Source organism: Geodermatophilus obscurus, from assembly GCF_900143215.1.
Taxonomy (GTDB): Bacteria; Actinomycetota; Actinomycetes; order Mycobacteriales; family Geodermatophilaceae; genus Geodermatophilus; species Geodermatophilus obscurus_A.
The window spans coordinates 1-52,307 of sequence record NZ_FRDM01000027.1 but is presented as its reverse complement, the minus strand read 5'-3'; the positions used below and the strand labels follow the sequence as shown (position 1 = coordinate 52,307).

Here is a 52,307-nt window from a genome sequence, read left to right as displayed (position 1 = left end):
CAGGTCGGGGATGTCGCGCTCGGTCCAGGCCATGCCCGGAGTCCTACCCGGATCGCGCCTCCGCCCGCATGGCGACGGCGGTCAGCAGCTCCCACCGGATGGCCGAGCTGCCCGGTTGGACGGCGAGCCAGTAGAGGCCGAAGCGCCGCCGCGTGCCCGCGTCGGTGGCCACGATCCGCGTCTCGCAGGTCAGCCGCGTGCCGCCGAGCGACGGCGTCAGCCGGAACTCCATGCCGACCTTCACCCAGCCCGGCTCCGACCACTCCCGGACCCCGGCCGCGTCCAGCTCGGGCGGTCGCCGGCCACCGGTCAGCCGCCAGGCCTGCAGCACGCCCCCGAACACGACGTGCGAGGGCGGGTCGGAGGCCAGCTCCGGGATCGGCACCACGTCCAGGATGGTCCGGTCGAGCCCACCGCGGCGGCGGCCCCGGCCGGCCAGCAGCACCGGCAGCGCGCGCACCGCGCTGAGCAGCAGGGTGACCGGCAGCGACGAGAGCCGCAGCCGGTGCAGCTCCTCCCACACGACGGACGGCGGCGCGTCGATCACCCGCGACTGCCGGGTGACGTGGTCGGCGTCCGGCACCACGTCGTCGAGGTCCATGCCGCACTCCCCCCGAACCTCAGCCGAGCGCTGCGTACACCGCCCTGATGTAGGCCTCGCTGCGGTCCGACCCCAGGATCCCCGGCGCCATCCGGTTCATCAGGTAGCCGATCGTCAGCCGGCGGTCGAGGTCCATCACGATCATCGACCCACCCCAGCCGCCCCAGAAGAGGGTCCGCCCCGCGGGCACGTACGGGACGATCGGCGATCCGAGGCAGTAGCCGATGCCGAAGCGGAACGGCGCCTCCAGCACCAGGTCCACGCCGTCGGACTGCTGGTCGAAGGCGAGGTCGATCGTCCCCGGTGACAGCAGGCCCCCGCCGCCGAGCGACAGCACCCGCAGGGCCCGCACCAGGCCGCGCGCGTTCGTGTGCCCGTTGAGCGCGCCCAGGTCGGCGAGACGCCACTCCGGCGAGTTGGCCGCCTTCGCCGAGGCCACCGGTGCGGTGTAGGTCTTGACCATCACCGACTCCGGGTCCAGCTCCCGCGGGTCCTGCTCCGGCCGCGGCGGCGGGACGACGGGCGCGATGCGCTCCCAGTCGGACTCGCGCGCGCCGATCTGGAGGTCCGCGCCCAGCGGCTTGGCGATCTCGTCGGCCACGAACTGCTTGAACGTGTGCCCCGTGATCCGCCGGATCACCTCACCGACCAGGTGCCCCTGGTTGTTCGCGTGGTAGCCCGATGCCGTCCCCGGCTCCCACCACGGCGCCTGCGCGGCCAGCCGTTCGGTCGCGCTCGGCCAGTCGTACATGTCCCGGATGGAGAACGGGCGTTCCCAGCCGGAGACGCCCGAGGTGTGCGACAGCAGGTGCCGCACCTCGACGTCCTTCTTGCCCTTGGCCGCGAACTCCGGCCAGTAGTCCGCGACCGGCGCGTACACGTCCAGCTCGCCGCGCTCGACCAGGACCAGCGCGGCCAGCGCCAGCACCGTCTTCGTCGTCGACCAGCCGTTGACGATGGTGTCCTCGGTCCACGGCGTGGTCCGCTCCTGGTCGCGGTACCCGCCCCACAGGTCGACGACGGTCTGCCTGTCGAGGTCGACGGCGAGCGACGCGCCCAGCTCCTCGCCGTCCAGACCCCGCTCGAACGCCTCCCGGACACCGGAGAAGCGGTCGTCGCAGGTGCCGTGCACCTCGGCCATGGAGCCTCCTCCTCGCGGCGTGACCCCGGTGTCGCGCCGCGACGATGAGATCACGGGCGGCGGCGCCGGCCGGCTCGCGAAAGCGCGGGGCGGTCCGGACGGCGACGCGCCGAGGGCCCCTTCGATCGGATCGAGGGGGCCCTCGGCGTGGGTTCGGGGAGGTCAGCCGGCCTTGAGCGTCGGGTAGTCGGTGTAGCCCTCGGCGCCCGGCGCGTAGAAGAGGTGCGCCTTCGGCTCGTTCTCCGGGTGCTCGCCCTGCCAGCGCTCGACCAGGTCGGGGTTGGCGAGAACGGCGCGGCCCACGGCCACGGCGTCGGCGTGCGCGGCCTCGATGAGACGCACCGCCTCGGCGCGCGTGGTGACCGAGCCGAAGCCGCTGTTGGCGACCACGGGCCCGCCGAAGCGCTCGCGCAGCTCCTGCACCAGCTCCCCGGCCGGCTCGGAGTGCAGCACCGACAGGTAGGCCAGGCCCAGCGGGCGCAGCTGGTCGATCAGCGCGCCGTAGGTGGCCCGGACGTCGTCCCGGTCGGTCTCGTAGGCGTCCTGGATGTCGTGCTCGGGCGAGATCCGCAGGCCGACCTTGCCGGCGCCGATGGCCGCGGCCACCGCCGTCACCACCTGGACGACGAAGCGCGCCCGGTTCGCAGGCGTGCCGCCGTACTCGTCGGTGCGCTGGTTGGCCGCCGGCGAGAGGAACTCGTGCAGCAGGTAGCCGTTGGCGCCGTGGATCTCCACACCGTCCAGGCCGGCCTCGATGGCCCGCTTGGCGGCGGAGACGAAGTCCTGCAGGGTCTGCCGCGCCTCGTCGACGGTCAGCGCGTGCGGCACCGGATAGGGCTGCTTGCCCGTCGAGGTGTGGCCCTCGCCGTCGATCGCGATCGCGCTCGGGGCCACGACACGGCGGCCGCCGTTGACGTCGGGGTGGGTCACCCGGCCGCCGTGCATGACCTGCAGGACGATCGTGCCCCCCCGTCCGTGCACGGCCTCGGCCACGCGGCGCCAGCCCTCGACCTGCTCGTCGGTGACGATGCCGGGCTGGCCGACGAAGGCCTGGCCCTCGTGGTTCGGGTAGGTGCCCTCGGTGATGATCAGTCCGACGCCGGCGCGCTGCCGGTAGTGCTCGACGACGAGGTCCCCGGGGACGCCGGAGGCGCCGGAGCGCATGCGGGTGAGCGGGGCCATGACGACGCGGTTGGCGAGCTCGAGGTCGCCCAGGGTCACAGGAGAGAACAGGTCCACGGGTGGTTGTGACGCCGGAACGGGGGTGTCCCATTCCGGACTCCCACCGTCACGAGGCTCACAGTGCGGTCTGCTGCGGACGGGCCGCCGACGGGCTCTCCCGGGTGACCAGGATGGCGAGCTCGGTCCGGGAGCGGACGCCGAGGCGGCGCATGGACGCGGTCAGGTGGCTCTTCACCGTCGCCAGGCTGAGGAACAGCCGGCCGGCGATCTCCTCGTTGCTCAGCCCCTGTGCCACCAGCTCGGCGACCTGGCGCTGGCGGTCGGTCAGCCGGTCGAGGGCCCGCAACCCGAGAGCGGACCGCGGCTGCGGGCCGGACGTCAGGTGGTGCACGAGGTGGCTGGTGGCCGCGGGGTCGAGCGCCGCCTCGTGCCGGGCGAGCGCCCGCACGCCGTCGACGAGCCGCTGTGCCCCCGACCGGCGCGGCAGGAACCCGCGCACGCCGGCCTGCAGGATCTCCACCAGCTCCGGCTCCGACTCCGTCTCCGGCTCGGCGAGCACGAGGACCGCCGTGTTCCGCCGGCACAGGGTGCGCAGCAGCGGGAGTGCGTCGCCGGCGACCAGGCCCTGCCGGACGACGACGACCACGGTGCCCGCGCCCTCGGTGGCCTCGAGGGCCTCGGGGAGGTGGGACGTCTCGGCGACGACCGCCATGTCCGGCTCTGCCTCGAGGACGACCCGCAGCCCGATGCGGAAGACCTCCCGGTCCTCGCAGAGCAGGACGCACACCAGGGTGGTCGGCGAGGGGACCGCGTGCGGACGGACGGGCGGGGACCCGGCGTCCCGGGGGTTCGGGACGAGCCCCGCGGGGCCGCGCCGATGGAGACCTGCTGGTCCCGGTCCTGTGCCGACCGCGTCCTGGTCCATGCCGTTCCCCCTGTGTCCGCCCCGGTCAGGCTCCTGCCTGACGAGCCGACAGATCCGACACGCGTCCGTTTCCTCCGGACTGGAGCGACTCTAACCTCACACCGGCAGGTTCTGTCCAGCCGGTTCCCAGCCTTTTCCCAGCGACGTACCCGTGGAGTGCCCCGGGGCGCCCAGCAGCTCCCCCCGGACCCGGAACTCAGCCCGGAGCCGGTGAGGCCTCCCACCCCGTGCCCGGGCCCGCGCTGCGGTGCACGTGGATCGCCAGCTGCGTGCGGTCCCGCAGTCCGAGCCGCCGCAGCGCCACCGTGATGTGGCCCTTGACGGTGGCCCTGCTCACCTCCAGGCGGGCGGCGATCTCCGCGTTGGTCAGGCCCTCCGCCACCAGCTCGGCCACCGCCTGCTGCCGGGCGGTCAGCGGTCCGTGGGTCGCCGCCCGGTCCCCGCCGGCCGTCCGCGTCGCGTCGTCCAGGCGGTGCAGCAGCTCCCCGGTGACGCTGGCGTCGAGCACGGTCTCCCCGCGGGCCACCGCTCGCACGCACTCCACCAGCCGGTGCGGGCTGGCGGTCGTGTGCACGTAGCCGCGCGCTCCCGCCCGCAGGACGTCGACCAGGTCGCTGCCGGCACCGGCCTCGCCGAGCAGCACGACCCGGATGCCCATCCCGGTCAGCTCCCGCACCAGGTCCTGCAGCAACGTCCCCTGCCCGTCGAGGCCCACCAGGGTGACGTCCGGCCGGAGCGTGCCGGCCAGCGACAGCGCCTCGCGGACGCAGTCCGCCTCGGCCACGACGTCGAGCCCGGGGATGCGGCGCAGGACGGTGCGCAGACCCTGGCGCAGGACCTCGTGGTCGTCGCAGATGAGCACGCGGACCGGCGGGCCGGCGCCCGACACAGCCGAGTCGGGGACGGCGTCATCCGGTTCTGTCATGCGTGTCAGCTCCGCTCCTGCCCGTCCTGGGTCGGGCGCTGCCGGGTCGGCTCCGGAAGTTAGGCCGCTCCGGTACCCGTCGCCACACCTGTACGCAGGGCAAGGGCGAAACCACCGGCGAGTTCATACCCAGGTCGCGGGTCGGCCCCACCCGCGTGGGGGGTCGTACACCCACAGGTCGGAGGGAGACGGTCCCCAGGGAGGAGCCGACCGCACCCTCCGGACGACGTCCGTGCTCCTCCGGACGGACCGGTCGCACACCACCCGCCCCTGTGGGCCTGCCCTCGAACTGGACCTGTGGCCGATGCCGTTGGTCCCGGCGTCGACCTAGCGTCGTCGCATCCCCCGAGCCCCTCCCCGGGCCGCAGCGAGCTGGGAGTCCCCCGTGCACCAGACCATGATCATCGCGAAGATGTCGCCGCACGACGCGGACGACGTCGCCGCCGTCTTCGGCCGCTACGACGCCACCTCGATGCCCCACGAGATCGGCGTGCGGAACCGGTCGCTGTACCAGTTCCACGGCCTCTACGTGCACCTCATCGACTTCGACCGGCCGGCGCCCGAGGCGATGCGCATCGCCCAGTCCCTGCCGGCCTTCCGCGCCGTCAGCGATGACCTCAAGCCCTACATCGAGGCGTACGACCCCAACTGGCGCTCACCGCAGGACGCGATGGCCCGTCGCTTCTACCACTGGACGTCGGCCCCGGAGTGAGACCGCTCCGAGCGACTGGGAGGCCGTCATGACACGTTCCTCGCCGACCACGGCTGCAGCCGTCGGGGCCGCGCCCGAGCCGGCCGGATGGGTGTGCTGCCCCGACTGCGGGTGGCTGCTGTACCGCAAGCGGCTCGACCGCAACCTGCACGTATGCCCGGAGTGCGACCACCACCTCCGGCTGAGCGCGCGGGCCCGGATCGTCCTGCTCACCGACCCGGGCAGCTTCACGGAGGTGGCGTTCCAACCGGGCGCGCCCGACCCGCTGTCCTTCACCGACCTGCGCGACTACCCCGACCGGCTGGCCGACGCCGCGCGCCGCTCCGGCGAGTCGGAGGCCGTCGTGGTCGGCCTGGCCCGCATCGGCGGTGCCGAGACGGTCGTCGCGGTCATGGACTTCGCCTTCCTCGGCGGCAGCATGGGCGTCGAGGTCGGCCGCCGGGTGAGCGGCGCTGCCGAGCTGGCCCTCGAGCGCGGCCTGCCCCTGGTGACCGTCTGCGCCAGCGGCGGTGCCCGGATGCAGGAGGGCGTCTTCTCCCTGTTCCAGATGGCCCGCGTCAGCGAGGCGTTCGGCCGGCTCCGCGAGGCCGGCCTGCTCTCGGTGTGCGTCCTCACCGACCCGACCTACGGGGGCGTGTCCGCCTCTTTCGCCACCCTCGCATCCGTGCTGGTCGGCGAGCGGGGCGCGCACGTCGGCTTCGCCGGGCCGCGCGTGGTCCAGGAGACCATCCGCGCCGAGCTGCCCGCCGACTTCCAGACCGCCGAGTTCCTCCTCGCGCACGGCCTGGTCGACCGGGTCGAGAACCGTGGTGACCTGCGGCCGCTGCTGGTCCGGCTGCTCGCCCTGCACGGGTCCGGCGTCCCCGACGGGGCACCGGACGACGGCGGGGCGGCCCACGTCGCCGCGAGCGACGCGGAGGAGGCCGACCCGTGGGACGTCGTCCAGCGGGCGCGGGACGTGGACCGGCCGACGACCCTGGACTACCTGCACACGGCGTTCGACGACTTCGTCGAGCTGCACGGCGACCGGGCCTTCGCCGACGACGCCGCCGTGGTCGGCGGGGTCGCCTCGATCGGCGGCCGCACCGTCGTCGTCATCGGCCAGGAGAAGGGCCACACGGTCCGCGAGCGGGTCGCCCGCAACTTCGGGATGCCGCACCCCGAGGGCTACCGCAAGGCGCTGCGGCTGCTCGACCACGCCGAGACCTTCGGGTTCCCGGTCGTCACCCTCGTCGACACCCCCGGCGCCCACCCGGGGCCCGAGGCCGAGGAGCGCGGGCAGTCGCACGCGATCGCCGAGACGATCATGCGCAGCAGCCGGCTGCGGGTCCCGGTCGTCTCCGTGGTCACCGGGGAGGGCGGCAGCGGCGGCGCGCTGGCGCTGTGCACCTCCGACCGGCTGCTGGTGCTGGAGAACGCCTACCTGTCGGTCATCAGCCCCGAGGGGTGCGCGGCGATCCTGTGGCGGACGGCGGTGGCCGCACCGACCGCCGCCCGCGCGATGCGGCTGGGCGCGGCCCACCTGCGGACGTCAGGCATCGCCACCTCGGTGGTGCCCGAGCCGCCGGGCGGCGCCCACACCGACCCCGCCGCGGCCGCCCGCCTGCTGCGGCAGGCCCTGGTCCGCGAGCTCGACGACGTCTGCCGCCTCGACGTGGCGACGCTGCTGGACAGCCGGTCCCGTCGCCTCGACCGCATCGGCGGGGACGTCGACCGCACCCTGCAGCCGGTGGAGGGATGACCGTGCACCCCAGCGAACTCTCCCCGCGGATGAGCGCCACCCCTGCAGCGGAGCCGGGCGAGGGGGCCCGGGACCTGCACGGCGAGGTCGTGGCGCTGGCCCGCAGCCTCCCCGGCGAGCTGCGCCGGTTGACCGTGCGCGACGGCGACCGCGCCATCGAGGTCGAGTGGGCCACCGACGCCGCGGCGACCGGCTCCCCCGCGCCCGTGACCCCGGCGCCGCCTCCGCCGGCCGCTGCCGGTGACCGGACCGACGCCGCCGCGGAGGCGGCCGAGGCGGCGGGGGCGGTCCGCTCGCCCCTCGTCGGCACCTTCTACGCGGCGCCGTCCCCCGGCGCCGACCCCTTCGTCCGCGTCGGCGACGAGGTCGAGCCGGGACAGACCGTCGGGATCGTCGAGGCGATGAAGCTGATGAACCCGATCCTCGCCGACGAGGCCGGGGTGGTCGCCGAGGTCCTCGTCGGCGACACCGAGTCGGTCGAGTACGACCAGGTCCTCATGCGCCTGCGGCCGACGGGACGGGCCCGGTGATCGGCCGCATGCTCATCGCCAACCGCGGCGAGATCGCCGTCCGGGTGGCCCGTGCCTGCCGCGAGCTCGGCATCGAGGTCGTCGCCGTGTACTCGACCTCCGACCGGAACTCCGCCGTCGTCGACCTGGCGGACGAGGCCGTGCACATCGGGCCGCCCGCGCCGCGGCGCAGCTACCTGCACGTGGCCAACATCGTGGAGGCGGCGCTGCGGACCGGCGCGGACGCGGTCCACCCCGGCTACGGCTTCCTGTCGGAGGACCCGGACTTCGCCGAGATCTGCGCCGCGGAGGGGCTGACCTTCGTCGGCCCGCCGCCGGCGGTGATGCAGCAGATGGGCAACAAGGCCACCGCGCGCCGGCTCATGGCCGACGCCGGCCTGCCGCTGCTGCCCGGTGTCGTCGAACCGGTGGGCAGCGTCGACGAGGCCCGGGAGGTCGCCGCGCGGATCGGCTACCCGCTGATCATCAAGGCGGCGGCCGGCGGCGGCGGGCGGGGCATGACCGTCGTCCGCGAGGCGCAGGACCTGGCCGACGCGTTCACCACCACCCGCGCCACCGCCCGCGCGGTGTTCCGCGACCCCGCCGTCTACGTCGAGCGCCACCTCGCCCGGGCGCGGCACGTGGAGGTGCAGGTCCTCTGCGACACCCACGGCAACGGCGTCTCCCTCGGCGAGCGCGACTGCTCGCTGCAGCGGCGGCACCAGAAGCTCCTCGAGGAGGGGCCGGCCGGCCACCTCAGCGTCGAGCAGCGCGCGGAGCTCGGCCGGCTGGCGGTCCACGGCGCGCTGTCGGTGGGCTACACCGGCGCCGGGACGATGGAGTTCCTGGTCGACGAGTCCGGATCGGCCTACTTCATGGAGATGAACGCCCGGATCCAGGTCGAGCACCCGGTCACCGAGCTGCTCACCGGCGTGGACCTCGTCCGCGAGCAGATCCTGGTCTGCGCCGGCCGGCGCCTGCAGCTGACCCAGGCCGACGTCGTCCCCCGCGGTGCGGCCATCGAGTGCCGGATCAACGCCGAGGACCCCGCCCGGGGCTTCGCGCCGGCACCCGGCCGGCTCGACGTCCTGCAGGTGCCGAACGGGCCGTGGACCCGGTTCGACACCGGCTACCGGCAGGGCGACACCGTCCCCCCGGACTACGACTCGCTGCTCGGCAAGCTCGTCGTCTGGGCTCCGGACCGCGAGCAGGCCATCCGCCGGATGGACCGCGCGCTGGCCGAGCTGCGGGTCGAGGGCCCCGGTGTGCACACCACCGTCGCGCTGCACCGGGCCCTGCTGCGGGACCCCGACGTCACCGCCGACCGCCACGACATCCAGTTCCTCGACCGGCAGCTGCCCGAGGTGCTCGCCCGTGCCGCGTCGCTCGCCGACGCCCCGGAGCCGGGCCTCCCGGCCGCCGCCCGCGGCTCCCTGTCCCTCGTCCAGACCCCGGCTGCAGACGCGCAGCCGGACTCCACCCCACCGGAAGGACCGACACCGTGCCCGACACGACCTTCACTCTCAGCGACCTCATGACCCTGCTCAGCGAGAAGGCGGGGCTGCCCACGACGTCGCACACGACCGACCCGGACGCCCACTTCGCCGACATCGGCCTGGACTCGCTGGCCTTCCTGTCCATGCAGACCGAGCTGCAGGACCGCTTCGGCACCGAGATGCCCGACGACAACCCGGAGCACTACACGCTCGGCCAGATCGTCGAGCAGGTCGACGCCGCCCAGCGCTCGGCCGGGATGGCCTGAGTAAGGAAAGAGGGCCCCGTCCTCCTCACGCCTCGCAAGCTCGGCGCGAGCCTCTGGACGGGGCCAGGGCCGGAGGCCGCCGCTCCATCCCATCGACACCCCAGGAGGAACCCCCGTGAGCAGCACTGTCGAGCCGGGCACCGAGACCGCCGGGCACACGGACAACTCGATCTACATCGACGCCCCGATCGACCACGTCTGGGCGATGACCAACGACCTGCCGACGTGGCCGGACCTGTTCACCGAGTACGCCGCGGTGGAGATCCTCGACTCGACCGAGAACTGGTTCCAGTTCCGCCTCACGATGCACCCGGACGACAACGGGCGGGTCTGGAGCTGGGTCTCCGAGCGCACGCTCGACGAGGCGGCCCACGAGGTGCGCGCCCGCCGGGTGGAGCCCGGCCCCTTCGAGTTCATGGACATCCGGTGGAACTACGCCCCGGAGGGGTCCGGCACCCGGATGCGCTGGGTGCAGGACTTCCGGATGCGCCCGGAGGCGCCCATCGACACCGAGGGGATGACCCGGCGGATCGACGCCAACAGCAAGGTCCAGATGGGCATCATCAAGGAGAAGGTGGAGGCGGCGGCCGCCACCCGGTCCGAGGAGCCGGCGACGTGACCGGCACCGCCGTCGTCCTCGCCGGGGAGGCCGGCGTCCGGGCCGGCGCGGTCGACGCCTGGCTCGAGGACGCGGCGGCCCGCGCGGTGGTCGACGAGGCCTCCGCGGTGGTGGGGCGCGACGTGGCCACGTGGTGGCGCGACCCGCTCAACCTCTGCTGCGACACCACGGCCGCCCACGTCGAGGTCGTGGTCAGCGGGGTCGCCGGCTACCGCAGCCTGACCGCGCGCGGCCTGCGGCCGGTCGTCGTCGCCGGGCACGGGGTGGGCGAGTACGCCGCCCTCGTCGCCGTCGGCGCGCTCCCCCTGGACCAGGTCGTGGAGCTGGTCCACTGGCGCGCCGAGCTGCTGTCGCTGTCGCCGCGCCCGTCCTGCGCGGGCATGGCGGCCGTCGTCGGGCCCGGCGCCGGCGAGGTGGCCCGCAAGGTCGTCGAGGACATCGGCGACACCGGGGCGCTGGCGGTCGCGGCGGTCGACGGGCCGTCCCAGGTCCTGCTCGCCGGCGGCTGCGAGGCGCTGGCCCGGGCCCGGGAGACCGTGCTCGCCGCCGGGCTGGACCTGGTCCGGCTGCCCGGGCGCACCGCCTGCCACGGCCCGCTGGTCGCGCCGATCGCCCGGCACCTCGACGCCGCCCTCGCCGACCTCGAGTGGTCCGAGCCGGACGTGACCGTCGTCCCCAACGCCGACGGCCGGCCGACCCGGGATCCCGAGCAGCTCGCCCGCTGCCTGCGCGCCCACCTCACCTCGCCCGTGCAGTGGGAGGCCACCTCCCGCGCGCTGGTCGAGGCGGGGGCGACCGAGGTCGTCGAGGTGGCCGCCGTCCCGGTGCTGGGACCCCTCGTCCGCCAGGTCCACCCCGGCCTCCCGGTGCACCTCGCCGCCGGGCCCGGGACGCCGCTCCCGACCACACCCCCAGAGCCCGCTCCCGCGGTGCCCGTCCCCACCGGAGGAGAGACATGACCACCATCCAGCACCCCCCGTCGGCCAAGGTGCGCTGCGGACCCACCGTCCACCGCGCCGACACGCCCCCCAACCGCCGGCGCGGCGGCGACATCCGCGTCCTGCTGTCGCCGGCCAGCGTCGGCTCCACCGCCGGTTTCATGGGCACCCTCACCCTCGAGCCCGGCGAGGTCGTCACCGAGCACTGGCACCCGTACTCGGAGGAGTTCCTCTACTGCCAGAGCGGTGACGTCCTGGTGACCCTGGACGGCGAGGAGCGGCGGCTGACGAGCGAGTCCGCCGTCCACATCCCGATCGGGGTGCGGCACCGGATCGTCAACGACTCCTCGACGACGGCGACCTTCGTCTTCCTCTGCGGCCCGCTGGCGCCACGGCCGGAACTGGGCCACGTCGACACCGAGCCGTCGCCGGGCGTGCGGTGAGCGCCACTCGACGGCGGGTCGTGATCACCGGGATCGGGGTGGTCGCGCCCGGGTCCATGGGCCGCGAGGGCTTCTGGGAGATGATCACCGCCGGCCGGACGGCGACCCGCCGGATCACCTTCTTCGACCCGAGCCGCTTCCGGTCGCAGGTGGCCGCCGAGGTGGACTTCGACGGCCGGAAGCTGGGCCTCACCGCCCAGGAGATGCACCGCAACGACCGCTTCGTCCAGTTCGCGATGGTGGCGGCGGACGAGGCGGTCGCCGACAGCGGGCTGCGCCTGGGGGTCGGCGGCGCCCCGGACGCGCCGGAGCCCGAGCGGGTCGGGGTCACCATCGGCAGCGCCGTCGGGGCCACCACCCGGCTGGAGGACGAGTACGTCCAGGTCAGCGACGCCGGCAAGCACTGGCTGGTCGACCCCCGCTACGCCTCGCGGTTCCTCCACCAGGCCCTGGTGCCCAGCTGCGCGGCCACCGAGGTGGCCGTGCGGTTCCGGGCGCAGGGCCCGGGGACGGTCGTGTCCACCGGCTGCACGTCGGGCATCGACGCGGTCGGCTACGGCAGCCAGCTGATCGAGGACGGCGACGCCGACGTGGTCCTCGCCGGCGCCAGCGACGCGCCGATCTCGCCGATCTCGATGGCCTGCTTCGACACCATCCGGGCGACGACGGGCAACAACGCCGACCCGGAGCACGCCTCCAAGCCCTTCGACGCCCGCCGCGACGGCTTCGTCATGGGTGAGGGCTCGGCGGTGATGGTCCTGGAGGAGCTGGAGCACGCCCAGCGGCGGGGCGCGGAGATCTACTGCGAGGTCACCGGCTACGCCAACCGCTGCAACGCCTTCCACATGACCGGCCTGCGTCCGGACGGTGTGGAGATGTCCGAGGCCCTGGACCAGGCACTGGCCCAGGGCCGGATCGACGGCAGCGAGGTCGGCTACGTCAACGCCCACGGGTCGGGGACCAAGCAGAACGACCGGCACGAGACCGCCGCGGTCAAGCTGAGCCTCGGCGAGGCCGCGTACAGCGTGCCGATGAGCTCGCTCAAGTCGATGGTGGGGCACTCGCTGGGCGCCATCGGCTCGATCGAGATCGCCGCCACCGCGCTCGCCGTGCAGCGGCAGGTCGTCCCGCCGACGGCCAACTACGAGGTGCCCGACCCCGAGTGCGACCTGGACTACGTCCCCAAGACCGCCCGCGACCACAAGGTCGACGTCGCCGTCTCGGTGGGCAGCGGGTTCGGCGGTTTCCAGTCGGCCATCGTGCTGGCCAAGCCCGATCGGAGACCCGCATGACCGATGCGACCGTCATCAACGACGAGGGCACGATCACCGAGGTGGCCGGCTACGCCCGGGACACCGCCCCGGAGGGCCGGGCGATCACCGCGCCGCCGCGCGGGACCACCCGGCTGCTGGTCACCGGCCTCGGCGTCGTCGCCCCCACCGGCGTCGGCGTCGAGGAGCACTGGCAGTCCCTGCTGCGCGGGGAACTGGCGGTGCGCCCCATCGAGGGCTTCGACGCCTCGCGGTACGGGGTGACCGTGGCGGGGCAGGTGCGCGACTTCGACCCCGACCGGTTCGTCGTGCCGCAGCTGAAGGTGCAGACCGACCGGTGGTCGTGGATGTCGCTGGCCGCGGCGACGCTGGCCGCCGAGGACGCCGGCTACATCCCGCCGGAGCAGGCCTACGCCACCTCGGTGTTCCTCGCCGCCGGCTCCGGCGGCAACGAGTTCAGCCAGCACGAGATCCAGGGGCTGTGGGCCAAGGGCCCCCGGTCGGTGGGCGCCTACCAGTCCATCGCCTGGTTCTACGCGGCCAGCACCGGCCAGGTGTCGATCCGCGACGGCTACAAGGGCCCCTCGGGCGTGGTCGTCAGCGAGGGCGCCGGCGGGCTGGACAGCATCGGCTGGGCGCGACGGGTGGCGCGCCGCGGCACCCCGGCCGTGCTGGTCGGCGGCACCGAGGCCGGCGTGACGCCGTACGCGCTGCTGTGCCAGGTCACCAGCGGGCGGCTGTCCACCGCCCCGCGCCCCGAGGACGCCTACAAGCCCTTCGACGAGCGGGCCAACGGCCACGCCATCGGCGAGGGCGGCGCCATCCTGCTGCTCGAGGAGGCCGACGCCGCCCGGGCCCGTGGGGCGCGGCGCGTGTGGGGCGAGGTGGTCGGCTACGGCGCCACCCACGACGCCCACCACCACGAGGACCCGGCACCCGACGCCACCCAGTACGCGCGCGCCATCCGGCTCGCGCTGGCCGACGCCGGCGTGGCGCCCGACGAGGTGGGCATGGTGGTCGCCGACGGCGCGGGCGTCCCCGAGCTCGACGCCCTGGAGGCGCAGGCGATCACGGCGGTGTTCGGCGAGCGCGGCGTGCCGGTGACGGCGCCGTCGAGCTGGACCGGGCGGCTGATGGCCGGCGGGTCGGCGCTCAACGTGGCGACCGCCCTGCTCGCCATGCGCGACGGGGTGGTGCCCGCCACCGGCAACGTCGACCGGCCGGTGGCGGAGTACGGGCTGGACCTGGTGCGCGAGAACCGGGAGCGCGACCTCGACGTCGTCGTCGTCCTCGCCCGGGGCTTCGGGGGCTTCAACAGCGCCCTCGTCCTGCGCCGGTACCGGGAGGAGGAGCCGGGATGACGACCGCCCCGTCGACGGGGGTGCGCACCGTCCTGCGGATGCGCACCCGGGAGGGCTGCGAGGCGGAGTTCGAGGCCGCCTGGCGCCGGGCCGCCGCGGAGATCAGCCGGGTGCCGGGCAACCTGCGCCAGGAGCTCATCCGCGACGCCGACGACCCCCGCACCTTCCTGATCACCAGCGACTGGACCGACCGGGCCGCGGTCGACGAGTTCGGTCGCAGCAGCGCCCGCGAGACGCTCACCGAGGCGTTGCGCGACCTCCGCGAGGACGCGGCCCGCAACACCTACGAGGTGCTGGCCGTCGTCCCGGGTGGGCAGGGGACGGCATGACGGCGGTGCACGGGAACGGCGGCCGGGCCGCGGTGCGGACCCTCCTGCGGATGCGCGCGCGGGAGGGCTGCGAGGCGGAGTTCGAGGCCGCCTGGCGCCGGGCCGCCGCGGAGATCAGCCGGGTGCCGGGCAACCTGCGCCAGGAGCTGATGCGCGACGAGGGCGATCCGCGCTGGTTCGCCATCGTCAGCGACTGGACCGACCGGGCGTCGGTGGACGCCTTCGGGCGCAGCGAGGCCCGGGAGACGCTTCCCGAGGCGTTGCGCGACCTGCGCGAGGACGCCACCCGCTCGACCTTCACCGTGCTGGCGACGGTGGACGCCGATCGGCCCCGTCCGGTGCGCATCGACTTCTCCACCAGCGTCAAGCCGGGCGAGCAGGTGGCCTTCGAGCGCGCGTACACGACGGTCACCGAACGGATCGGGGACTCGCGCGGGTACGTGCGCGAGGAGCTGCTGCGGGATGCCGCCGGCCTGCGTTACCACATCTTCGCGGAGTGGGAGTCCGAGGACGACTTCGTGCAGTGGGTCGAGGACCCCTCCCACATGGCGGCCGGCGCGCCGCTGGCCCGGTGGCACTCGGTGGAGTTCCGGCGGGAGGTGCTGGAGATCCGCCGGCGGCCCGACGCGGACACCGACTTCCCGCCGCTGCTCTCGCCCGGCGGGGACGTCGAGGTGGCGCGGGTGCGCGTCGACTCCGCCGTCGCCGTCGAGCCCTGGGAGCAGGAGGCCTTCGAGCTCGCCTACCTCGCCGCCGCGCAGCTCGCCCGCAGCGCCCCCGGCCACGCCCGCGAGGAGCTGCTGCGCGAGCCCGACGGGCGGCGCTACCACGTCGTCGCCGAGTGGGACTCCGAGCAGCACTTCACCGACTGGACGGCGGAGCCGGCGAACTGGTCCGCCGGTCCGCTGGGCCGCTGGCTGGCGAGGGGCGAGGACCGCAGGGTCTTCGCGCTGCGCGTGCGACCGGTGCCGCCGGCGGAAGCGGCCGAGGCCGGGCCCGCCCAGCAGCCGGCCGCCGTCGACGCCGTCGTGCCCGACGGGGTGCCCGTGACGCCGGAGCCGGACCTGGAGGCGGTGGCCGGGCAGCCGGTGCTGCTGTCCGCCGACGCCGAGCCGGACCGCGCCGCTCCGCTCCCCGCCAGCACGGTGCCGAGCGCCAGCGTGCAGGAGTTCGTCGAGAAGCCGGACGACGGGCACGCACCCGCCGCGGCGGCGCTGCCGGACCCGGCCGACCTCGCGGACGCCTCCCGCACCGCCGGGCGGGCGGTCGAGGTGCTCGTCGTCGGCGCCGGCCCGGCCGGCCTGACCCACGCGATCGAGCTGGCCCGCCGCGGCGTCGCCGTGCGCGTCGTGGACAAGCGCCCCCAGGCGTCCACCCAGGCGGACAAGGCGATCGGCATCCACTGCCGGACGATGGAGATCTGGGAGGACCAGGGCATCGTCACCGAGGCGATGGACGCCGGGATCTGGCTGTACGGCCAGACGGTGTTCGTCAACGGCGAGCAGACCCACCAGGTCGACTGGGCCGGCCTCGACGAGCTGCCCTACGCCCACCTCGGGCTGCCGCAGTACGACACCGAGCGCATCCTCGGCGCCAAGCTGGCCTCCCTCGGGGTGGTCGTCGAGCGCGGGGTCGAGCTGGTCGCCTTCACCCAGGACGACGACGGCGTCACCGCGCAGCTGCGGCACGCCCCGGGCGAGGTCGAGACCACCCGGGCGCAGTACCTGGTCGGCTGCGACGGGGCGCACAGCGCCGTCCGGTCCGGGCTGGGGCTCCACTTCGAGGGCGGGCTGTCCATGTTCCCGCAGCTGTTCATGCTCGGGGACGTCGACGTCGACTGGGACCTGCCGGCCGGGCACCTGGTGCGCTTCGTGCGCATCGAGAACGGCGACGACTTCACCGGGATGCTCGTCTGCGTGCCGCTCAAGGGCCGCAACCGCTACCGGATCGCGACCCTGGCCCCCCAGCGGTGGCAGGACGCGGTCGGCTCCGGCGTGGTCCCGGCCGGGTTCTGGCAGGAGTACGAGCCGCCGACGCTGGCCGACATGCAGGCCGCGATCGACGACCTCGGCCCGCCCGGGACGACGGCGAGCAACCTGCGCTGGTCGTCGATCTTCCGGATCAAGCACGGCATCGTCGACCGCTACCGCGAGGGGCGGGTCTTCGTCGCCGGCGACGCCGCGCACCTGCACCCGCCGGCCGGTGGGCAGGGGATGAACACCGGCATCCAGGACGCCTGGAACCTCGGCTGGAAGCTCGCCCTCGCCGTCCGGGGGGAGGCCGCGCCCGGCCTGCTGGACAGCTACGACGCCGAGCGCCGTCCCGCCGGCAAGATGATCGTGGACCGGGCCGTGTCCATCGCCTTCACCGACGAGATGGACATGGCGGACGAGAAGGCCCAGTTCCTGCTCGAGATGCAGATGACGATGAACTACGCCGGCAGCCCGCTGGTCGGGCAGACGCCCGGGTTCACCGCCGGGCCGGAGCCCGGGCACCGGGCGCCGGACGTGCAGGGCCTGCGGCGCTTCGGCGTGGCCCACCCGCTGCGGCTGTTCGACCTCACCCGCGGCACCCGCTCCACGCTGCTGCTGCACGCCGACGCCACCGCGTCGGAGGAGCAGGTGTCGGACCTGGAGAAGCTGGCCGTCGCCGTGCGGCAGCAGACCCGCGGCGAGGTGGGGGCCTACCTCCTCGCCGCCCCCGACGCCCGGGTGCCGCTCCTCGTCGACCTGCCCGTCGTCCGCGACGCCGAGGGCACCTTCGCCGCCGCCTACGGCACCGCGGGCGCGGGGACGGCGGCCTACCTGGTCCGTCCCGACGGTCACGTCGGCTTCCGCAGCCGCCCGCTGGACGAGGACGCCCTCCTCGACCACCTGGCCGGGGTCTTCGCGCAGTGACCGGACTCCACCCCCACGACCACCCCCACCCGAGGGAGACCCCATGACGCAGACCGCACCCGCAGGTCCCGGGACGAACGACGACGTCGTCCCCGGCGGGGAGATCTACACGCCGGAGTTCCGAGCCGACCCCTACCCGGTCTACGCCCGGCTGCGCGCCGAGCGGCCGGTGGTCAAGGTGCGGACGCCGCGCTTCGACTCGTTCCTGGTCACCCGCTACGACGACGCCCGGCAGGCGCTGTCGGACCCGCGGCTGTCCAAGGACCTGTACCGCGCCGGGGACACCTACCTGGCGGTGTTCGGCGAGAAGGCGCGGCAGATCAACACCAACATGCTCAACTCCGACCCGCCGGAGCACAGCCGGCTGCGACGCCTGGTGACGCAGGCGTTCACCCCGCGGCGCATCGAGGCGATGCGGCCCCGGGTGGAGGAGATCGTCGAGGGCCTGCTGGACCGGATGGCGCCGCGCGGGGAGACCGACTTCGTCGACGACTTCGCCCTGCGGCTGCCGCTGGCGGTCATCGGCGACCTGCTCGGCATCCCCGAGGCCGACCACGAGGAGATCCTGGCCGGCACCCAGGTCATCCGGACCGTCGGCACCGGCGGGCGCAGCCCCCAGGAGGACCGGGCCGCGATCGGCGAGGCCCAGCAGCGGCTGCACGCCTACTTCACCGGCCTGGTGGCGACCAAGCGGCGCGAGCCCGGCGACGACCTGGTCAGCGCCCTGATCACCGCCCGCGACGGGGACGGCCGGCTGTCGGAGGCGGAGCTGGTGTCCACCTGCTTCCTGCTGCTGTTCGCCGGCTACCAGACCACCTCGGACTTCCTGGGCAACGCCGTGGTCGCGCTGCTGACCCACCCCGAGGAGCTGGCCAAGCTGCTGGCGGACCCGGACCTGGTGCCCGACGCCGTGGAGGAGCTGCTGCGCTTCGACGGGTCGGTGCCGGTGTCCAGCTTCCGGTTCGCCACCGAGGACCTCGAGATCGGCGGCGTGCCCATCCCGGCGGGGTCGATCGTCACGATCGTGCTCAGCTCGGCCAACCACGACCCGGAGCTGGTCGCGGACCCCGACGCGCTCGACCTCACCCGCGGCGACACCCCGCACATGGCCTTCGGCCACGGCGTCCACTACTGCCTGGGCACCGCCCTCGCCCGGCTGGAGGCCACGACCGCACTGCGGCGGATCCTCGTCCGCCTGCCCGACCTGCGCCTCGACGTCCCCGTCGAGGAGCTGCAGTGGCTCCCTGCGGCCTCGGCCTTCCGCGGGCTGCTCGAGCTGCCGCTCCGCTTCACCCCCACTCCCACCTCAGGAGGCCCCCGATGACACAGACGACACCCCCGGCCACCCCCTCGGCCGACCCCGCGGCCGACGCCTCGACGACCCCCACGGAACCGCCCTGGGCGAACGACACCGTCGAGTTCGCGAACACCGCCTCGGCGCCCGCGACCTGGTACTCGGGCACCTGGCGCCCGTTCCGCAACGTCATCGTCTGCCGGATGGTCCCCGGTAGCGAGGACAAGGTCGGGCCGGTGTTCGCCTACTACGACCGGACCACCCGGCCGCAGGACCTCGGCGTCGTCGGCCGGGCCCTGCTGTCGTACGAGGGCCTGTACCTGCACGTCATCGAGCGCAAGGAGGACCCGGAGGTCTCCGGCCAGCGCCGCGGCCTGCCGGCGTTCCAGGCCATCGCCGAGGCCATCGCCCCCTACGTGACGCCCTACCCCAGCTACTGGCAGAACCCGTCGCACTCGGTGGCGAAGCACTTCTACACGTGGGTGCCCGAGGGCGAGGTCTCCCCCGACCGGGAGATGACCGTCATCGTCCAGCGGATGCGGCCGGGCAGCGAGGAGGACATCGCCCGGGTGTTCGCCGAGTCCGACGCGGGTGGGCTGCCGACGGAGACCGGCGTCACCGGCCGGTGGCTGTACTCGATGGAGGACGTGTTCGTGCACCTCCTCGAGCAGGACCGGGTCAAGGCCGCGGCCGTGCGGGAGAACCACGAGTCGATGCGGCCGGCCTTCGCCAAGGTCATGGCGGATCTGTCGCCCTACGTCAGCCCGTACCGCCCGGAGACGTGGCAGAGCCCGCGCGACTCGGTGGCCCGGGTGTTCCACCGCTGGACGGCTCCGGACTGGCAGCCCGAGGCCTGACGATGAGCCTGCGAGGGTTCTCGACGCTCATCTTCCTGGTGGACGACGTGGCCGCGGCCACGGCCTGGTACACCGAGTTCCTGGGCCACGCGCCCGTCTTCACCCGGCCCGGGCCGGGTGGGCGCGTCATCTACGCCAAGTTCGCCATCGGTGACCACCAGGGCGAGCTGGCCCTCGCGGACGGCACCCGGGCCCCCGCGGGCAGGGCGGCCGGGACGGGCGGCGCGATCGTGCACTGGCGCGTCGACGACGTGGCGGCCACCCTCGCGCGCCTCAAGGCGATGGGCGCGCAGGAGTACACGCCGGCCACAGCGCACGGGCCGTTCGTCACCGCGGTCGTCGTCGACCCCTTCGGCAACCTGCTCGGCCTGCAGGGACTCGCGGCCACACCGCACTACACCGACGATTACCACGCCGTCACCACGGCGAACTGACCGCGGCCGCCGCACCCCCCGGGGCCTCGCCCCGGGGGTGCGTCCACCTGCCCGGATCCCGTTCCCGGCGTGTCGTCGGCGCGTCGCCGACCAGTTCTGACGAGTCGGCGCCCGGCCGTTGTCACGAAACGGTCACGGCCCTACGGTCGCTGCGTCCGGCCGGTCGACTCCTCCCCGACCGGGGAGGCCGCGCCGGATGCCGCCGAGTCGCACCCACCCCGTGGGCGCGAGCCGGGGACCCACCTGCACCACCGGGGTGAGTCCCGCCCCCGGACACCTCCGGGGGCGGGTAGGGCACTCCCAGCCCGAACCCGTCAGCTCACCTGGTAGGCGGCCCGGGGAGAACGGAGCACCACCGCGCCCGGGGCCTCAGCGCCCCGCGCCCACAGGCCTGGGACCGTCGCGCTCCCGCCTGTCCGCCACCAGGAACCAGCCGTCGCACGGCGCCTGCCCCGTCCTCCGACGGGAGCCTGCCGGACCGAGCCCGTCGTCCGGCCGGTGCCGCACGCCCGGCTGCCGACCCTGCCCGTCCAGGCCCTCGTGCCGCAGCCCATCCCGTACGACCCGCCACCGGCGCGCCGTCGGTCGTCGACGCGCGCCTCCGCGAGCCAGAACCAGGAGACTGCCCGATGCACGCACCCAGCCAGACCACCCGCCGCACCCTGCACCTGCTGACCGCCGTGGGCGCCATGACGCTCACGCTCACCTTCGCCGGGCAGGCGGTCGCCCAGGCCGACGAGCCCCGCAGAGGTGGCCCGTCCTCCAGCTGGGACGGCCAGCGAGGGGGCGACGGTGACCGTCCCCGGTGGGACGACGGCGCGGCCGAGGCGGCGCCGGCTCCCGCGCCGGCCCCGGCTCCGGCTCCGGCTCCGGCTCCCGCACCCGCTCCGGCACCCGCACCCGCACCGGCACCGGGGCCCGCACCCACCGGTACCGGGAAGCAGGCCTACAAGGACTACGCGGCGGCCAAGGTGGGCAACGCCACCCAGTTCGACTGCCTCGACGCGCTCTGGGAGGCCGAGAGCAACTGGACCCCGACCGCGCAGAACCCGACGAGCACGGCGTACGGCATCGCGCAGTTCCTGAACGGGACCTGGGCCGGGACCGGCATCGCCAAGACGTCGGACGCGTTCGAGCAGATCGACGCCGGCCTGGTCTACATCGAGAACCGGTACGGCAGTGCCTGTGCCGCCTGGGACTTCCACCAGGCCAACAACTGGTACTGACGCACCCGCAGTGCGGGCGTTCCCCGTGCTCCGCGGCTGCAGCAGCGCCGTCGGAGCACGGGGACGCCCGTTCAGGCGGCGACGGTCTGCATCGCCTCGGCGGTCAGCTCGACCGAGCGCAGCCGGCCCTCCACCCCGGGGAACTGGTGGGCGACGATCAGCTCGTCGGCGTCGGCCTCGCGCGCGAAGCCGGTCAGGTACTCGCGCACCTCGGCCGGGGTGCCGACGGCGGTGTGGGTCAGCATCGTGTCGACGTGCAGCCCGGCCCCGCCGTCGAGCAGCAGCTGCGCCTCGTCGTCCGACAGCTCCCTGCCGCGGCCGAACAGGCCCACGGCGAGCCGGCGGCGGACCGCGGCGTACGCGGCCTCCGCGGCCTCGCGGCTGTCGGCCGCCACCGCGTTGACCCCGGCGATGACGTACGGGCGGTCGAGCTGCGCCGACGGCTCGAACTCGCGCCGGTAGGCCTCCACCGCGGGCTTCAGCATCGCCGGCGCGAAGTGCGAGGCGAACGCGTACGGCAGGCCCAGCGCGGCGGCGAGCGTCGCGCCGAACATCGACGAGCCCAGGATGTACAGCGGGACGCCCGAGCCCTTCCCGGGGACGGCGTCGACGCCGGGCACCCGGGTCTCGCCGGTCAGGTAGCCCTGCAGCTCGAGCACGTCCTGCGGGAAGCGGTCGGCCGAGCGCGGGTCGCGGCGCAGCGCGTACATCGTGTTCTGGTCCGAGCCCGGCGCCCGGCCCAGCCCCAGGTCGATCCGGCCCGGGTGCACCGCCTCGAGGGTGCCGAACTGCTCGGCGATGGTCAGCGGCGAGTGGTTGGGGAGCATGACGCCGCCGGCGCCGAGGCGGATCGACGAGGTGTGCGCGCCGACGTGCGCGATCAGCACGCTGGTCGCCGACGAGGCGATCGTCGGCATGTTGTGGTGCTCGGCGTACCAGACGCGGCGGTAGCCGGACTGCTCCGCGCGCTGGGCCAGCGCGACGCTGGCCGCGATGCTCTCGCCCGGCGTCTGGCCCTTCGCGATCGGCGCCAGGTCGAGGACGGACAACGGGATGCTCATGTGCTCTCGGGACCTCTCAGCTGGTGTTGCCCTGCGCAACCACCGGCGCCGCGCCGTCCTTCCCGGCCGGGCCCTCCCCCGCAGGGATGACCCGGGCCGGAGCCGCTACAGCTCCGTCGCGCACCGGCCGACCAGGGTGGGAGAGGGAGAGGAGGCAGCTCATGCGCAGCAAGCGCTCGGCCACCGACCAGCAGATCGCCGACCTGCTGGTGACCGCGAAGGAGTCGCTGGACCTGAGCGTCGCCTTCCTCAGCCGCATGGACGGCACCACGCAGCACCTGGAGGTCGTCGAGACCTCGGTGCCGGTGCTGGTCCAGGAGGGCGCCAAGGTGCGCCAGGACACCTCGTTCTGCCAGGCGATCCTCGACGGCAGGCTGCCCGCGGTCATGCCCGACGTGAAGCGGTTCCCCGCGGCGATGGCGCTGCCCTCGGCCCGCATCCCGCGCATCCGCAGCTACGTCTCCACGCCCGTGCACCTGTCCGACGGCAGCCTCTACGGCACCTTCTGCGCGTTCGGCCTCCGCTCGGACAAGGAGCTCGGCAAGCGCGATCTGGCGCTGGTGAAGGTGCTGGCCTCCGCGGCCGCGGTGATCGTCGAGCCCGAGGTCCGCGCCCAGCAGCGGCGCGCCGAGATCGAGGGCCGGCTCGACCCGGTCGTCGCCGCCGGCGGCCCGGTCGTCCTGCTGCAGCCCATCGTCGACCTGGCGACGGGAACCCGCGTCGGCGCCGAGGCGCTGTCCCGCTTCCCGGCCGACTGGGCCCGCACCCCCGACGTCGTCTTCGCCGAGGCGCACAGCGTCGGCCTGGGCGACGCCCTGGAGCTGCAGGCCCTGGCCCGGGCCGCCGAGCACCTCGACCGGGTGGGCGGCTACGTGGCGATGAACGCCTCCCCCGCCACGGTGCTCACCCCGGAGTGCGCCGAGCTGCTGCACCTGATGCCGCTGGACCGCGTCGTCCTGGAGCTCACCGAGCACGACGCCGTGGAGGACTACGACCGCCTGTCCGCCGCCCTGGCCCCGTTCCGGGCCGCCGGACTGCGGCTGGCGATCGACGACGTCGGCGCCGGCTTCTCCAGCCTGCGGCACATCGTGGTCACCGCCCCGGACGTCCTCAAGCTCGACCGCAGCATCGCCGCCGGGGTGGCCACCGACCGGGTGCTCGCCACGCTGGTCGGCTCGCTGACCACGTTCGCGCACGGCTCCGGCGCCCGGGTGGTCGCCGAGGGCGTGGAGACCGCCGAGGACGCGACGGCGCTGCGGGCGCTGGGCGTCGACTCCGGCCAGGGCTGGTACTTCGGCCGGCCGGGCCCGCCCGAGGCGCTGGCCCTGCCGGTGCCGCGGCCCGCGGTCGACGCGCTGCCCGCCGTCAACCGCTGACGGTGTCCTCGTACTCGGCGCCCATCGCGCCGGTCTGCACCTCGCCGCCCCGGCGGTAGGTGCACAGCAGCACGCCGGTCGGCGTCGCCGAGGACGCGGTCAGCTGCCACGACCGCGGGATCGCACCGCCGCCGAACAGCCGCTTGCCCTCCCCGACCACCACCGGCGCCACGACCAGGCGCAGCTCGTCGACCAGGTCGGCGCGCAGCAGCGTCTGCACCAGGCCGGGCGAGCCGTGCACCTGCAGCTCCCCGCCGTCCTCGGCCGTGAGGGCGCGCACCGCGTCGACGACGTCCCCCTCCAGCAGCCGCGCGCCGGACCAGTCGAGCGAGGTCAGCGTGCGGGAGGCGACGTGCTTGGTGCGGGTGTTCAGCGCCTCGGCGACCGGGTCGTCCTCGGTCGGCGTCCGGGGCCAGGCCGCGGCGAAGATCTCGTAGGTCCCGCGACCGAGCAGGAAGTCCTCGACGCCGGCGAACCAGGCGTCGATCTGCGCCCCGAGGGTGTCGTCGAAGAAGGGCACCAGCCAGCCGCCGTGCGCGAAGCCGCCGGAGGTGTCCTCGTCGGGGCCGCCCGGGGCCTGCACGACCCCGTCGAGCGTCGTGAACTCGGTGACGACGAGCGGTCGCACGATGGTCCTCCTCGGTTTCCGGCCACCCCGGACGGCGGCCCTGCTCGTTGGACGGTCCGCGGGCCCGGTGCTCATCGGCGTCGCGGGCAACCCCCGGACCTGGGGGGGCTCCGACGCCGGAGAGCACCTATCGCGGTGACGGTGTGTGACGGCGCGACGGACGTCCCCCAGGCCTGGGGGGCGTCGTCCGGTGGAAACGGGGGGTGACCTCCCCCGGCCCCGGCGGTCAGTGTCGGTCCAGTTCGACGGGGGCCGGGCTCATCCGCCCCCGCACGTCCACCGGACAACGGGGGTTGTCATGAAGCGCACCACCAGCCTGCTGACCACGGGGGCCCTGAGCCTCGGCACGTTCGCGGTGCTCGGCACCGTCGCACCGGGGCTCGCCTCGGCGAGCGGCTGCGGGGTCACCCCGCTCGACCTGGCCGGGCTCGAGGCGGCCTTCGCCGGGGCGCTCACCGGCGTGGGTGACGGGGCGACCGCGGAGATGCGGACGGACGGGCTGCGCCTCACGATGCCGTCGGCCGAGGACGACCCGCAGAGCGCCGCCTACGCCTCGTACTTCATGGACGGGCTCGAGATCCCGCTGGCCGACGCGACGGCGCAGTCGAACGTCGACCTCGACACCACGCTCGCCCCGGGCCAGCCCCTCACCAACCACCCGACGTACGAGCTGTACGTCGACCTCGACGGGCCGGCGAACGACGATCCCGCCCAGGCCATCCTCGTGTACTGGGAGCCGGAGGCCGGCGAGCCGACCGACCTCTGGTGGAGCGCGCTGGGCCCGCTGGCCGGGCTCGACTCCGAGAGCAGCGAGGAGGCCACCCTCGTCGAGATCAGCGCCGCCTACCCCGACGCGACGGTGACCAGCCTCGGCTTCCAGCTCCTCTACCAGCCGGGCGCCGACGTGGTGGTCCACGGCCTGACCTTCGGCTGCAACGAGTTCCGGTTCGGCTCCGGTTCGAGCACCGACCCGGGCGGCGACCCCGGCGACAACCCGGGTGGCGACCCCGGTGGCGACCCGGCCAACCAGGCGCCGATCGCGGCCGTCACGGCCACCAACACCGGCGCGACCTTCACCTTCTCCGCGGCCGGGTCGACCGACAGCGACGGCGAGGTCACCGGTTTCGCGTGGAGCTTCGGTGACGGCTCCGCGCCCGCCGCGGGCGCGCAGGTGGTGCACGAGTACGCCGCCCCCGGCACCTACACCGTCACGCTGACCGTCACCGACGACGACGGTGCCTCGACCACCGCCACCCGCCAGGTCGTCGTCCCCGCGACCGACCCGGGCGACCCGACCGACCCGGCCGAGCCGACCGAGTACGGCACCCCGCTGCCCGACACCGGCGCCGACGTCCTCGGCCTGGCCGCGATCGGCGGTCTGGTCCTCGCCGGTGGTGGCGCCGGGCTGGTCGCGAGCCGTCGCCGCAAGGCCGGCTCCGCGTCCTGACCGTCGCTCGTCGCGTCCCGCCCGCCGGCACCCGGCGGGCGGGACGCCCTCGGTCAGGGGGACCGATGATCCGCACGATCGTCCGCGGGCTCTCCGAGCTCGCGGTCACCGCCGGCGCGGTGCTGCTGCTGTTCGTGGTCCACGAGGTGTGGGTCACCGACCTGTGGAGCGACCGGGCGCAGGACCAGGTGGCCGAGGAGCTCCGCGAGGACTGGGCGGCGGGTGCGCCCGACGGAGAGCCCGACTTCGGCCAGGCCTTCGCCTTCGTCCACGTCCCGCGCTTCGGCGAGGACTGGACCCGGGCGGTGGTCGAGGGGACCGACCCCGACGAGCTCGAGGACGGCCCCGGCCACTACGTCGGCTCGGCGCTGCCCGGCGAGCAGGGCAACTTCGCGATGGCCGGCCACCGGGTCGGCCGCGGCAGCCCGTTCCTCGCCCTGGACGTCCTGGCGCCGGGGGACCCCGTCGTCGTGGAGACCGTGGACGCCTGGCACGTCTACCGGGTGACGACGACGACCGTCGTCGACCCGAGCGAGAGCAGCGTCGTCGCGCCCACGCCCGGCGGGGCGGCGAACGGCGGGACGACCGGCGCCTTCCTGACCATGACCACCTGCCACCCGAAGTTCTCCACCCGCGAGCGGCTGGTCGTCCACGGGGAGCTGGAGACGTCGGTCGGCAAGGACGTGGTCCCGGACGGCCCCGCGGCCCTCGAGGAGGTCTGAGCCGTGTACCCGTGGATCTGGCGCCACCTGCCCGGCCCGCTCGCGGTGCGGGTGACGACGGCGCTCGTGCTCGTCCTCGCCGTGGCGGCGCTGCTGCTGTTCGCCGTCTTCCCCGCGCTGGACGGCCTGTGGGAGCCGAGGCTCTGACCTAGGCCGCCACCGCCACGTCCCGGTCGCCGGCGGTCACCAGCGCGGCGTACCGGCCGCCGCGGGCGACCAGCTCGTCGTGCGTGCCGCTCTCGGCCACCCGGCCGGCGTCGAGGACGGCGATCCGGTCGGCGTGCCGCACGGTGGACAGCCGGTGGGCGATGGTGATCGTCGTCCGGCCCCGGCTGGCCTCGTCGAGCGCGGCCTGCACCGCCCGCTCGGTGCCGGTGTCCAGCGCGCTGGTGGCCTCGTCGAGCACCAGCACCCGCGGGTCGCGCAGCAGCGTGCGGGCGATGGCCAGCCGCTGCTTCTCCCCGCCGGAGAAGCGGTGCCCGCGGGCGCCGACGACGGTGTCGTAGCCGTCGGGGAGCGCGGCGATGGCCTGGTGGATCTGGGCGCGGCGGGCGGCGTCCTCGATCTCGGCGTCGGTCGCGTCGGGCCGGGCGTGCCGCAGGTTCTCCCGCACCGTCGTGTGCAGCAGGTAGGTCTCCTGGGCGACCACGCCCACCACCTGCGACAGCGTGGCCAGCGAGAGGTCGCGCAGGTCGATGCCGTCGACGGTGACCCGGCCGGCGGTCGGGTCGGCCAGGCGGGCGACCAGCGAGGCCAGCGTGCTCTTGCCCGCGCCGGTCTCGCCCACCAGCGCCAGCGTCGTCCCGGCGGGGACGGCGAGGTCGACGCCGTCCAGCGCCGGCCGGTGGCCGTCGGGGTGGGTGAACGACACGCCCTCCAGCCGCACCTCGCCGCGCACGTCCGCCGGGTCCAGCGGCACCGGGTCGGCCGGGTCGTCGACCTCCACCGGCAGGTCGAGGTACTCGAACACCCGGCTGAACAGCGCCATCGAGGCGGTGACCTGCACGCCGACGTCCAGCAGGCCCATCAGCGGGCGGAACAGCGTGCCCTGCAGCGCGGTGAAGGCGACCAGCGTGCCGATCGTCATCCCGCCGGAGGTCGCCGGCAGCCCTGCGGCCAGGTAGATCAGCGCCGGGATGCCGGCGAAGACGATGCTCATCGTGGCCATCCGCCACCGCCCGGCCAGCTGCGCGCGCACCTCGAGGCCGACGAGGTCGGCCGACGTGTCGGCGAAGCGGCGGGACTGGGCGGGCCCGGCGCCGAGGGTCTTGCCCAGCAGCACGCCGCTGACGGAGAGCCCCTCCTCCACCTGCGCGTGCATGTCGGCCAGGTGCCGCTGGCGTTGCGCGGTGACCGTGCGGCGCATCCGCGCCACCTTGCGGGTCAGCAGCACCGCGGGGGGCAGGACGAGCAGCGAGAGCAGGGACAGCCGCCAGGACAGCACGACCATCGCCCCGACCGTGCCGACGACCGTGGTGGCGTTGGACGCCAGCGACGTCGCCGTCGAGGTCACCACCGACTGCATCCCGGAGATGTCGTGGGTGAGCCGGGACTGCACCTCCCCGCCCCGCGTGCGGGTGAAGAAGCCGAGCGACTGCCGTTGCAGGTGACTGAAGACCGACGTCCGCAGGCCGTGCATGACCCGCTGGCCGACCGTCGTCGACAGCCAGGTCTGCACCACGCCGAGGACGGCGGTGGTGGCGGCGACGGCGAGCATGCCGAGGACGGCCCAGGCCAGCAGGCGCACGTCCTGCCGGGGCAGTGCCTCGTCGATGACCAGCCGGACGAGGAACGGCGTCGCCAGCGCCACCAGGGACGAGGCGACGATGAGCACCACGACCGTGGCGACCTGCCAGCGGAACGGGGCGAACAGCGCGGTCACCCGGCGCAGCGGCACCGGGCTGCGCTCGAGCTGGGCGCGGTCGGCCGGGTCGACGGTGCGCCCGGAGCGTCCGCCGGCAGGTCCTCCGGTGTCGTCGATGGCGACCACCTCCTCGGTGCTGAGGGTACCTCACCATGAGGCAACCGCACGGTCGCCGGTAGGATTCCCGGCATGCCGGACGACGACGCCGAGGTGCTGGGCGAGCTGCTCATGCGGGCCGCCCGCGGTCAGCGCCGGCGGTGGCGGGACACGCTGGCGCCCTGGGACCTCTCCCCGCACCACGCCCGCGCGCTGCACGTCGTCACCGACCGGGCCGGCATGCGGCTGTCCGACCTGGCCGAGGCGCTGCACATCGCCCCGCGCTCGGCCACCGAGGTCGCCGACGCGCTGCAGGCCCGCCGGCTGGTCGAGCGGACGCCGGACCCCACCGACCGGCGGGCGGTGGTCCTGACCCCGACCGACGAGGGACGACGGGTGCAGCAGGAGATCGCCGCCGCCCGCGCCGCCGACAGCCGCGACCTGTTCGCCCGCCTGGACGCCGCCGACCGCGCCACCCTGGCCCGGATCCTGCGAACGCTTGCCGGCTGAGAGCCGTCGCCGCCCGGCGGACCTGGTCCTCCTTCGCACCTCCGTCTCCGAGTGCCGTGGCACTCAGAGACGGAGGTGCGGGGAACCAGGCATCCAGCCGGTCCGGGAACCGCGCGCCGGTCGGCCCGCATCAGGGGGTCGCGGTGTCACGATCGGCGCGTGATCGAGCCGGTGCACCCCGACGAGCTGCGCGTGTCGGACCCCGAGCGGGCCGCCGTCCAGGAGAAGCTGCGCCGCGCCGTCGCGGCGGGCCAACTCGACCTGCACGAGTTCGACACCCGCGTGCAGTCGGTCTGGGCCGCCCGCACCCGCGGCGAGCTGTCGCGGGTCACCCGCGACCTGCCCGAGCCCCCGCCCGAGCCGCCGTCCCCGCCGCCGCTGGGCCGGCGGTTCTCCGACGACGACGCCGGCACCGCGATGCGGGTGCTGACGATCATCTGGGCGAGCATCGCCGCGGTGAACCTGGTGGTCTGGGGGCTGGTGACGGTCACCAGCGACGGCGGCATCTACCCGTGGTGGATCTGGCTGTCGGTCCCCGGTGCCGCTCTGCTCGTCCTGTACGTGGTGGGCGTCGGCCGGCCGAGGCGCTGACGCGACCGCGGCGCCGGCACCGCGGTCGGCGTCACCGGACCGGTCCGGACGGCACGCGCCGCGCCGCCGCCGTGCGCGCGGCCTCCAGCGTGCCGACGGGGTTGGTGAGGATCCCGACGTGCTCGACGGTCACCTGCACCTCGTCCCCCTCGAGCAGCGTGAAGTCCAGGTCCGGCACGATCCCGGTGCCGGTGGAGAGCACCGCCCCGGCCGGGAAGTCCTGCGCGGCCACGAGGTGGGAGACGAGATCGGCCACCGAGCGGTGCATCCGCGCGGTCGACGTCGACCCCGCGAAGACCGGAGCGCCCGCGCGGGTCACGCGGACGTCGATGGTCAGCGCCGACGCGTCGGGCACCTCCCACGCGGGTCGGATCCCCGGGGCCAGGGCACAGCTGCCGGCGTAGATCTTGGCCTGGGGCAGGTAGAGCGGGTTCTCCCCCTCGATGTCGCGGGAGGAGACGTCGTCGCAGACGGTGTAGCCGAACACCTCGGCGGTCGCCGTGACGACGGCGGCCAGCTCCGGCTCGGGCACCGTCACGGCGGAGTCGGGCCGGACCGCGATCGGCTCGCCGTCGGTGACCACCCGCCAGGCGACGGACTTGAGGAACAGCTCGGGCCGGTCGGCGGCGTAGACCCGGGAGTAGACGTCCTGGACCTGGCTCTCCTCCACGCGCGCGTCCATCGACCGCTCGTAGGTCACGCCCGACGCCCAGACCTCGGTCAGCCCGTCGACCGGCGGGAGCAGCCGGACCTCGCCCACCGGGACGGCCGGCTCCCCGGCCGCGGCCTCGACCGCGGACCTGGCTCCGGCCAGGTCCCCGCCCAGCAGCTCGGCCATCGAGCCCACGCCCGGTACGGGTCGCACGGCACCGTCGCCGAGGACGCCGACGAGCACGACCCCACCCGACTCGTAGCGGACCACGTGGGTCATCGGTCGCTCCCCTCCTCGAGCCAGCCGAGGATCTCCTCGTCGTGCTGACCGAGCAGCGGCGGCGCGCTGTGCCCCTGCCGTCCGGCCGGGGCACCGGCCAGGGTCTCCAGCCGCAGCGGCGGCCCGGGCAGCTGCACGGTACCCAGCGTGGGGTGGTCGACGTCGACGACCAGGCCCTGGCCGAGGGTCTGCTCCCACGTGTAGGCCTCGTCCAGCGTGCGCACCCTGCCCGCGGGCACGCCGGCCTCGGCGAGACGGGCCAGCCACTCGGCGGCCGGCCGTGCGGCCAGGCGTTCCTCCATGGCCGCGATCAGCTCCGGCCGGTGCGCCACCCGGTCCCGCCCGGTGGCGAACCGCCGGTCCGCGGCGTCCAGGTCCAGGACGGCGGCCACGGCGCGCCACTGGGCGTCGTTGCCGACGGCCACCTGGAGGATCCCGTCCCGCGCCCGGAAGGCGCCGTAGGGCGCGATGGCCGGGTGGTGGTTGCTCGCCGCGCGCGGCACCTCCCGGCGCCCGGCCTCGGACTTCAGGTCCAGCTGGAGCGACTCCTTGTTGCGGTCGGCCGACAGGCAGTAGGTCGACACCGGGTCCTCCTCGGGGCCGACGAACGGCGGCCCCCACGACCGGGAGTCGTCACCGGACCCGGGTGTCTCGACCTCGACGACGCGGGCGCCCATGTCGCCGAGCATCATCGACGCCTGCGGCCCGGCCAGCGCCCGCGACAGGTCGACGACAAGGGTCCCGGCCAGTGGACCCGAGCCGGACGGATCCGTCACCGGCCCTGCCAGACGACGGGCTGCTTGGTCGCGAACGCGGCGACCGCCGAGTGGAAGTCCTCGCTGGCGAAGACCCGGCTGACGATGTCGTCGCCGTCGGGGAGGGTGGCCCGGCGGATGCGGCGGACCGCCTCCTTCGCCGCCCACATGCTCAGCGGCGCGTGCCCGAGCAACGTCGTCACGACGGCGTCCGTGGCGGTGTCGAGGTCCTCCTCGGCGCACAGCTCGGCGACGAAGCCGGCGGCGGTGGCCTCCTCGCCGGTGAACAGCCGCGCCCGCAGGAGCATGTCCAGCGTCCGCGCCGGCCCCAGGTGGTTCAGCAGGAGCGAGTAGTTGTTCATCGACAGGCAGTTGCCCAGGGTCCGCGCGATGGGGATGCCGAAGCGGGCCGAGGGCGTGGCGATCCGCAGGTCGCAGACCGACGCGATGCCGAGGCCGCCACCGACGCAGAACCCGCGGATCGCCGCGACCGTCGGGACGTCGACGTCCTCCAGCCGGTTGACGATCCGGGCGATCTTCTCCTCGTACGCGACGCCCTCCGAGCCCTCGCGGAAGTCGGCGAACTGGCCGATGTCCGTACCGGCCACGAACGCCTTGTCGCCGGCCCCCTTCAGCACGAGCACCCGGACGTCGTCGTCGGCGTCGGCCTTCTCGCAGGCCTCGTAGAGGCCCTCGTACATCCCCCAGGTCATCGCGTTGCGCTGGCGGGGGCGGTTGAACGTGACGGTCAGGACACCGCCGTCCTGCGTGACGAGCAGCTCTGGTTCATCCACGGGAAGAGCCCTCCGGGGTGCTGTCGGCGGGGTCGGACCGCCGGGAACGGGGAGTGGCACGGCGCCGCAGCAGCCGGGCCATGATGGTCGGCGCGGCGACCTGGAGGATGGCGATCGCCATGACCGCCAGGGCCAGCGGGCGGGTGAAGACGATGAGCAGGTTGCCGTCACCGATCGCCGAGGTCTGGACCAGCGCCTTCTCGAACAGCGGGCCGAGCACGAGGCCGAGGACCAGCGGCGCCATCGGCAGGTCCAGCCGCTTCATGAAGTAGCCGATGATGCCGAAGACCAGCACCACCCAGACGCTGTACATGCCGTTGGTGATGGAGTACGCGCCGACCAGGCTGGTCAGCAGGATCAGCGGGTACATGTAGCCGTAGGGCACCCGCAGGAGCTGGGCGAACACCGGGGCCAGCGGCAGGTTGAGGAACAGCAGGATCACGTTGCCGATGAAGAAGGACGCCAGCAGGCCCCAGACGAGGGTCGGCTGCTCGTCGAACAGCAGCGGGCCCGGCTGGATGCCGTAGATCATGAACGCGCCCAGCAGGACGGCCGTGGTCGCACCGCCCGGGATGCCCAGCGTCAGGGTGGGCACGAAGTTGGCGTTGGCCGCTGCGTTGTTGGCCGCCTCCGGGGCGGCCACCCCCTCGATCGCACCCGTGCCGAACTCCTTACCCCGCTTGGAGACCCGCTTCTCGATGCCGTAGGCCATGAAGGAGGCCAGCGTCGAGCCGGCGCCCGGCAGGATGCCGAAGAGGAAGCCGAGGAAGCTGCCGCGCAGGATCGGCCCGCCGGAGCGGCGGAGGTCCTCGCGGCTGATCATCAGCTCCCGGAACCCGGCGCGGATCGGCGCCGCGGCGCCCTGCCGGATCTGGTACAGCACCTCGCCCACCGCGAACAGGCCGATCATGACCTCGACGAACGGGATGCCGCTGAGCAGGTAGATGGACCCGAAGGTGAACCGGGAGGTCCCGCTGCCGGGATCGACGCCGACGGTCGCGATGAGGAGGCCGACCAGCGCCATGAGCAACCCGAGCACCCGGTTGTCGCCGGCGAAGCTGATGATCGTGGCGAGGCCGAGGATCATCACGGCCAGCATCTCCGGCGGACCGAAGTCCAGCGCGAACTCCGCGAAGGGCGGCGCCAGCGCCACGAGCAGGGCCAGCGAGATGATCGCCGCGACGAAGGACCCGATCGCCGCGATGGACAGCGCCGCACCCGCCCGCCCCTGCCGCGCCATCTGGTAGCCGTCGAGCGTGGTGACCACGCTCGACGCCTCACCGGGCGTGGAGATGAGGACCGAGGTGATGGTCCCGCCGTACTGGGAGCCGTAGTAGATGCCCGCCAGCATGATCAGGCCGGTCACCGGCTCGAGGGAGAGCGTCAGCGGCAGCAGCACCGCCACGCCGGTGGTCGACCCGAGACCCGGCAGGACGCCGATGACGGTGCCGACCAGCACGCCGACGAAGCACCAGAGCAGGTTCTCGACGCTCAGCGCGGTCGAGAAGCCGAGGACCAGGTTGTCGAGCACGTCAGCCTCCGATGCCGATCAGCCCGGTGGGCAGCGGCACGCCCAGGAACCCGACGAAGACGCCGTAGACGGCGGCGACCGCCAGGAACGACACGACCAGGGAGGGCAGCCAGCCCCGCTTCTCCACCACCGCGGAGATGAACACCGACAGGACGAGGAGGGACCCGAGCAGCCCGAGCAGCGGGACCAGCAGGGCCGCCACGACCAGCGCGGCGCTGACCGTCCACAGCTGCCGGCTCCGCTCCTCGGGCGTGCGCCCGAAGATGTCCACGTCGTCCGGACCCGGGCCGGGGCCTGGGCCGGGGCCGGGCATCTGCACCGGGCCGCCGTCCGGGGACATGGACCCGGATCCGCCGGCGGGGACTCCCCCCGGGGTGGCGCGCTCCGACGAGGCACCGCCCGAGGGGGCGTCCACGGCGGTGGCGGCGACGACCTCCGCCAGCCCGCGGTCGTGCGGGGTCCGGTGACCGCGCAGGGTCGTGACCAGCTCCCAGCCGGCGATGAGCGCGATCAGGCCGCCGACCACGGCGGGCACGAGGCCGGGCCCGACGCGGGACTCCTCGAGGAAGAGCCCGTAGTCCAGGGCCATGACGAAGGCGCCGAGGCCGAGGGCGGCGAGCAGGCCGTGCACGACGGCCTGCTCGACCGCGATGCCGCGCCGGGTCGGTGGCGTGGTCATCCGCCCAGGACCTGCGTCAGCAGCTCGTTGTTGCCCTCGAGGTACTCGACGAACTCGTCGCCGGCCGCCGTGTTGGCCTGCAGGTAGTTCTCCTCGATGTACTGCTGGTACTCGTCGGTCTCGACCGCGGCCTGCATGGTCTCGATCCAGAACTGGCGGGCCGCCTCGTCGATGCCGCCGGGCGCGAGCACGCCCCGGAACTGCGCGAAGGCGACGTCGATGCCCTGCTCTTCGGCCGTCGGGATGTCGGCCAGCTCCTCGTAGTCGGAGTAGCGCTCCTCGGAGTACGCGCACAGCGCCTTGACCTCGCCGGCCTGCAGCTGACCGATGATCTCGCCCGGGTTGAGCGAGGCGATGTCGATCTGGCCACCGAGCAGCGCGGCGGTCAGCTCGCCGCCGGACTCGAAGGGCACCCGGTCGAACTCGACGCCGGCCTGCTGCTCGGTGAGCGTGAAGACGATGTTGTCCAGGCCGGTGATGCCGCTGATCCCTGCGGTGATCCGCTCCGTCTTCGCCGCCTCGACCACGTCGGTGCAGGTCTGGTAGGGGCTGTCGGCACCGACGATCATGAGGGTGAAGTCGTCACCCAGCTTCATGATCGGCGTGAAGTCGGTGTAGTCGAACTCGACGTCCCCGCTGATCGGCAGGGCCAGCAGCGCCGTCTCGGTGGCGAGCAGGGTCTCCGGGTCGCCGGCCTGACCGAGGAAGTTCGAGTAGCCGACGGCACCGGAGCCGCCCTCGCGGTTCTCCACGTTGACGTTCACGTCCGCGTTCGCCGCCTCGATCATGGTGGCGGTCGCGCGGCCGGCGAGGTCGCTGCCGCCCCCGGCGCCGAACGGCACGATCATCGTGACGTCGCCGCGCGGGGTGAACTCCCCCCCGCCGGCGGCCGAGCCGCCACCGGACTCGGCGCCGCCGCAGGCGGCTAGGGACAGGGCCAGGACCGAGGTCGTGGCCAGGACGGCGGAACGGGTGCGCTTCACGGGAACTCCTCGTCGGTTGGTGCGGATCGGGTGGCGCGGGATCACCGGAGCTGCTCGGCCTTGGCGGCAAGGCGGCCCTCGAACGAGGGCAGGTCGACGACGAACCGCTCGTGCGTGCCGTGGCCGATCAGTTCCTCGTCGTCCTCGACGCGGATGTCGAACAGGACGCGGCGGCGGTCGACCTCGGTCACGGTGGCGGTCGCCCGCACGGTCTGACCCCGCAGCGTCGGGGCGATGTGCGCGACGTCGACCTTGCTGCCCACGCTGGCCTGATCGTCGCGGAGGTGCGGGGCCAGGCCCTCGATCGCGGCCTCCTCCAGCAGCAGGACGAGGTTGGGCGTGGAGAAGATGTCGTACTTCCCGCGGCGGGTGCAGTGCTCGGCCTCGACGGTGCGCTCCAGGACGCCCTGGACACCGGGTTCGAGTGTGCTGGTCATGCGCGGGCTCCTCAGAGGGGTCGGTCGTCGGCGGGGAGGGGGGCGACGTCGGGTGCCGGCGCCGAGGTGTGGGCCGGGTCGGCGGCGACCCCGGACTCGATGAGCGCGTCGACCTCGGCGGGCGGGATCTCCGCCCACTCGAGGGCCGCGCGGGTCCCGGTCCCCAGCCGGGGACCGGCGCTGTCCTGACGGGCGGGGGTGCGCGAGAGGCGCATGGGCGACCCGAGCTGACGGACCGGACCCAGGGTCGGGTGCGGGGCGTCCCAGAAGTAGCCGCGCCGGTTCAGGTGGTCGTCGGTGAAGACCTGGCCGTAGTCCGCGATCGGAGCGCACGGCACGCCCGCCTCGTCGAGCGCGGCCACGACCTCGGCGGTGGTCCGGGTGGTGGTGACCGCCTCGATCGCCGGGATGAGGGTGTCGCGGTGGCCGTGCCGCGCGGAGGCCTCCTGGTAGCGCTCGTCGTCGAGCAGCTCCTCGAGCCCCAGGGCCGTGCACAGCCCCTTCCACGTCTTCGGGGTGACGGCGCCGACCGTGACGTGGCCGTCGGCGGTCCGCACCGCCTGGTAGGGCGCCGTGCTCTGGTGCGCCGAGCCCAGGGGGCGCCCCACCTCACCGGTGGCGAAGTACTTGCCGGCCTCCCAGATGGCGAACGAGACGCCGCTCTCCAGCAGGGACACGTCCAGGTACTGGCCCTCGCCGGAACGGTCGCGCTCCTTGAGCGCGGCGGTCACCCCGAGGGCGACGTACAGGGCGCAGACCAGGTCGCAGATCGGGACGCCGATCTTGACCGGGTCACCGTCCGGGGTCCCGGTGATGCTCATCAGTCCGCCGCGGGCCTGGGCCATGATGTCCAGCCCGGGCAGGGCGGCCAGCGGGCCGTCCTGGCCCCAGCCCGACGCCGAGGCGTAGACGATCCGGGGGTTGACCTCGCGGATCGCCTCGTAGCCGAAGCCGAGCCCGCGCATCGCACCGGGCCGCAGGTTCTCGACCAGCACGTCGGCGCGCGCGGCCAGCCGCAGGAACGCCTCCTTGCCCTCCGGGGACTTCAGGTCGAGGGCCACCGACTCCTTGTTCCGGTTGAGCCGGACGAACGGCGAGCTCTCGCCGTCCAGGAAGGGGCCGGTCGCCCGGACCGGGTCGCCGCCGGTCGGGTTCTCGATCTTGAGGACCCGGGCCCCGAGGTCGGCGAGCTGCATCGTGGCGAAGGGGGCGGCCATGAAGGCGCCCACCTCGAGCACCGTGACGCCGGCCAGCGGGCCTGTCGGTTCGACCGCCATCAGCAGCCTCCGTTCCGAGATTTCGCGGTGCCGGAGGTGGTGCACCTCACAGCCGGTGGACTACTGTCTACAAAAGGCAGACGCCTATGACAAGCCTCACAGCCGCATTCGCCACGAAAGCCGGATCGACACCGGGTATCGAGGCACCGGAGGACGCCGAGGCACTGGAGCCCCGCGATCCCACCCGGGCACAGGAAGGGAGGAGCACCGTGACCGCAGTGCCGGACCCCGTGTCCTCCGCGCGCCGCATCGCGGCGCCCCCGAGCATGTCTGCCCTCGCCGCCGAGGCGCTCCGCGAGATGGTCCTCAGCGGCGACCTGAAGCCCGGTGACCGGGTGGTCGAGAACCGGCTGACCGAGGCGCTGGGGGTGAGCCGCCCTCCGCTGCGCGAGGCGATGCGGGTGCTCGAGCAGGAGGGCCTCATCGTCCAGACGCCCCGCAAGGGCGCCGTCGTCGCGCCGGTCACGCCGCACGACATCTACGAGATCGTGTCGCTGCGCGAGGAGATCGAGCAGATCGCCGTCCGGCTGGGGGTCCCCGTCCGGTCGCAGGAGCGGCTGGACCGCCTGCGGCGGGCGTTCGCCGACCTCGAGGCCGCTGCCGAGGAGGAGGGCGCCCCGCGGGTGGTGGCGAGCAGCTTCGCCTTCCACCTGGCGATCGTCGGACTGGCCGGGCACCGGCGGCTCGAGGACGTCTACCGGTCGCTGTCGCTGCAGATGCGCATGTGCATGGCCATGAACCGCCGGGCCCGTGCCGCGATCGAGACCGCCCGCCAGGACGCCGCCCGGCACCGGCCGCTCATGGAGCTGGTCGAGGCCGGGGACGTCGACGGCATGGCGCACACGCTGGCCCACCACGGCCAGCGGACGTTCCTGCTGAGCATCGAGGACGACGCCCCGGGTCACTCGCCCGAGTCGCGGGCGTGGTTCGCCCGGATCCACCGGGAGGAAGAGGAGGCGATGCGGCGTGACGGACACGCCTGACACCGGCACCGACCCGCTGGGGGCCACCCCGCTGCAGGCACTGCAGGCGGCCATCGGCTGGACCGCCGAGGAGCGCGTCGACGTCGTCGAGCGGCGCCACCTCCGCGACTACCGCAGGGCCATCGGCGCGGACGAGGACGGCACGGACGTGCCGGCCACCATCACCGCCTGCTTCCTCACCGAGCCCCCGACCATGCCGGAGGCGCTGGCCTACGGCATGGGCTGGATCAACGGTGGCGACCGGTTCGAGGTGCACCGCCCGCTGCGGCTGGGCGACGAGGTCACCTCGCAGCTCACGTTCACCGGGGTGGAGGAGAAGAGCGGGCGGTCGGGCACCCTCGCGCTGCTCACCTTCGTCACCGAGTTCCGGCTGCCGGACGGGACGCTGGCGGTCCGCCACGTCGGGACGCGGGTGCGGCGATGAGCGCTCCCGATCAGCAGCCCGAGGAGCTCGTCCGGATCGAGACGGCCTCGCTGCGGACCCTCGTGCAGTACGCCGGCGCCAGTGGCGACTTCTACGAGATGCACTACGACATCCCGTTCGCGCGCGAGCGCGGGCACCGCGAGCTCGCGGTGCACGGGCTGCTCAAGACCGCCTGGCTCGGCCGGCTGGTCGAGGAGTGGTTCGCCGGTCGGGGCCGGATCACCGTCCTGGACGTGAGCTACCGGGGCATGGACTTCCGCGACGAGCCGGTCAGCTGTGGCGCCCGGGTCACCGGCCAGGACGGCGACCGCGTCGCCCTGGAGGTCTGGACGGCGAGCGCGGACGGGACGCGGACGACCATCGGAACGGCCGAGGTCGCACTCACGGAGGGCCGGTCATGACCCTGGAACGGATCAACGGCCTCTGTGCCGGACTGGGGCACCCGGTGCTCACCGACGGCGCCGACTCGGCCGGCCGGTTCCCCGACGGCTCGCGCTACCGGGTGGAGATCCCGAGCTGCGAGGGCCCCGACGTCATGGCGGCCGTCCTGGACGAGGCCGACCGCCGGGGCGTGCCGGTGCACCGCGTCTCCCAGGGCAGCGGCGTCATGATGCTGACCGACGCCGAGATCGAGCGGATGGTCGCCCTCGGCGCCGAGCACGACGTCGAGGTCAACCTGTTCCTCGGTCCGCGCAGCTCCTGGGACATCGGCGGCCAGAGCAAGGTGTCGGCGGCCGTCGGCGCCGCCGCCCGCGGGAACGCGGCCGTGGCCGCCTCGCTCTGCGACGCCGAGCGCGCGGTGCGGCTCGGCGTCCGCAGCCTCCTGATCGGGGACCTCGGCGTCCTCGCGCTGCTGGGCCGGATGAAGGGCGACGGCCGGATGCCCGAGGACCTGGTGCTGAAGACGTCGGTGCTCATGCCGCTGTCCAACGGCCCGACCGCCGCCCTGTACGAGGAGGTCGGGGCGACCAGCCTCAACATCTCCACGGACCTGACCGTCGCGCAGATCGCCGAGATCCGGGCGGCGACGACGGTGCCCATCGACATGTACGTCGAGGTGCCCGACGACCAGGGCGGCGCCGTCCGGTTCTACGACGTCCCCGAGGTCGTCCGCGTGGCGGCCCCCGTGTACCTGAAGCTCGGCCTGCGCAACGCCCCCAACATCTACCCGGTCGGCGGGCACATCGGCGCGCTGGCCCAGAACCTGGGCCGCGAGCGCGTGCGCCGCGCGGAGCTCGTCCTGCGGCTGCTGTCGGAACTGGCACCGGAGCTGGCCGCCGTCCCCGCCACGGTCGCCGGCTGAGCCGGGGCCTCCCCCCACCACCTCCGAGAGGACCCTCATGCCCCCGCTGTTCACCGGTGTCGGCGTCGCCCTCGTCACGCTCTTCGACGACGACGGGCGCCTCGACACCGCCGCCACCGCCGACCTCGCGGCCCAGCTGACCGGTCTGGGCATGCGCTCGGTCCTGGTCGCCGGCACGACCGGGGAGGCCATGTCGCTGTCCGCCGACGAGCGCAGCGCCCTGATCAGCGCCGTCCGGGGGGCCGTGCCGGCCGACGTGCCGGTGCTCGCCGGGACCGGCGCCCCCACGGGCGCACAGGCCGCCGACCTCACCACGCGCGCCTTCGACGCCGGCGCCGACGCCGCCCTGGTGCTCTCGCCGCCCGCGGTGGCCGATCCGCGGCGCTACTACGAGCGGGTCGCGCGGGCTGCCGCCGACCGGCCGCTGCTGGCCTACCACTTCCCCTTCGCCGCCTCCCCCGGCATCCCGGTCGAGGTGCTCCCGGAGCTGCCCGTGACCGGGCTCAAGGACTCCTCCGGCGACGCCGGCCGGCTCCTCGACGAGCTGGAGGCCTTCGACCGCGACATCTACGTCGGCGCGACGACCGTGCTGACCATGGGCGGCGCGGTCGGCGCCACCGGCGCGATCCTCGTGCTGGCCAACGCCGAGCCCGAGCGCTGCGCCGCCGCCTTCGCCGGGGACGGCAAGGCGCAGGTCGAGCTGGCCACGCCGCACCGCGCCTCGATGGTCGGTTTCCCGGCCGGCATCAAGGACATGGTGGCCGAGCGCTTCGGCGCCTCGGCGGTCGCCCGGATCGGTGCGTGACCCCGACGTCCCGGGCCGCCGGGGCACGGACGCCGCGGAGGAGAGGGGCATGACCGGAACAGCACCCGTCGCCGAGCTGGCGGCACTGCTGCCCGAGGGCGCCCTCGTCACCGACGAGGCGACGAGCGACTCCTACCGGCACGACAGCGCCAGCTCGTGCGCCGCCGGGCGTCCACTGGGCGTCGTCCGGCCCACGACCACCGCCGAGGTGCAGGCCGTGATGCGCTGGGCCACCCGGTACCGGGTGCCGGTCGTGCCGCAGGGCGCACGGACCGGGCTGTCGGGCGGGGCGAACGCCGTCGACGGCGCGCTGCTGGTGTCGATGGTGCGGATGAACCGCATCCTGGACATCGACGAGGTCGACCAGGTCGCCGTCGTCGAGCCCGGGGTGGTCAACGCCGACCTGTCCCGCGCCGTGGCCGCGGTCGGCCTGTTCTACCCGCCGGACCCCTCCTCCTGGGAGCTGTCGACGATCGGCGGCAACCTCGCCACCAACGCCGGCGGCCTGTGCTGCGTGAAGTACGGCGTCACGGCCGACTTCGTCCGCGGGCTGGAGGTCGTGCTCGCCGACGGCGAGGTGGTCCGCGTCGGACGCCGCACGGCCAAGGGCGTGGCCGGTTACGACCTCACCCGCCTGCTCGTCGGGTCGGAGGGCACCCTCGGCATCATCACCGAGGCGACGCTGGCCCTGCGCCCGGCACCGGAGCCGGCGCTGACCATGGCGGCGGTCTTCGACAAGACCGCCGACGCCATGACGGCCGTCGCCCGCATCATGGCGTCGGGGATGCGCCCGTCGATGATGGAGTTCCTCGACAAGGCCTCCATCCGGGCGGTCCAGGCCTACCGCGACATGGGGCTGCCCGTCGACGCCGAGGCCATGCTCATCACCCAGTCCGACCGGGGTTCCCTGGCCGCGGCCGACGTGGCCGCCATGGGTGCGATCTGCGAGGAGCTCGGGGCGAGCGAGGTCGCCGTCGCCGAGGACGCCGTCGAGTCCGCCATGCTGACCCAGGCCCGGCGGCTGGTGAACCCAGCGGTCGAGGAACTGGGCGCGACGCTCATCGACGACGTCGCCGTGCCACGCGCCCGGCTCGTGGACCTGCTGGCCGGCATGGAGCAGATCGCCGCCTCGACCGGGACGCTCGTCGTCTGCCCCGGGCACATCGGCGACGGGAACATGCACCCCACGGTGGTCTTCGACCGGGGCGACGACGCCGCGGCCGAGCGGGCCCGGACGGCCTTCGACGCCATCATGCGGCTGGCCCTGGACCTGGGCGGCACCATCACCGGGGAGCACGGCGTCGGGCTGCTCAAGCGGACCTGGCTGCGCTCGGAGCTGGGCGAGCGGTCCTACGCCCTGCAGCAGCAGATCAAGTCGGTCTTCGACCCGCTGGGGATCCTCAACCCCGGCAAGGTCCTCTGACACCGGCACGGCCACGACCGAGGAGCAGCGGATGAGTCTGACGGCGACGCAGCCGGACCAGGACAGCGAGCAGGACCGCGCACTCCGGGAGATCGAGCAGCGGGTGCTCTGGCTGGCCACCGCCATCGTCGACCACGCCAACCGGCTGCGGCCGAACCCCACGGGCCTCAAGGTCGGCGGCCACCAGGCCTCCAGCGCCTCGATGGTCACGATCATGACCGCGCTCTGGCTGGAGCAGCTGTCGGCCTCAGACCGCGTGTCGGTCAAGCCGCACGCCTCGCCGGTGCTGCACGCCCTGGAGTACCTGCTCGGTCAGCTCGATCCGTCCTACCTCCCCCGCCTGCGCGAGTTCGGGGGGCTGCAGAGCTATCCCAGCCGGCTCAAGGACCCCGTGCCGGCCGACTACTCCACGGGATCGGTCGGCATCGGGGCCACCGCGCCGATCTGGGGGGCGCTGGCCCGCCGCTACGTCGGCGCCCACTTCGGCCCCGGCGAGGTGGGCGGGGGCGGCCGCCAGTGGTCGCTGGTCGGCGACGCGGAGCTCGACGAGGGTGCCGTGTGGGAGGCCGTCCTCGACCCGATGGTCGCCGAGCTGGGCGAGGTCGTGTGGGTGGTGGACCTCAACCGGCAGTCGCTGGACCGCGTCGTCCCCATGATGGGCGCCACCCGGCTGCAGGGCATGTTCGCCGCCGCCGGCTGGCAGGTGCTGACGGTGAAGTACGGGCGCCTGCTGGAGGAGCTGTTCGCCCGTCCCGGCGGCGCGCACCTGCGCGACCGGATCGACGAGATGACCAACCCCGAGTACCAGCGGATGCTCCGGCGCACCGCCGCGCAGCTGCGGGAGGCGCTGCCCGGGGACGGCCCCGGCGCGGCCGAGATCGCCCGGCTCATCGCGGACGTGCCCGACGACGACCTGCGCGCGGCGGTGCGGAACCTCGGTGGTCACGACCTCTCCGCCCTGCGGTCGGCGTTCGCGCAGATCGACGACACGCGGCCCACCGTGGTCCTGGCCTACACGCTCAAGGGCTACGGGCTGGCCACCGAGGGGCACCCGCAGAACCACTCGGCGCTGCTGACCGAGGCGCAGATCGGCCAGCTCGCCGACTCCCTCGGCGTGGACCCCGCCGACCCGTGGGCGGTCCCCCCGCCCCAGAGCGCGGCCGCCCGCCTGCTCGCCGCCGCCGCCGACCGCCTGCGGCGCGTCGAGGAGGCCCCCGCCGAGGTCCCGGCCATCCCGACGGACCTGGGCCGCACCCCCACCGGCACCGCCACGACGCAGGCGGCGCTGGGCCGCGCGCTGCTCGACCTCAACCGGGCCGCTCCGGAGGCCGGCCGCCGCGTCGTCACGGTCAGCCCCGACGTCAGCTCCAGCACCAACCTCGGCGGCTGGGTCAACAAGGTGGGCGTCTGGTCGTCGGCCGAGCGCCCGGACTGGTTCGCCGACGACGCCGAGACGATCCTGCACTGGCGGGAGCAGCCCAGCGGGCAGCACATCGAACTGGGCATCGCCGAGACCAACCTCGTCGGCCTCATGGGGGAGCTCGGCGCCACCTGGAACCGCTGGGGGCAGCCGCTGCTGCCGATCGGCGTTCTGTACGACCCGTTCGTCGAGCGGGCCCTGGAGCCGTGGTCGTTCGGCATCTACGCGGGCGGTCAGTCCATCCTGGTCGGCACGCCGTCCGGCGTCACGCTCGCGCCCGAGGGCGGGGCGCACCAGTCGATCAAGACGCCGTCCATCGGGCTGGAGCAGCCCGGCTGCGTGACCTACGAGCCGGCGTTCGTCCTGGACACCGAGTGGTGCCTGCTCGCCTCGCTGGCCCGGCTGGGGCGGCCCGGTGGCAGCTCGGCCTACCTGCGGCTGTCGACGCGGCCGGTCGACCAGACCCTCGCGGCCGTGCCCACCGACCCGGCCGCCCGGGAACGGCGTCGCCGGCAGGTCACCGCCGGCGCGTACGCGCTGCGCCGCGCCGGGCGTCCGGCGGTCACCCTGGTCACCATGGGCGCCGTCGTCCCGGAGACGCTGGCGGCCGCCGACCGGCTCGACGCGCTCGGCGTCGGCGCCGACGTCGTCTGCGTGACCAGTCCCGGGCTGCTGTTCCGCGCGCTGCAGGCACGCCGCGGTCTGGACGACGCCGGGACCTGGATCCTCGACACGGTCCTCCCCCGCGACCGGGCGACCCCCCTCGTCACCGTCCTGGACGGCCACCCGCACACGCTGGCGTTCCTGACGGGGGTCAACGGGGTGCCCGGAGCCCACCTCGGGGTGACCGCGTTCGGGCAGAGTGGCGACCTGGCCAGCGTCTACCGCCACCACGGCCTGGACGCCGACTCGATCGTCGGCGCGGCGCTGGACCTGGTGGACTGAGCGTCCAGGACGGAGGGTGGCGGCCGTGGGGGTCTCCGCGACACGCAGGCAGGTGCTTTCGTTCCGGGTGCACGCGCAGCAACTGGACCGCGAGGCCGGCACGCTCGACGACACGGCTGTGCTCGATCTCGGCGTGCAGGACACCGGGCCGGACGGCGGGCGGTGGGCGCTCGCGCTCCGCGGCGTCTCCGCGCCGGCGGACGGCGAGCTCGCCACCGTGTGGACCGTCCGCGGCGCCCCGCACCTGTACCGGCGGGCCGACCTGCCGGGGGTCGCCGCGGCCACCGCGCCGTTCTCCGACGCGGACGCGGGCAAGCGCATCTTCGACGCGGCCAAGCCGCTCCAGGCCGCGGGCATCGGCAACCTCGAGGGTCTGGACGTCGTGGCCGCGACCATGCGGGAGCTGGTCACCGCCCCGATGGTCAAGGGCGAGGTGTCCGGGCGGCTGACCGAGCTCCTGCCCGAGCCCCACCTGCGGTTCTGCCGGCCGTGCGGCGCCACGCACGTCCACGAGATGCCGTTCCGGCTGGCCGCGCTGCGCGCCGGGCTGGAGCTGGAGCCGGGCACCTCGCCGCCGGTGCTGCGCCCGGTGCCGGGCCTGGTCCCCGCCGAGACCGTGCCGCCGCACCTGGACGTCGTCCGCGGCTACCTCCGGCTGCTCGGCCCGGCGACGCCGAAGCTCGTCGCCGGCTACCTCGACGCGCCGGTCAAGGACGTGCAGGCCCGCTGGCCCGACGACGCCGTCGAGGTGACGGTGGACGGCGAGCGGCGCTGGCTGCTGGCCGAGGACGCCGACCGGGTCGACGACGTCCCGCCCGCGACCGGGGTGCTCCTGCTCGGCCCGTTCGACCTGTTCCTGCAGGCCCGCGACCGGCCGCTGCTGGTCGACGACCCGGTCCGGGCCAAGGCGCTGTGGCCGGTGCTCGGCCGGCCCGGCGCGGTGCTCGCCGACGGCGAGGTCGCGGGCACCTGGCGGCCGCGCAAGGCCGGCTCGACGCTCACCGTGACGGTCGAGCTGTGGCAGCCGGTGCCGCGGGAGGCGGTCACCGCGGCCGCCGAGCGGCTGGCCGCCTTCCGCGGGGTAGTGCTCAAGGACGTCCACATCGACTGAGGAGAGGCCATGACCGGTCCCGACGACGCCTTCCTGGCTCCTGACGACGCGCTGCGCGGCTTCGACGACGACGACAGCGACGTCGAGTCCGGCACGGGCGACGGCGACCGCCCCGGCGCGGACGACGTCGAACGCCCGAACCCCGCCGGAGCCGCCGTCGAGGACGCCGGCCGCTCGGCCGGCTCCCTGGACGACGGGACCGAACCCGGGTAGCCCCCCTCCGGGGTCAGCGGCCGGCGGCGTAGCCCTGCATGCCGCGCGGGTTGGCCCCGGCCCGCAGCACCCCGGTCTCCGGGTCCCGCGACACCGCCGACAGCCGGCCCAGCGACCAGGGGCCGGAGACGGTGATGTCGTGCCCGCGCCGGCGGAGCTCGGGAATCGTCCGGTCGCCGAGCCGGTCCTCCACGACGACCTCGCCCGGGGTCGCCTGCCGCGGGTAGAACGACGACGGGAAGCTCGTGGTGTGCCAGGCCGGCGCGTCGATGGCCGCCTGCAGGTCGAGTCCGCCCACGGTGTGGGCCAGCCAGAAGCACAGCTGCCACTGCTCCTGCTGGTCCCCGCCCGGGGTGCCGAAGGCCAGCGTGGGCACGCTCCCGCGCAGGGCGAGCGACGGGGTGAGCGTGGTCCGCGGGCGCCGACCGGGCACCAAGGAGCCGGGCAGGCCCGGCTCCAGCCAGAACATCTGGGCCCGGGTGCCCAGCGCGAAGCCGAGCGACGGGATCACCGGCGAGCTCTGCAGCCAGCCGCCCGACGGGGTGGCCGACACCAGGTTGCCCCACCGGTCGACGACGTCGACGTGGCAGGTGTCGCCCCGGGTCGTCCCGCGGGTGTCCACGGTCGGCTCCCCCACCCCGGCCAGGGTCTGCTCCGACGGGTGCGACCGCGCGGACACCTCGGAGACGAACCCCGGCAGCCGCGGCGGGCGCCCTCCCGGCGAGCCCGGCCGCAGCTCCCGGCTCGCCCGTTCGCCCACCAGCGCGCGCCGTCCGTCGGCGTAGCCGGGCGACAGCAGGTCGGGGACCGGCACGTCGGGCGCGTCGCCGTACCAGGCCTCGCGGTCGGCCATCGCCAGCTTCACCGCCTCGACGGCGGCGTGCACCAGGTCGGCGTCGGCGATCCCGGAGGGATAGGCCTCCGGGCCGGTGACCGGCAGCCCGTCCAGCACGGCCAGCGCCTGGAGCAGCGACGGCCCCTGCGACCACGGCCCGGCCTTGGCCAGCGTCCACCCCCGCCAGTCCAGGGTCACCGGCGGCTCGTACGCCGGCGTCCAGGCGGCCATGTCCTGCGCGGTCAGGAACCCGGCGTGCGCGCGACCGGAGTCGTCCACCACCGGTTGCCGGCAGAAGCCGTCGACCGCCTCGGCGACGAACCCCGCGTACCAGGCCTGCAGGGCGGCGTCGATCCGTGCCTCCCGGGAGGGGCCGCGCGCCGCGTCGAGCAGCCGGCGGTAGGTCGCGGCGAGGACCGGGTTGCGGAACAGGTCGCCGGCGCGCGGGACCGCGCCGTCGCCCGTGAGCCACGTGGCGGCCGAGGTGGGCCAGTGGGCGCGGAAGTGGTCGGCGACCGAGGCGATGGTCGCCGCCGCGCGCGGGACGAGCGGCTGGCCGGACTCGGCGTACCCGATGGCGAAGCGGAGGACGGCGTCCAGCGGCAGCGTGCCGTGGTCGCGCAGGAGCGTCAGCCAGCCGCCCACGGCGCCGGGCACGGTGGCGGCCAGCAGGCCGGTGCCCGGGACCAGGGAGAGGCCCAGGTCGGCGAAGGCTGCGGTGCTCGCCCCGGCCGGAGCGACCCCCTGGGCGGACAGGACGACCGGCCGGCCGGCGTCCCCACCCTGGCCGCCGCGGGCGAACAGGATCGGGACCTCGCCGCCCGGCCCGTTGAGGTGCGGCTCCACCACCTGCAGGGTGAACCCCGCCGCGACGGCCGCGTCGAAGGCGTTCCCGCCGGCCTCGAGGGTCGCCATGCCCGCCGCGCTGGCGAGCCAGTGCGTGGAGGCGACCATGCCGAAGGTGCCGGCCAGCTCCGGGCGCGTCGTGAACACGGGGACCACCTGGGGATCGGGCCGGGGACAGCCGGCGCGGGCGGGACCACTGCCCCGTGCGGCCGGTCGGCCGGCGCACGGGGACGTGTCCCCGCATCCTGCAGGACGCACGACGGGGCCGCGGGTCCCCGGCGAGGGCGCGCGCCGTCCGGTGCTTCCCCCGCAGGTATCTCAGCCCTAAGGTATCCGGTCATGGAGCCGCGCCGCGTCCGCATCGGCATCGACACCGGCGGCACCTTCACCGACGTCGTGGCGGTGGACGAGGCCACCGGCCGGGCGACGACCACCAAGACGCCGTCCACCCCGGCCGACCCGGCCGAGGGGTTCCTCACCGGCGTCCGCAAGGTGCTCGACCTGCTCGGGCTCGACGGCGGCGCGATCACCGCGGTCAGCCACGGGACGACGGTGGCGACCAACCAGCTGCTCGAGGGCGAGCTCGACCGGATCGGCTTCCTCACCACCGAGGGCTACGAGTCGGTGCTGGAGATCGCGCGGCAGTCGGTGCCCGACGGCTACGGCAACAGCTACTTCTGGGTCAAGCCGCCGCGGATCGTCCCCGCCGACCTGGTGCGCACCGTGCGCGGCCGGCTCGACCACCACGGGGCCGAGGTCCGCCCGCTCGACGAGGACGACGCCCGCGCCGCCGCCCGCTTCTTCCGCGACGCCGGGGTCGGCACGATCGGCGTCTGCCTGCTGCACTCCTACGCGGACGACGCCCACGAGCGCCGCGTGCTCGAGATCCTGCGCGAGGAGCACCCCGGCGCGGTGGTGAGCACCAGCTCGCAGGTGCTGCGCGAGTACCGGGAGTACGAGCGGTCGGTGACCACGCTGGTCGACGCGGCGGTCAAGCCGCGGGTGGGCGCGTACGTGACGGCGATCCGGGAGCGGCTCGACGGCATCGCGCCGGGCGTGCCGTTCTACGTGATGAAGAGCAACGGCGGCGTGCTGTCGGCCGAGGAGGTCGTGCACCAGCCGATCACCACGGTGCTGTCCGGGCCGGCCGCCGGCGCGCTGGGCGCCGCCCTGGTCGCGGGCGCGGCCGGCTTCGACCGGGTGCTCACCTGCGACGGCGGCGGCACCTCCACCGACGTCACCGTGGTGGTCGACGGCGAGCCGGCGATCACCACCGAGGGCTCGGTCGGCGCCTACCCGTCCAAGATCCCGATGATCGACGTGGTCACCGTGGGCGCGGGCGGCGGCTCGATCGCGTGGCTGTCACCGGAGGGCACGCTCAAGGTCGGGCCCCGCTCGGCCGGCGCCGACCCGGGCCCGATGTGCTACCCGTCCGGCGGCTCGGAGCCCACCGTCACCGACGCCCACGTGGTGCTCGGCCGCATCCCGCCGCACCTGCTGGGCGGGGAGATCCCGCTGTCGGTCGACGCCGCCCGCGCCGGCCTGGTGCAGCTCGGGGAGCAGCTCGGCCTGGACCTGGAGCGCACCGCCACCGGCATCCTGGAGATCTCCGCGTGGAACCAGGCCAACGCGCTGCGCCAGGTGACCGTCGCGCGGGGCCTCGACGTCCGCGACTTCACGCTGACGACGTTCGGCGGCTCCGGCTCGCTGCTGGCCTGCCGGCTGATGGACGTCCTCGGCCTGCCGCGCACCCTCGTCCCGCCGGATCCGGGCAACCTCAGCGCGTTCGGCCTGCTCACCGTCGACGTCCGCAACGACCACGTGCAGACCGCGATCAGCCGGCACGCCGACCTGGACCTCGACCGGGTGCGGTCGGTGTTCGCCGCACTCGAGGACGACGCCCGGACCGCGCTGGACGGCGAGGGCTTCCCCCGCGACCGGCAGCGGGTGCAGCGCAGCGCCGACCTGCGCTACGTGGGCCAGGCGTTCGAGGTGCGCGTCCCGGTGTCGGACGGCGACCTGGACGCCGCAGCCGTCGACCAGGCCTGCCAGGCCTTCCACGCCGCGCACCGCATGCTCTACGGCTACGACTTCGCCGAGGACGCGCGGCAGGCCGTCGAGTGGGTCAACCTGCGGGTGAGCGGGATCGGGCCGATCCGCCGTCCGGACCTGGTGGAGCTGGCGCCTGCGGATGGGTCCGGAACGGACCGGGCCGTCACGGGCTCCCGGCCGGTGTTCTTCGACGACTGGACCGACACCCCGACCCACTCCCGCCAGTTGCTGGCCCCCGGTCACGTGGTGACCGGCCCGGCGGTGATCGAGGAGTTCGGCTCCACCGTGCCGGTGCACCCGGGATTCCGGGCGACCGTGGACGGGTTCGGGAACCTGCTGATCGAGAGGGACGCCCGATGACCGCCGCCCCCTCCGGCGACCGCCGCGGAAACGGCCACTCCGACGGCGAGGGCACCGCCGACCCGGTGCTCGTGGAGATCGTCGCCGGCACGCTGGCCGCGATCGAGCGGGAGGTGGAGACCTCGATCGGGCGGACGTCGCGGTCGCCGATGATCCGCGACGCGCACGACTTCCGCGCCGGCATCCACGACCGGAAGCTGCGCAAGCTCACCGGCCGCTCGTACTCCGCACTGGTGCACCCGGTGGTGCGCGACCACCCGATCGAGACGATGAACGTCGGCGACGTCTACTTCCACAACGACGTCTACCTCTCCGAAGGCGGGATCGGGCACCTGCCCGACCTGTGCGTCACCGTCCCGGTCTTCGCCGAGGTGGACGGCCCTGCCGGTCCGGAGGCCCGGGTGGTCGCCTTCGTGCAGGCGTTCGGCCACCACGACGACATCGGCGGCGCGGTGCCCGGCTCGATGCCCTCGGCGGCGACGAGCGTGTACGAGGAGGGCCTGATGGTCCCGCCGATCAAGCTGTGGGACCGCGGCGTCCGCAACGAGGCCGCGCTGACGATCATGACCCGCAACTCGCGGATGCCCGACTCGCTGGCCGCCGACCTCGACGCCGAGTGCTCGGCCTGCCTGGCCGGCGCCCGGCGCCTCGGCGAGCTGTTCGAGCGGTACGGGGTGGCCGCCGTGGAGGCCTGCTTCGAGGCGATCCTCGCCACCTCCACCGAGGTGTACCGGCGGGAGGTCCTGTCGCAGATCCCCGACGGCAGCTACGTCTGGGAGGACTACGCCGAGCACGACGGCGTCGAGCCGCCGAAGCTGCACCGGCAGCGGATCACGCTGACCATGGACAGCACGGCCGACGTGCCGCTGGTAATCGACTTCACCGGCACCGGGCCGCAGGCGAAGGGGCCGATCAACCACTGCGGCGACTACGCCGACGGCAACTTCCTCAAGAAGTGGCTGGCGCCGATCCTGCGCAACCTCGCCGAGACGCCCGAGCGGATGGCCGAGCTCGACGTCAACGAGGGCGTCGTCCCGCTGATCGAGATGCGCTTCCCGGAGAAGGGCACGCTGCTCACCCCGGTGTTCCCCGCCCCGACCAACGCGCGCACGTTCGTCATCCTGCGGCTGCTCGGCGTCCTGGCCGGGGTGCTGGCCAAGGCCACCGGCGGCCGGATGCCCGCCGACCAGGAGACCATCCGCTACACCGGCGTGCACGGTCTCGATGAGGCTGGTGAGCCCTACCTGATGCGCGAGGTGCTCGGCGGCGGTTCGGGCGGGCGGTACTACGCCGACGGCGAGGACACCATCCACGTCGTCCCCGACTCCCGGAACCTGCCGACCGAGTTCACCGAGTCCCGCTTCCCGCTGCGCGTGGAGCGGCTGGGCCTGGCCCTGGACTCCGGCGGACCGGGTCGCTACCGGGGTGGCTGCGGCTACGAGAAGCACATCCGGGTGCTGCGCGATGCCCACTTCATGTCGATCGCCGACCGCTCGATCCTGTGCTGCTGGGGCGTCGCCGGCGGTCGCGCCGGACGGCCGTTCCAGATCACCGTGGACCCGGGCGGCCCGGACGAGCACGACGTCGACGCGCTCGCCGACGCCGAGCCGCTGGCGGCGGGCACGGTCGTGCGCATCCGGACGACGGGTGGGGGCGGCTGGGGCGACCCGCTGGACCGACCCGTCGAGGAGGTGCTGCGCGACGTCGCCTGGCGCAAGGTGAGCGTCACCGGGGCCCGCGAGGACTACGGCGTCGTCATGGCCGACGACGGCACCTGCGACGAGGCCGCGACCGATCGGCTCCGCCTGGAGATGCGGGCCGCACGCACCGGCGAGGAGCCGTTCTTCGACCGCGGGCCAGGCTACGCGCGGCTGTCCGGCGGCGCCGCGTTCAACGAGTTCGACGTCCTGTAGCCGGCGTGGCTCAGGGCGTGCCGAAGTCGGTGCTGCCCGCAGGCGGCTTGGCCTCGTCGCCGGTCTCGCCCTCGTCGCCGCGGTTCGTCGGGTGGTCGCTGGTGCGCGGGTCGTCGTCGGTGTCGTCGACGTCCTCGGGGACCAGCGGCGTCTCGTGCAGGACGTGCTCGCGTGCCGCGTCGCGGTCGGTGCCCGGTACCTCGGTCATGGCGACCTCCTCATCTCGGGGCCGCTCCCCTACCCGGCCGCTCCAGGGCGGATGCGCCCGGCGCTACGCCCGCGGCGAACGGCGGCGGCGCCACCAGCGGGACCGCGGCGGCGCCGGTGCGGCGACCGGCTCGGGGAGGGACGGCGGTGGGCGGGTGGCCTGCCAGAGCCGCACGAGCGCGTCCTCGTCGGCCAGCCCGGGGACGGCGTCCGGTCCGTCCTGCGGACGCCGCCAGTGCTGCTCCACCCGGGCGTTGAACTCCGCCACCGTCGCCCGCACCGCGGCCTCGCTGGGCAGCTGCGGCACCCGCAGCGCCAGGTCCTCGCGCTCGCGGCGCAGCGCCATGCCCGGCGGCAGCATGTCCTTGGGGTCGGCCTGCTGGCGGCGCGCCCACTCCAGCGCCCACTCGTAGCTGGTCTGCTCCCTGACCCGCGGGGGCAGTGGCCGGCCGGAGCCCTCGAGACCCTCGAACGCACCGCGGGCCTGCGCCTGGCTGATCTGGTGCTCGATCCAGGTCTCGAAGGCCATCCCCGGGGGCTTGCGCTCGGTCATCACCCCCTTGGTACCCCGTCGTTGCCGGATCGTGCGTTGCCGGATCGTGCGTTGCCGGATCGTGC

Annotated in this window: 52 protein-coding genes and 1 riboswitch; of the genes, 33 read left to right on the top strand and 19 right to left on the bottom strand. The window is 74.4% G+C overall.

The genetic code is table 11. The features are described from left to right. Positions 1-43: 43 nt before the first annotated feature. From BUB17_RS19125 to BUB17_RS19105, 5 genes are all read right to left on the bottom strand, one after another. Complete coding sequence (locus BUB17_RS19125; protein WP_072920277.1) at positions 44-601, bottom strand: hypothetical protein; 558 nt, start codon at positions 599-601, stop codon at positions 44-46. A gap of 19 nt (positions 602-620) precedes the next feature. Further along, the gene (locus BUB17_RS19120) at positions 621-1,742 is read right to left on the bottom strand and encodes a serine hydrolase domain-containing protein (protein WP_072920276.1); all 1,122 of its coding nucleotides are present in this window, start codon (positions 1,740-1,742) and stop codon (positions 621-623) included. A 162-nt stretch (positions 1,743-1,904) separates the two neighbouring features. Next, positions 1,905-2,981: an alkene reductase gene (locus BUB17_RS19115; RefSeq protein WP_072920275.1), complete on the bottom strand. Its 1,077-nt coding sequence runs from the start codon at positions 2,979-2,981 to the stop codon at positions 1,905-1,907. A gap of 58 nt (positions 2,982-3,039) precedes the next feature. Next, complete coding sequence (locus BUB17_RS19110) at positions 3,040-3,711, bottom strand: response regulator transcription factor (protein WP_072920274.1); 672 nt, start codon at positions 3,709-3,711, stop codon at positions 3,040-3,042. 334 nt (positions 3,712-4,045) lie between these two features. Then, on the bottom strand, positions 4,046-4,774 hold the full coding sequence (locus BUB17_RS19105; RefSeq protein WP_072920273.1) for a LuxR C-terminal-related transcriptional regulator: 729 nt from the start codon (positions 4,772-4,774) through the stop codon (positions 4,046-4,048). 385 nt (positions 4,775-5,159) lie between these two features. Here BUB17_RS19105 and BUB17_RS19100 point away from each other — a divergent pair, with 385 nt between their 5' ends. The 16 genes from BUB17_RS19100 (at position 5,160) to BUB17_RS26975 (ending at position 21,167) form a co-directional block, all read left to right on the top strand. After that, a complete protein-coding gene (locus tag BUB17_RS19100) occupies positions 5,160-5,486 on the top strand; it encodes a TcmI family type II polyketide cyclase (RefSeq protein WP_072920272.1) in 327 nt (108 codons plus the stop codon). 28 nt (positions 5,487-5,514) lie between these two features. Next, on the top strand, positions 5,515-7,227 hold the full coding sequence (locus tag BUB17_RS19095) for an acetyl-CoA carboxylase carboxyltransferase subunit alpha (protein WP_141243095.1): 1,713 nt from the start codon (positions 5,515-5,517) through the stop codon (positions 7,225-7,227). After that, positions 7,224-7,757, top strand: coding sequence for an acetyl-CoA carboxylase biotin carboxyl carrier protein (gene accB, locus BUB17_RS19090; protein ID WP_244277380.1), 534 nt, complete (start codon positions 7,224-7,226; stop codon positions 7,755-7,757). The genes BUB17_RS19095 and accB overlap by 4 nt, the downstream gene beginning before the upstream one ends. After that, positions 7,754-9,274: an acetyl-CoA carboxylase biotin carboxylase subunit gene (locus BUB17_RS19085; protein WP_244277379.1), complete on the top strand. Its 1,521-nt coding sequence runs from the start codon at positions 7,754-7,756 to the stop codon at positions 9,272-9,274. The genes accB and BUB17_RS19085 overlap by 4 nt, the downstream gene beginning before the upstream one ends. After that, positions 9,238-9,498 carry an acyl carrier protein gene (locus tag BUB17_RS19080; protein WP_072920270.1) on the top strand — a complete coding sequence of 87 codons (261 nt, stop codon included), beginning with the start codon at positions 9,238-9,240 and terminating at the stop codon, positions 9,496-9,498. Before BUB17_RS19085 ends, BUB17_RS19080 begins: the two co-directional genes overlap by 37 nt. A 115-nt stretch (positions 9,499-9,613) precedes the next feature. After that, on the top strand, positions 9,614-10,117 hold the full coding sequence (locus BUB17_RS19075) for an SRPBCC family protein (protein ID WP_072920269.1): 504 nt from the start codon (positions 9,614-9,616) through the stop codon (positions 10,115-10,117). Continuing rightward, positions 10,114-11,076, top strand: coding sequence for an ACP S-malonyltransferase (locus BUB17_RS19070; RefSeq protein ID WP_072920268.1), 963 nt, complete (start codon positions 10,114-10,116; stop codon positions 11,074-11,076). The genes BUB17_RS19075 and BUB17_RS19070 overlap by 4 nt, the downstream gene beginning before the upstream one ends. Further along, positions 11,073-11,498, top strand: coding sequence for a cupin domain-containing protein (locus tag BUB17_RS19065; RefSeq protein ID WP_072920267.1), 426 nt, complete (start codon positions 11,073-11,075; stop codon positions 11,496-11,498). Before BUB17_RS19070 ends, BUB17_RS19065 begins: the two co-directional genes overlap by 4 nt. Further along, positions 11,495-12,790 (top strand): beta-ketoacyl-[acyl-carrier-protein] synthase family protein, encoded by a 1,296-nt coding sequence (locus BUB17_RS19060; protein ID WP_072920266.1) that lies wholly within the window; start codon positions 11,495-11,497, stop codon positions 12,788-12,790. The genes BUB17_RS19065 and BUB17_RS19060 overlap by 4 nt, the downstream gene beginning before the upstream one ends. Next, positions 12,787-14,130, top strand: a complete 1,344-nt coding sequence (locus tag BUB17_RS19055; protein ID WP_072920265.1) for a beta-ketoacyl synthase N-terminal-like domain-containing protein — start codon at positions 12,787-12,789, stop codon at positions 14,128-14,130. The genes BUB17_RS19060 and BUB17_RS19055 overlap by 4 nt, the downstream gene beginning before the upstream one ends. After that, positions 14,127-14,459 (top strand): putative quinol monooxygenase, encoded by a 333-nt coding sequence (locus BUB17_RS19050; RefSeq protein ID WP_072920264.1) that lies wholly within the window; start codon positions 14,127-14,129, stop codon positions 14,457-14,459. The genes BUB17_RS19055 and BUB17_RS19050 overlap by 4 nt, the downstream gene beginning before the upstream one ends. Beyond that, positions 14,456-17,356, top strand: coding sequence for an FAD-dependent monooxygenase (locus tag BUB17_RS28310; RefSeq protein ID WP_072920263.1), 2,901 nt, complete (start codon positions 14,456-14,458; stop codon positions 17,354-17,356). The genes BUB17_RS19050 and BUB17_RS28310 overlap by 4 nt, the downstream gene beginning before the upstream one ends. A 43-nt stretch (positions 17,357-17,399) precedes the next feature. Beyond that, complete coding sequence (locus BUB17_RS19040; protein ID WP_083606442.1) at positions 17,400-18,680, top strand: cytochrome P450 family protein; 1,281 nt, start codon at positions 17,400-17,402, stop codon at positions 18,678-18,680. Continuing rightward, the gene (locus tag BUB17_RS19035) at positions 18,677-19,507 is read left to right on the top strand and encodes a TcmI family type II polyketide cyclase (protein WP_072920262.1); all 831 of its coding nucleotides are present in this window, start codon (positions 18,677-18,679) and stop codon (positions 19,505-19,507) included. Before BUB17_RS19040 ends, BUB17_RS19035 begins: the two co-directional genes overlap by 4 nt. A gap of 2 nt (positions 19,508-19,509) precedes the next feature. After that, positions 19,510-19,941 (top strand): VOC family protein, encoded by a 432-nt coding sequence (locus BUB17_RS19030; protein WP_072920261.1) that lies wholly within the window; start codon positions 19,510-19,512, stop codon positions 19,939-19,941. 190 nt (positions 19,942-20,131) lie between these two features. After that, a riboswitch (cyclic di-AMP (ydaO/yuaA leader) is annotated at positions 20,132-20,289 on the top strand. 281 nt (positions 20,290-20,570) lie between these two features. Further along, entirely contained in the window at positions 20,571-21,167 is a 597-nt protein-coding gene (locus BUB17_RS26975) for an aggregation-promoting factor C-terminal-like domain-containing protein (RefSeq protein WP_175561417.1), read from the top strand. A gap of 71 nt (positions 21,168-21,238) precedes the next feature. Here BUB17_RS26975 and BUB17_RS19015 read toward each other — a convergent pair whose 3' ends face one another. Beyond that, a complete protein-coding gene (locus BUB17_RS19015; RefSeq protein WP_072920258.1) occupies positions 21,239-22,228 on the bottom strand; it encodes an LLM class flavin-dependent oxidoreductase in 990 nt (329 codons plus the stop codon). Between the two features lie 161 nt (positions 22,229-22,389). Here BUB17_RS19015 and BUB17_RS19010 point away from each other — a divergent pair, with 161 nt between their 5' ends. Further along, on the top strand, positions 22,390-23,604 hold the full coding sequence (locus BUB17_RS19010) for a sensor domain-containing phosphodiesterase (protein WP_072920257.1): 1,215 nt from the start codon (positions 22,390-22,392) through the stop codon (positions 23,602-23,604). Here BUB17_RS19010 and BUB17_RS19005 read toward each other — a convergent pair. Continuing rightward, complete coding sequence (locus BUB17_RS19005) at positions 23,594-24,232, bottom strand: dihydrofolate reductase family protein (RefSeq protein ID WP_072920256.1); 639 nt, start codon at positions 24,230-24,232, stop codon at positions 23,594-23,596. The genes BUB17_RS19010 and BUB17_RS19005 overlap by 11 nt on opposite strands. Positions 24,233-24,530: 298 nt before the next feature. On the opposite strand from BUB17_RS19005, the gene BUB17_RS19000 reads away from it, so the two are divergent. The 3 genes from BUB17_RS19000 (at position 24,531) to BUB17_RS26970 (ending at position 26,548) form a co-directional block, all read left to right on the top strand. Then, positions 24,531-25,679, top strand: a complete 1,149-nt coding sequence (locus BUB17_RS19000; RefSeq protein ID WP_072920255.1) for a PKD domain-containing protein — start codon at positions 24,531-24,533, stop codon at positions 25,677-25,679. A gap of 65 nt (positions 25,680-25,744) precedes the next feature. Next, positions 25,745-26,401 (top strand): class E sortase, encoded by a 657-nt coding sequence (locus BUB17_RS18995; protein ID WP_072920254.1) that lies wholly within the window; start codon positions 25,745-25,747, stop codon positions 26,399-26,401. 3 nt (positions 26,402-26,404) lie between these two features. Further along, a complete protein-coding gene (locus tag BUB17_RS26970; protein WP_175561418.1) occupies positions 26,405-26,548 on the top strand; it encodes a hypothetical protein in 144 nt (47 codons plus the stop codon). A 1-nt stretch (position 26,549) separates the two neighbouring features. On the opposite strand, the gene BUB17_RS18990 is transcribed toward BUB17_RS26970, so the two are convergent. Further along, the gene (locus tag BUB17_RS18990; RefSeq protein WP_072920253.1) at positions 26,550-28,391 is read right to left on the bottom strand and encodes an ABC transporter ATP-binding protein; all 1,842 of its coding nucleotides are present in this window, start codon (positions 28,389-28,391) and stop codon (positions 26,550-26,552) included. 63 nt (positions 28,392-28,454) lie between these two features. Between BUB17_RS18990 and BUB17_RS18985 the strand changes: the two genes are divergently transcribed. Both BUB17_RS18985 and BUB17_RS18980 read left to right on the top strand, forming a co-directional pair. After that, positions 28,455-28,871, top strand: a complete 417-nt coding sequence (locus BUB17_RS18985; RefSeq protein ID WP_072920252.1) for a MarR family winged helix-turn-helix transcriptional regulator — start codon at positions 28,455-28,457, stop codon at positions 28,869-28,871. 159 nt (positions 28,872-29,030) lie between these two features. After that, complete coding sequence (locus BUB17_RS18980; protein WP_072920251.1) at positions 29,031-29,462, top strand: DUF1707 SHOCT-like domain-containing protein; 432 nt, start codon at positions 29,031-29,033, stop codon at positions 29,460-29,462. 31 nt (positions 29,463-29,493) lie between these two features. On the opposite strand, the gene BUB17_RS18975 is transcribed toward BUB17_RS18980, so the two are convergent. The 8 genes from BUB17_RS18975 to BUB17_RS18940 are packed head-to-tail and all read right to left on the bottom strand — an operon-like array spanning position 29,494 to position 36,849. Further along, positions 29,494-30,393, bottom strand: a complete 900-nt coding sequence (locus BUB17_RS18975; RefSeq protein ID WP_072920250.1) for a fumarylacetoacetate hydrolase family protein — start codon at positions 30,391-30,393, stop codon at positions 29,494-29,496. Beyond that, positions 30,390-31,169, bottom strand: a complete 780-nt coding sequence (locus BUB17_RS18970) for a CoA transferase (RefSeq protein ID WP_072920249.1) — start codon at positions 31,167-31,169, stop codon at positions 30,390-30,392. Before BUB17_RS18970 ends, BUB17_RS18975 begins: the two co-directional genes overlap by 4 nt. After that, positions 31,166-31,942, bottom strand: coding sequence for an enoyl-CoA hydratase/isomerase family protein (locus tag BUB17_RS18965; protein WP_072920248.1), 777 nt, complete (start codon positions 31,940-31,942; stop codon positions 31,166-31,168). The genes BUB17_RS18970 and BUB17_RS18965 overlap by 4 nt, the downstream gene beginning before the upstream one ends. Further along, positions 31,935-33,473 carry a tripartite tricarboxylate transporter permease gene (locus tag BUB17_RS18960; protein ID WP_072920247.1) on the bottom strand — a complete coding sequence of 513 codons (1,539 nt, stop codon included), beginning with the start codon at positions 33,471-33,473 and terminating at the stop codon, positions 31,935-31,937. The genes BUB17_RS18965 and BUB17_RS18960 overlap by 8 nt, the downstream gene beginning before the upstream one ends. A 1-nt stretch (position 33,474) precedes the next feature. Next, positions 33,475-34,152 carry a tripartite tricarboxylate transporter TctB family protein gene (locus BUB17_RS18955; RefSeq protein WP_072920246.1) on the bottom strand — a complete coding sequence of 226 codons (678 nt, stop codon included), beginning with the start codon at positions 34,150-34,152 and terminating at the stop codon, positions 33,475-33,477. Next, entirely contained in the window at positions 34,149-35,135 is a 987-nt protein-coding gene (locus BUB17_RS18950; protein ID WP_072920245.1) for a tripartite tricarboxylate transporter substrate binding protein, read from the bottom strand. The genes BUB17_RS18955 and BUB17_RS18950 overlap by 4 nt, the downstream gene beginning before the upstream one ends. A gap of 41 nt (positions 35,136-35,176) precedes the next feature. Further along, on the bottom strand, positions 35,177-35,572 hold the full coding sequence (locus BUB17_RS18945; RefSeq protein WP_072920244.1) for a thioesterase family protein: 396 nt from the start codon (positions 35,570-35,572) through the stop codon (positions 35,177-35,179). Between the two features lie 11 nt (positions 35,573-35,583). Beyond that, on the bottom strand, positions 35,584-36,849 hold the full coding sequence (locus BUB17_RS18940; RefSeq protein WP_083606440.1) for a CaiB/BaiF CoA transferase family protein: 1,266 nt from the start codon (positions 36,847-36,849) through the stop codon (positions 35,584-35,586). A 209-nt stretch (positions 36,850-37,058) separates the two neighbouring features. On the opposite strand from BUB17_RS18940, the gene BUB17_RS18935 reads away from it, so the two are divergent. Genes BUB17_RS18935 through BUB17_RS18895 form a run of 9 tightly spaced genes read left to right on the top strand, consistent with a single transcriptional unit; the run spans position 37,059 to position 45,476 of the window. Beyond that, positions 37,059-37,832 carry a GntR family transcriptional regulator gene (locus tag BUB17_RS18935; protein WP_208983487.1) on the top strand — a complete coding sequence of 258 codons (774 nt, stop codon included), beginning with the start codon at positions 37,059-37,061 and terminating at the stop codon, positions 37,830-37,832. Further along, positions 37,816-38,256 (top strand): FAS1-like dehydratase domain-containing protein, encoded by a 441-nt coding sequence (locus BUB17_RS18930; RefSeq protein ID WP_072920243.1) that lies wholly within the window; start codon positions 37,816-37,818, stop codon positions 38,254-38,256. Before BUB17_RS18935 ends, BUB17_RS18930 begins: the two co-directional genes overlap by 17 nt. After that, positions 38,253-38,657, top strand: coding sequence for a MaoC/PaaZ C-terminal domain-containing protein (locus tag BUB17_RS18925; protein WP_072920242.1), 405 nt, complete (start codon positions 38,253-38,255; stop codon positions 38,655-38,657). The genes BUB17_RS18930 and BUB17_RS18925 overlap by 4 nt, the downstream gene beginning before the upstream one ends. Beyond that, positions 38,654-39,559 (top strand): U32 family peptidase, encoded by a 906-nt coding sequence (locus BUB17_RS18920; protein ID WP_072920241.1) that lies wholly within the window; start codon positions 38,654-38,656, stop codon positions 39,557-39,559. The genes BUB17_RS18925 and BUB17_RS18920 overlap by 4 nt, the downstream gene beginning before the upstream one ends. A gap of 37 nt (positions 39,560-39,596) precedes the next feature. Continuing rightward, positions 39,597-40,364, top strand: a complete 768-nt coding sequence (locus tag BUB17_RS18915) for a dihydrodipicolinate synthase family protein (RefSeq protein WP_072920240.1) — start codon at positions 39,597-39,599, stop codon at positions 40,362-40,364. Between the two features lie 49 nt (positions 40,365-40,413). Then, the gene (locus BUB17_RS18910) at positions 40,414-41,787 is read left to right on the top strand and encodes an FAD-binding oxidoreductase (protein WP_072920239.1); all 1,374 of its coding nucleotides are present in this window, start codon (positions 40,414-40,416) and stop codon (positions 41,785-41,787) included. Positions 41,788-41,818: 31 nt separating this feature from the next. After that, positions 41,819-44,152, top strand: coding sequence for a transketolase-like TK C-terminal-containing protein (locus BUB17_RS18905; RefSeq protein WP_072920238.1), 2,334 nt, complete (start codon positions 41,819-41,821; stop codon positions 44,150-44,152). Between the two features lie 52 nt (positions 44,153-44,204). Continuing rightward, entirely contained in the window at positions 44,205-45,263 is a 1,059-nt protein-coding gene (locus tag BUB17_RS18900) for a winged helix DNA-binding domain-containing protein (protein WP_244277378.1), read from the top strand. 9 nt (positions 45,264-45,272) lie between these two features. Next, positions 45,273-45,476: a hypothetical protein gene (locus tag BUB17_RS18895; protein WP_072920237.1), complete on the top strand. Its 204-nt coding sequence runs from the start codon at positions 45,273-45,275 to the stop codon at positions 45,474-45,476. A 13-nt stretch (positions 45,477-45,489) separates the two neighbouring features. Here the strand turns inward: BUB17_RS18895 and BUB17_RS18890 are convergent, their stop codons facing one another. Then, positions 45,490-47,304 carry a gamma-glutamyltransferase family protein gene (locus tag BUB17_RS18890; protein WP_072920236.1) on the bottom strand — a complete coding sequence of 605 codons (1,815 nt, stop codon included), beginning with the start codon at positions 47,302-47,304 and terminating at the stop codon, positions 45,490-45,492. A 192-nt stretch (positions 47,305-47,496) separates the two neighbouring features. On the opposite strand from BUB17_RS18890, the gene BUB17_RS18885 reads away from it, so the two are divergent. Next, positions 47,497-49,569 (top strand): hydantoinase/oxoprolinase family protein, encoded by a 2,073-nt coding sequence (locus tag BUB17_RS18885; protein ID WP_072920235.1) that lies wholly within the window; start codon positions 47,497-47,499, stop codon positions 49,567-49,569. Then, positions 49,566-51,482 (top strand): hydantoinase B/oxoprolinase family protein, encoded by a 1,917-nt coding sequence (locus tag BUB17_RS18880; protein WP_072920234.1) that lies wholly within the window; start codon positions 49,566-49,568, stop codon positions 51,480-51,482. The genes BUB17_RS18885 and BUB17_RS18880 overlap by 4 nt, the downstream gene beginning before the upstream one ends. A gap of 10 nt (positions 51,483-51,492) precedes the next feature. On the opposite strand, the gene BUB17_RS18875 is transcribed toward BUB17_RS18880, so the two are convergent. Both BUB17_RS18875 and BUB17_RS18870 read right to left on the bottom strand, forming a co-directional pair. Beyond that, positions 51,493-51,690 carry a hypothetical protein gene (locus BUB17_RS18875; RefSeq protein ID WP_072920233.1) on the bottom strand — a complete coding sequence of 66 codons (198 nt, stop codon included), beginning with the start codon at positions 51,688-51,690 and terminating at the stop codon, positions 51,493-51,495. A 63-nt stretch (positions 51,691-51,753) separates the two neighbouring features. Further along, positions 51,754-52,307 (bottom strand): DnaJ family domain-containing protein (locus BUB17_RS18870; RefSeq protein ID WP_208983485.1); only part of this gene is annotated, 554 nt, incomplete at its 5' end.

What these genes read in the sequence shown, in the direction of transcription:
- BUB17_RS19125 (WP_072920277.1), bottom strand. Translation starts at nt 601, where the DNA reads ATGGACCTCGACGACGTGGTGCCGGACGCCGACCACGTCACCCGGCAG.
- BUB17_RS19120 (WP_072920276.1), bottom strand. Translation starts at nt 1,742, where the DNA reads ATGGCCGAGGTGCACGGCACCTGCGACGACCGCTTCTCCGGTGTCCGG.
- BUB17_RS19105 (WP_072920273.1), bottom strand. Translation starts at nt 4,774, where the DNA reads ATGACAGAACCGGATGACGCCGTCCCCGACTCGGCTGTGTCGGGCGCC.
- BUB17_RS19095 (WP_141243095.1), top strand. Translation starts at nt 5,515, where the DNA reads ATGACACGTTCCTCGCCGACCACGGCTGCAGCCGTCGGGGCCGCGCCC.
- accB (WP_244277380.1), top strand. Translation starts at nt 7,224, where the DNA reads ATGACCGTGCACCCCAGCGAACTCTCCCCGCGGATGAGCGCCACCCCT.
- BUB17_RS19065 (WP_072920267.1), top strand. Translation starts at nt 11,073, where the DNA reads ATGACCACCATCCAGCACCCCCCGTCGGCCAAGGTGCGCTGCGGACCC.
- BUB17_RS19055 (WP_072920265.1), top strand. Translation starts at nt 12,787, where the DNA reads ATGACCGATGCGACCGTCATCAACGACGAGGGCACGATCACCGAGGTG.
- BUB17_RS19050 (WP_072920264.1), top strand. Translation starts at nt 14,127, where the DNA reads ATGACGACCGCCCCGTCGACGGGGGTGCGCACCGTCCTGCGGATGCGC.
- BUB17_RS28310 (WP_072920263.1), top strand. Translation starts at nt 14,456, where the DNA reads ATGACGGCGGTGCACGGGAACGGCGGCCGGGCCGCGGTGCGGACCCTC.
- BUB17_RS19040 (WP_083606442.1), top strand. Translation starts at nt 17,400, where the DNA reads ATGACGCAGACCGCACCCGCAGGTCCCGGGACGAACGACGACGTCGTC.
- BUB17_RS19035 (WP_072920262.1), top strand. Translation starts at nt 18,677, where the DNA reads ATGACACAGACGACACCCCCGGCCACCCCCTCGGCCGACCCCGCGGCC.
- BUB17_RS19030 (WP_072920261.1), top strand. Translation starts at nt 19,510, where the DNA reads ATGAGCCTGCGAGGGTTCTCGACGCTCATCTTCCTGGTGGACGACGTG.
- BUB17_RS26975 (WP_175561417.1), top strand. Translation starts at nt 20,571, where the DNA reads ATGCACGCACCCAGCCAGACCACCCGCCGCACCCTGCACCTGCTGACC.
- BUB17_RS19015 (WP_072920258.1), bottom strand. Translation starts at nt 22,228, where the DNA reads ATGAGCATCCCGTTGTCCGTCCTCGACCTGGCGCCGATCGCGAAGGGC.
- BUB17_RS19010 (WP_072920257.1), top strand. Translation starts at nt 22,390, where the DNA reads ATGCGCAGCAAGCGCTCGGCCACCGACCAGCAGATCGCCGACCTGCTG.
- BUB17_RS19000 (WP_072920255.1), top strand. Translation starts at nt 24,531, where the DNA reads ATGAAGCGCACCACCAGCCTGCTGACCACGGGGGCCCTGAGCCTCGGC.
- BUB17_RS18995 (WP_072920254.1), top strand. Translation starts at nt 25,745, where the DNA reads ATGATCCGCACGATCGTCCGCGGGCTCTCCGAGCTCGCGGTCACCGCC.
- BUB17_RS18985 (WP_072920252.1), top strand. Translation starts at nt 28,455, where the DNA reads ATGCCGGACGACGACGCCGAGGTGCTGGGCGAGCTGCTCATGCGGGCC.
- BUB17_RS18975 (WP_072920250.1), bottom strand. Translation starts at nt 30,393, where the DNA reads ATGACCCACGTGGTCCGCTACGAGTCGGGTGGGGTCGTGCTCGTCGGC.
- BUB17_RS18955 (WP_072920246.1), bottom strand. Translation starts at nt 34,152, where the DNA reads ATGACCACGCCACCGACCCGGCGCGGCATCGCGGTCGAGCAGGCCGTC.
- BUB17_RS18945 (WP_072920244.1), bottom strand. Translation starts at nt 35,572, where the DNA reads ATGACCAGCACACTCGAACCCGGTGTCCAGGGCGTCCTGGAGCGCACC.
- BUB17_RS18940 (WP_083606440.1), bottom strand. Translation starts at nt 36,849, where the DNA reads ATGGCGGTCGAACCGACAGGCCCGCTGGCCGGCGTCACGGTGCTCGAG.
- BUB17_RS18925 (WP_072920242.1), top strand. Translation starts at nt 38,253, where the DNA reads ATGAGCGCTCCCGATCAGCAGCCCGAGGAGCTCGTCCGGATCGAGACG.
- BUB17_RS18920 (WP_072920241.1), top strand. Translation starts at nt 38,654, where the DNA reads ATGACCCTGGAACGGATCAACGGCCTCTGTGCCGGACTGGGGCACCCG.
- BUB17_RS18915 (WP_072920240.1), top strand. Translation starts at nt 39,597, where the DNA reads ATGCCCCCGCTGTTCACCGGTGTCGGCGTCGCCCTCGTCACGCTCTTC.
- BUB17_RS18910 (WP_072920239.1), top strand. Translation starts at nt 40,414, where the DNA reads ATGACCGGAACAGCACCCGTCGCCGAGCTGGCGGCACTGCTGCCCGAG.
- BUB17_RS18905 (WP_072920238.1), top strand. Translation starts at nt 41,819, where the DNA reads ATGAGTCTGACGGCGACGCAGCCGGACCAGGACAGCGAGCAGGACCGC.
- BUB17_RS18895 (WP_072920237.1), top strand. Translation starts at nt 45,273, where the DNA reads ATGACCGGTCCCGACGACGCCTTCCTGGCTCCTGACGACGCGCTGCGC.
- BUB17_RS18885 (WP_072920235.1), top strand. Translation starts at nt 47,497, where the DNA reads ATGGAGCCGCGCCGCGTCCGCATCGGCATCGACACCGGCGGCACCTTC.
- BUB17_RS18880 (WP_072920234.1), top strand. Translation starts at nt 49,566, where the DNA reads ATGACCGCCGCCCCCTCCGGCGACCGCCGCGGAAACGGCCACTCCGAC.
- BUB17_RS18875 (WP_072920233.1), bottom strand. Translation starts at nt 51,690, where the DNA reads ATGACCGAGGTACCGGGCACCGACCGCGACGCGGCACGCGAGCACGTC.